Origin of the sequence: Lysobacter firmicutimachus, from assembly GCF_037027445.1 — a bacterium.
In the GTDB taxonomy this organism is placed as follows: domain Bacteria; phylum Pseudomonadota; class Gammaproteobacteria; order Xanthomonadales; family Xanthomonadaceae; genus Lysobacter; species Lysobacter firmicutimachus.
Window position 1 is genome coordinate 4,068,478 of record NZ_JBANDL010000002.1, and the last position, 55,531, is coordinate 4,124,008.

Here is a 55,531-nt window from a genome sequence, read left to right on the forward strand (position 1 = left end):
CGCCCGCGGTGCGCTTCTCCGGGCTGTCGTTCTCCTACAACGTCGCCTATGCGGTATTCGGCGCGCTGACCCCGCCGCTGATCGGCCTGCTGACGCCCAAGCTCGGCGGCATGACCCCGGCCTATTACGTGATGGCGGTGGCGGCGATGGGCGCGCTGGTAGCAACGTACCTGCTGCGCACCCGGCGCGCGTTCCACGAGCACTGAGCGCACACGCCCGCGCTCAACACACCATCACGAAGCGGGCGAAGAAGATCCAGAGGCCGAGCAACCAGCAACCCAGCATCGGCGCCAGCCCAGCCAGCACCCACAGCGCGCGATGCAGCGTGCGCCGGCCGCGCGAACCACGCAGCGCCAGCAGCGGCATCGCCAGCCCCAGCAAGACGAACGCCCCCAGGATCGCCCAGCCCAGCGCCCAGAACAGCGGCGACTTCTCGCCCGCTTCCGGCGGGCATTGCCGCGTCGCCTGGGCGAGCGCGGGCCATAACAGGCAAGCGAATGCAGCGGCGATCGAACGCGCGTTGCGGATCATGGTGTCGGCATCTCCCTGCCAGGCAGCGGCGACGGCTACAGGCCCGCCGCGCGTTTCCAGAAATAGTGGGTCAGCGGCGGCAGCTTGCCGGCCAGGCCGAGCAAGGGCCCGCGCAACAAGGTCGCAACCAGCTCGTCGTTGGAGAACAGCTTGTTCAAGCCGTCGAAGCCGTGAGCCGCGAGCGCGTTCTCGCTGCGCCGCGTGCGCGCCCAACGCGCCAGCCGGTGCGGCGAACCCGGGTCGACGCCGCGCCGTTGCGCCTGGCGGAACAGGGCGCGCAGGCCGGCGACGTCGCGCAGGCCGAGGTTGACGCCCTGACCGGCCAACGGATGCACCACGTGCGCGGCATCGCCGGCGACCACCACCCGGCCGGCGAAATAGCGCTGCACCAGCTGCCGGCGCAGCGGAAACGCCGCGCGCGGGGAGACCGCGGTCAGCGCGCCGAGGCGGCCGTCGAAGGCGCGTTCGAGTTCGCCCAGGAAAGCGCCGTCGTCGATCGCGAGCAGACGCTCGGCCTCGCGCTCGGGCAAGGTCCAGACGATCGAGCTGCGCCGATCGCGCGCGCCGGGGTCGCCGACCGTCGGCAGGAAGGCGATCGGGCCGCTGGGCAAGAACCGCTGCCAGCAGGTCGCCTGGTGGCTCAGCGCGCTGTCGACGTAGGCGACCAGGCCGCGCTGATGGTAGTCGTGGCCGTCGGCTGCGATGCCGGCCAGGCGGCGTAGCTGCGACTCGGCGCCATCGGCGGCGACCAACAGGCGCGCGCGCAGGCGACGCCCGCCGTCGAGCAGCATGCCGACGCTGTCGGCCGGATCGCGTTCCAGCGCTTCGACCCGGTTCGGGCAATGCAACTGCACGCCGGCCGCCGGCAGCGCCGCCCAAAGGCGATCGACCAGCAGGCCGTGCTCGACGATCCAGCCCAGTTCGCGGCGGCCGAACGCGTCGGCGTCGAACGCCAGCTCGCCGCCGCCGGCCGCGTCCCACACCCGCATGCCGCGGTAAGGCTGCACGCGCGCGTCGCGCACTGCCGGCCACACGCCCAGGTCGTCGAGCAGCGCGGCGTTGTCCGGAGCGAAGGCGTAGACGCGCAGGTCGGGCCGCTCGGCCTGCCAGCGCGGCGGTTCGCGCGCTTCGACCAGGGCCACTTCCAAACCGTCGCGGGCGAACGCCAGCGCCGCGGCGGCGCCGACCACGCCGGCGCCGACCACGACCACGTCGAGCAGTTCGCGCCGACTCATGCGCGGCCTCCGGCGGGGCGTGGCGGGTCGACCGCGTCGCCGCGGCACAACGCCGGCACTTCGCCGCGATAGCCCATCGCACCGCCGACCAGGAACGACTGCGCGCTGGCGACCCGGTCCACCGCGAACAGGCCCAGGCTGCGCAGCGGCCGCAGCAGGCCGCTGTCGTTGGCGCTGATCCGCGCCAGGCCGTCGGAGAACGCGACCGTGCGTTCTCGGTCCGGCAGGCGCCGGGCGACGTAACGGTCCAGCAGGCCCGGCGCACCGCAATCGACGCTGCCGTGCGCGGCCAGTTCGGTTTCGATCAGCTCGGCCAGGGTCATCGCATCGCGCAGGCCGAGGTTGAAGCCCTGGGCGCCGATCGGGTGGATGGTCTGCGCCGCATTGCCGACCAGCAACGCGCGCGGTGCGGCGATACGCGCCGCCAGCACCCGGATCGCCGGGTAAAGGTTGCGCGCGCCGCAGTTGAGAAAGCGGCCGCAACGCCAGCCGAAGACCTGTTGGGCGTGGGCCAGGAAACCGGCTTCGTCGAGCGCGGCGACCGCCTCGGCGCGCGCGCTGGCGACGCTGTGGATCAGGCCGTAGTGGCGGTCGCCGCGCGGCAGCAGCGCGGTCGGGCCATCGTCGGTCAGGCGTTCGTAAGCGGTGCCGTCCGGCCCGCGCTCGCCGCGCAGCCGGGTCACGAACAGGGTCTGGCCGTAATCGTGTTCTTCGGCGCCGATGTTCAACGCCGCGCGTACCGCGCTGCGGGTGCCGTCGGCGGCGACCAGCAGGCGCGCGCGCAGCACGCGCTCGCCGGCGCCGTCGGCGACCCGCACGCCGCGCCAGCCGTCGCCGGCTTCGGCCAGGCCGGTGAAGCGCACCGGCCGGTAGCGGTGCAGTCGCGGCAGTTCGGCCAGGCGCGCTTCCAGCGCCTCGCCGAAGTCGCGCGCGACCACGATCCGGCCGAACTCCTCGCGCCCGTAGCGCGAGGCCTCGAGCACGGCGCGGCCGAAGTCGCCCTTGCGGCTGATGTGGATGCGCCGGATCGCGCCGGTCGGCGCGCGCAGCTTGGCCAGCACGCCGAGCGCGCCCAGAGCGTTGAGGGTGGCTTCGGCGAAGCTGAGGTTGCGTTCGTCGAACACCGCCGGCAGCGCGCCGGGCGGCGCGGCTTCGATCAGGCCGACGTCGAGGCCGAGCCGGTCCAGGGCAATGGCGAGACTGGCGCCGACCAGGCCGCCGCCGACGATGAGCACGTCGTGGCTGGCATGGACGGCGGCGGGTTGCGGAACGTCTGCATTCATCCGCTCATGATACGGCCGGCTCCGCGCAGCGTGTTTCCGCAGGCCGGCGCGCGGCGCCGGTTCTGCGACATCGTGTCGCGGCGGCGCGAGCGCGGCGATGGCCAGCGCGGGCCCGATCGCGCCGGCCGGCCCCGGGCTGCGGCGGCGACCCGGCCTGCGCCTCGGCGAGCGCTTGGAATCAATCACTTAGCGACTCCGTCCGGCGACCGGCGGCGGAAACCGGCACTTTCATCGCAGGTTCCTTAGAATGTCCGGATTGGCGCGCCATCCGGCGTCAGGAGCCACCGTCATGCAGCCCAACACCCAACGCAGCCTCATCTTCGTCCTGCTCGCCGTGCTGATGGCGGCCACGCGCGTGAACCACTTCACGCCGATTCCGGACGCCTCCTGGGCGGTGTTCTTCATCGGCGGCTTCTACCTGCGCTCGTGGACGCGCTGGGCGTTTCCGGCGCTGATGGCGCTGGCGGTGGCGGTCGACTACGCGGTGATCACCCGCCAGGGCCTGAGCTTCTGGAATCACTACTGCGTCTCGGCGGCGTACTGGTTCCTGGTCCCGGCCTACTTCGCGATGTGGGCCGGCGGCCTGTGGGTCGCGCGCAACTACGCCCGCCGCTGGAGCACGCTGGCGCTGGCCGCGGTCGCCCTGCTGGCGTCGACCGCGATCTGCCAGCTGCTGAGCCAGGGCAGCTTCTACTGGCTGTCGGACTCGGTGGCGAACAAGAGCGTCGCCGGCTGGGCCGCCAACTACATCGAATGGCTGCTGCCCTACCTGCGCACCGCCGCCGTCTATGTCGGCATCGCCGCGCTGGTGCAGGCGATCGCTGCCGGCGCCGCCAAGTCCAAGGCCGGCGCGCCGGGCGCGGACGACGCGCACAAGCGCTGAGTCCGCCGCGGCGATGGGCAACCGCCTCTCGAAGATCTACACCCGCACCGGCGACGACGGCAGCACCGGTCTCGGCGACGGCAACCGCACCGGCAAGGATTCGGCCCGGGTCGGCGCCTACGGCACGGTCGACGAAGCCAACTCCTGCATCGGCCTGGTATTGGCCGCGGAGCTGCCGCCGGTCATCCGCGAACAACTGGTCGCGATCCAGCACCAGTTGTTCGACCTCGGCGGGGAGCTGTGCATCCCCGGCCACTCGGCGATCTTCGACGCCGACATCGACCGCCTGGAGCAGTGGCTCGACGCGCATAACGACGAGCTGCCGCCGCTGAAGGACTTCATCCTGCCCGGCGGCGGCGAAGCCGCGGCCCGCTGCCATATCGCCCGCACCGTGGTCCGCCGCGCCGAACGCGAAACCGTCGCCCTGGCCCGGATCGAGGACGTGCGCCCGCAAGCGGTGCGCTATCTCAACCGCCTCTCCGACCTGCTGTTCGTGCTGGCCCGCGTGCTGGCCCGCGCCAGCGGCCACGGCGAGGTGCTGTGGAACCACGAGCGGCGCAAGGCCTGATCGCGCCATGCGCGTCTACACGCACCCGGCCTGCACCCGCCACGACCCCGGCCCGGGGCATGCCGAGCGGCCGCTGCGCCTGGTCGCGGTAACCGAGGCCCTGCGCGAAGCCTTTCCCGCACTCGACTGGCGCGAGGCGCCCAGCGCCATCCGCGGCCAGCTGCTGCGCGCCCACGACGACGCCCTGCTCGCCCTGGTGCTGGACACCGCGGTCGACGGACCGATGGCGCTGGACCCCGACACCGTGCTCGCGCCGGGCTCGGCCGAAGCCGCCCTGCGCGCGGCGGGCGCCGGCGTGGCCGCGGTCGACGCGGTGCTCAAGGGCGAGGAACGGCGCGTGTTCTGCGCGGTGCGTCCGCCCGGCCACCACGCCACCTACGACACGGCGATGGGCTTCTGCCTGTTCAACAACATCGCCGTCGCCGCCGCTCACGCCTGCGACAAGCACAATCTGGCGCGCATCGCGGTGATCGATTTCGACGTCCACCATGGCAACGGCACCCAGGCGATCTTCGACGCCGACCCGCGAGTGATGTACGTCAGTTCGCACCAGATGCCGCTGTATCCCGACACCGGCTACGCCCACGAGCGCGGGATCGGCAACATCGTCAACGCGCCGTTGCCGCCGGGCACCGGCAGCGAAGGCTTCCGCAAGGTCTGGCGCGAGCGCCTGCTGCCGACCATCGACGGCTTCCGCCCGCAGTTGCTGCTGATCTCGGCCGGGTTCGACGCGCACCGCCGCGACCCGCTGGCCCAGGTCGAACTGGACGGCGAGGACTTCGCCTGGATCACCCGCGAACTGGTCGCCATCGCCGAGCGCCATGCCGGCGGTCGGGTGGTGTCGATGCTGGAAGGCGGCTACGACCTGGCCGCGCTGCGCGAGAGCGCGGTGGCGCACGTGGGGGCCTTGATGGCCGCCCCCCTGTAGGAGCGGCGTAAGCCGCGACCACCGCGAACCCGGTCGAACCAAGCGCCCGGGCTGTTACGAGACGCCGGACCGCAACCCGCCACTTGGGGCCGTACGACCGCCCGCCAGGAAACCGACCATTCGCCGCCACAGCAGCCTGGTCGGACGGCCGGGGTTCGGACAGGCCGAGCATTACCCGGCTTCGGCACGACCGCCTGGTCCTCGGCAAGCCGGCGATTCGTCGCTGCCGAACAACCGGGCTTCGGGCGGGCCGCGCATTACGTAGCGTCGGTTCCCTCAAACCCCAGCGCCGCCGAATTGATGCAATAGCGCAGCCCGGTCGGCCGCGGCCCATCCGGGAACACATGCCCCAGGTGCGAGGCGCAGCGCGCGCACTTGACCTCGATCCGGCGCATACCGTGACTCTCGTCGGCGTGCTCGCTGACCGCCTGCGGGTTCAAGGGCTGCCAATAACTCGGCCAGCCGCTGCCGGAGTCGTACTTGGCCTCGGACGAGAACAGCGGCTCGCCGCAGGCGACGCAGGTGTAGGTGCCGGCTTCCTTGTGATTCCAGAAACGGCCGGTGAAAGCGCGCTCGGTGGCCGAACAACGGCACACGGCGTACTGCTCCGGGCTCAGCTGCTCGCGCCATTCAGCTTCGCTCTTGGCGACCGAGGCCGGGTCGGGACGGGGGGACTGGCTCATGGGCTCCTCCGGATCGGGGCGAGGCGTTCGGGGAAGATGAACGCCGATGCCGCTTAAATGGCGCTCGCGTTGCCCGCTTGCAAGGGATACGGCAAGCTAACCGCCGTTTTTCCGTCCACCGGATGCTCGCGTGCGCAAACCCCTCCGCCTGCTCCCGTTGTCGCTGTGCATCGCCATCGCCCTGCCCGCGTACGCGGCGGACGACAACGAGAACTGGGGCCTGTGTCCGCTGATCGACGCGGTGCCGTCCTTCGACGACGCCCCGACCCCGACCGGCACCGCCGAGCAACGCGCCGAGCAGCCCACCGACATCGACGGCGGCAGCCTGCAGCGCGCCGGCGCCAACGAGAACATCGTCGTGCAGGACAATGTGCGCCTGAGCCGCGGCGACCAGTTCCTCGGCACCGACAAGCTCACCTACAACCAGGAATCCGGCAAGTACACCGCCGAGGGCCACGTCCGTTACCAGGACTCGAGCATGCGCCTGGTGGCCGAGCGGGCCGAAGGCGACCAGAACGCCGACCAGCACCGCATCGACGAGGTCGACTACCAGCTGACCGCGCGCCGCGGCAACGGCGGCGCCGAGCGGATCGAGCTCAACGGCACCAAGGGCTCGCTGCACGGCTCGACCTATTCCACCTGCGCGCCGAACCAGCGCGCCTGGGAACTGCGCGCCCACCGCATCGACATCGATACCGCCGAAGGCATGGGCGTGGCGCGCAGCGCCACCCTGCGGATCGGCAAGGTGCCGGTGCTGTACGTGCCCTGGTTCGTGTTCCCGGTCGACGACCGCCGCCGCACCGGCCTGCTGTACCCGAACATCTCCATGTCGGGCAAGAACGGCTTCGACTGGCGCCAGCCGATCTACCTCAACCTGGCGCCGAACTACGACGCCACCTTGTACCCGCGCTACATGGCGCGCCGCGGCGGCTCGATCGGCGGCGAGTTCCGCTGGCTGTACGAGAACGGCTCCGGCGAGGTCTCGGCCAACTGGATGCCGCACGACGACCTGCCGAACAAGGACCCGCAGCGCTATACCGACTACCGCCGCGACGACCCGCGCGGCCTGTTCCAGATTCCCAAGGACCGCCGCCCGGTCGACAACCGCGGCGAGTTCGCGCTCAAGGCCAGCCATCGCCTCGACGGCACCTGGTACGCCAGCGCCAACCTGGCCTGGGTCAGCGACAAGTACTACCTGCAGGACTTCAGCAACAGCCTGTACGGCCAGTCGGCGATCTCGCTGCGCAGCGAAATCGGCCTGTTCGGCCGCGGCCGCTACTGGGACGCCAGCTTCACCGCCGACCACAACCAACTGGCCGACTTCACCCTGCAGGAAAACTCGCTGGCCTACGATCGCCTGCCGCGCGCGACCTTCCACTGGGCGCAGCCGTGGAACCGCTGGGTCGAGACCGGCGTCGACACCGAGGCGGTGCGTTTCCAGCACGAGGACATGAAGTTCACCCCGGGCGACCCGGCCGCGCCGATCGGGCTGCGCCGCGAGATCCCCGGCGGCAGCCGCTTCGACATCAAGCCCTACGTCAGCTTCCCGCTGGAGGGCGCGTCCTGGTTCATCCGGCCCAAGCTGGCCTACCGCTACACCGCCTACGAGCTGGACGGGAACCTGGCCGCACAGTTGGCCAACCAGCAGGCCGACGACTATGTAAACGCGCATAGCAGAGACACCAATCCGCCGGTCAAGACCGACGAACTGGTGCGCAGTTTCTACAACAAGTCGCCGCACCGCGCCCTGCCGATCACCTCGATCGACGCCGGCATGTACTTCGACCGCCACACCGAAATCCGCGGCGAAAGCTACCTGCACACGCTGGAACCGCGCGTGTTCTACCTGCGCGCGCCGTACCGCGACCAGGACGGCCTGCCGCTGTTCGACACCAACCCGATGTCGTTCAGCTGGGGCGCGCTGTTCCGCGACAACCGCTATTCCGGCGCCGACCGCCAGACCGACGCCAACCAGCTCACCACGGCCCTGACCACCCGCCTGATCAGCGAGGCCGACGGCCGCGAGCGGCTGGCCGCCAGCATCGGCCAGATCCAGTATTTCGACGACATCCGCGTCACCGCCGGCGCCGAACAGCCGATCAAGCAGGGCAAGTCGGCCTGGGTGGCCGACGTCAGCGTCTCGCCCAGCGACCGCTGGACCATCAACGCCACCTACCAGTGGGACCCGCGCCTGCGCAGCGAGGACGTGGCCAGCCTGCGCGCGCGCTACCTGTTCGGCAATTCCGGCGTGGTCAACTTCGCCTACCGCTACCGCCGCAACCTGGCCGCGCTGCCCGACGCCCGCCGCGAGGACCGCGACCAGTACGAGCAGGCCGACTTCTCCTTCCTGTACCCGATCAACGACAACTGGAGCGTGGTCGGCCGCTACTACTACTCGATCAAGGACAAGCGCCCCCTCGAGCAGATCGCCGGCGTGCAATGGGAAAGCTGCTGCCTGGCGGTGCGCGCGATCGCCCGCCGCTACCAGCGCAACCGCTCCGAAGACCTCAACAGCTCCTTTCAGGTGGAGTTCGAACTCAAGGGTCTAGGCTCGGCCGGCCAGAACACGGAGCGCGTTTTGCGCCGTGCTATTCTCGGCTACAACCGCGACGACCTGTACCTGACGCCGCCGTCTCCCACGGTCAGCCGCGAAAACCGCGGCGCCGACGCCGACTCGACCCTCGACCCGACCCTATGAACAAAATTTTCGCGAGCCGCCCGCTCCTTGCGAGCCCGGTTTTGGCAAGTCTGCTGGCCGTCGGCTCGTTGTTCGGCGGGGCGGCCTACGCCCAGGACACCCAGCCGATCGACCGCATCGCCGCGGTGGTGGACGAGGACGTGATCCTCAAGACCGAGCTCGACCGGGCCTTGGCCAACATCCTCAGCCAGTACGCTGGGCGCAGCGAACAGCTGCCGCCGCGCGACGTGCTCGAGCGCCAGGTCCTGGAGCGCCTGATCCTGGTCAAGATTCAGGTCGCCCAGGCCCTGGGCACCGGCGTTCGGGTCGGCGATCCGGAGGTCGAGCAGGCCATCGCCGGCATCGCCAATTCCAACCGCATCAGCGTCGACCAGCTGCGCCAACAGGTCGCCCGCGACGGCAGCTCGTTCGCCGACTTCCGCAGCTCGGTCCGCGACGAATTGCTGATCCAGCGCCTGCGCCAGCGCTTCGCCCAGACCCGGGTCTCGGTCAGCGACGCCGAAATCGACGCCGCCCTGGCCGCCCAGGCCAATTCCGGCACCCAGTACCACCTGGCCCACATCCTGATCGCCCTGCCCGAAGGCGCCACCCCGGAGCAGATCGCGACCGCGCAGAAGAAGGTCGACGGCGTCAAGGCGCTGATCGACAAGGGCGAGATGGACTTCAACGCCGCCGCCGTCCGCTATTCCGACAGCCCCAACGCGCTGGAAGGCGGCGACCTGGGCTGGCGCAGCATGGACGAGATCCCGGCCGCGTTCGCCGAGCTCATGCGCAAGATGACCCCGGGCCAGGTCACCGAGCCCTTGCGCGGCGCCAGCGGCTTCCAGCTGCTGAAGCTGGTCGAGGTGCGCGACGCCTCGCAGAGCGGCCCGAAGATGGTCACCCAGTACCACGCCCGCCACATCCTGATCCGCACCAACGACAACGTCAGCGACGCCCAGGCCAAGGCCAAGGCCGACACCCTGCGCGCCCGCCTCGCCGGCGGCGCCAAGTTCGAGGACGTGGTCAAGGAAAGCTCGGAAGACCTGACCTCGCAGACCAAGGGCGGCGACCTGGGCTGGTTCATGCAGGACGAGTTCGGTCCGGAGTTCGGCGGCGCCGTCGCCGCGCTGGCCGACAACGAAATCTCCGCGCCGGTGCGCACCCAGGCCGGCTACCACATCGTCCAGCGCCTCGGCACCCGCCAGAGCGACGTCTCCGACCAGAGCAAGCGCGCTCAGGTCCAGGAGACCATCGGCCGGCGCAAGCTGGAAGAAGAGTGGAACCGCTTCCTGCGCGAGAAGCGCGGCGAGGCCTATGTCGACTTCCGTATCGGCAAGGGCTCGGAGCAGAACAACCCGCCGGCCGAGCCGGCCAAGCCCGCCACCTCCGGCGGTTGACGTGACCCCGCCCCGGCTCGCGCTGGTGCCGGGCGAGCCGGCCGGCGTCGGGCCGGAGCTGTGCGTGCGGCTGCTGCAGCAACCGCGCGACTACGACCTGATCGCCTACGCCGACCCGCGCAGCCTGCGCGCCGCGGCCGACGCCCTCGCCCTGCCCCTGACCCTGTTGCCCCCGGACCGTCCCTCGCGGGCGCCGGGCGAAGTGGCCGTGGTCGAAATCCCCAACCCCGTGCTGCCGGCCTTCGGCACCCCCGAGCCGGCCAACGCCGCGGCCGTGATCCAGGCCCTGCGCGACGCCGCCCAGGCCTGCCTGGACGGGCGCCTGGACGGCATCGTCACCGGCCCGGTGCACAAGGCCGCGATCAACCAGGGCGGCATCGCCTACACCGGCACCACCGAGCTGCTGGCCGAACAGGCCGGCTGCGAGGTGGTGATGATGCTCGCCAACGCCGTCGTCCGGGTCGCCCTGGCGACCACCCACCTGCCCCTGCGCCAGGTCGCCGACGCGATCCGGCCCGAACCGCTGGCGCGCACCCTGCGCATCCTCGACGCCGCCCTGCGCCGCGATTTCGGCCTGACGCGGCCGGCCATCGCCGTGCTCGGCCTGAACCCGCACGCCGGCGAGGCCGGGCATCTGGGGCGGGAGGAGATCGAGGTGATCGAGCCGCTGCTGGAACGCCTGCGCGGCGAAGGCCTGAACCTGATCGGCCCGCTGCCGGCCGACACCGCCTTCCTGCCGGCCAAGCTGCGCGGCTACGACGCGGTCTTGGCCATGTACCACGACCAGGGCCTGCCGGTGCTCAAATACAGCGGCTTCGAACACGCCGTGAACCTGACCCTGGGCCTACCCTATCCGCGCGTCGCGGTCGATCACGGCACCGCGCTCGACCTGGCCGGCCGCGGCCTGGCCGACCCGTCCAGCCTGATCGCCGCCGCCACCGCCTGCGCGCGCATCGCGCGCACCCGCCGCCAGACCGGAGCCACGCCATGACCGGCACGGCCAAGACCCATGCCAAGGGCTTCAAGCCCGAAGCGAAAAAACACCTCGGCCAGCACTTCCTGCACGACGCCGGCGTCATCGGCATGATCGTGCACGCCGTCGACCCCAAGCCCGGCGACCGCCTGGTCGAGATCGGCCCCGGCCAGGGCGCGATCACCTTCCCGCTGCTGGATCGCCACGGCGAACTGACCGTGATCGAGTTCGACCGCGACCTGATCTTCCCGCTGACCGAGACCGCGCGCGCCCACGGCACCCTGGAGGTGATCCACCGCGACGTGCTCACGGTGGATTTCAGCGCCCTGGCCCACAACGGCGGGCCGATCCGGCTGGTCGGCAACCTGCCCTACAACCTGTCCTCGCCGATCCTGTTCCATGCCCTGGAGCACGCCGCGGCGATCGTCGACATGCACTTCATGCTGCAGAAAGAAGTGGTCGACCGCATGGCCGCCGTGCCGGGCAGCAAGGTCTACGGCCGGCTCAGCGTGATGCTGCAGGCCTATTGCCAGGTGATCGCCCTGTTCGACGTGCCGCCGGCCGCGTTCCGGCCGCCGCCGAAGGTCGATTCGGCGGTGGTGCGGATGATTCCGCATCCGCCGGAGAAAATCGGCATCGCCGACCACGCGCTGTTCGCGCGGGTGGTCCGCGACGCCTTCGGCCAGCGGCGCAAGACCTTGCGCAACGCCTTGTCGCAGGTCTGCGACGGCGCCGCGATCGAGGCCGCCGGCCTGCGCCCGGACGCGCGCGCCGAGCAGATCGAGGTCGCCGATTTCGTCCGCCTGGCCAACTCGCTCGCCGCCAGCGGCGCGGCCCTGGCCGAACCCGGCTGAGCCGCGCGTTCTCACAACGCGAGGAACCGGCCGTTTTTCCGGTGCAGGAGCGCCGCCCGCTCGGGCGGGGCCGGCGCGCGCCGACGCACATAATGCGGCGCCGCCGCAGTCGCGCTATTTTCCGATCGGGCAACCCGCTCGGGTCCATCGCAGGGACGCGCCGGACGAACTCATTACCGCTTCATCCTTGCTTTGCTTACACTGCCGCCATGGAACACCGTCACGACTACGCCTTCGACATCGACGTCGCCACCCGCTATCTGGACGACCAGTCCGAGCCGGAGCAGGACCGTTATGTCTTCGCCTACACCATCCACATCCGCAATGCCGGCAAGGTGCCGGCGCGGCTGATGTCGCGGCACTGGGTGATCACCGACGCCAACGGCAAGGTGCAGGAAGTGCGCGGCGACGGCGTGGTCGGCGAACAGCCGTGGCTGCGCCCCGGCGACGATTACGAGTACACCTCCGGCGCGGTGCTGGAAACCAGCCTGGGGACGATGGAAGGCAGCTACGCGATGGTCGCCGACGACGGCACCCGTTTCGACGCGCCGATTCCGGCGTTCACGCTCACCGTTCCGCGCACCCTGCACTGAGCGCGGATCGGCTATGAGCGTTTGGGCTATCGGCGACCTGCAAGGCTGTTACGACGCGACCCAGCGACTGCTGGAGCGGATCGCGTTCGATCCGGCGCGCGACACGCTTTGGTTTTGCGGCGATCTGGTGAACCGCGGCGGCCAGTCGCTGGAAACCTTGCGCCTGGTGCATTCGCTGCGCCAGAACAGCATCGTCGTGCTCGGCAACCACGACCTGTCGCTGCTGGCGATCGGCGAGCGCACCGAGGAAGAGCAGCGCAAGGTCAATCCCGACCTGCAGCGCATCGTGCTGGCCGAGGACCGCAACGAACTGCTGGGCTGGCTGCGCATGCAGAAACTGGTCCACGCCGACCGCAAGCTCGGCTGGATGATGGTCCACGCCGGCCTGGCGCCGAAATGGACCACCGGCATGGCCGAGCGCCATGCGCGCGAGGTCGAGGAGCGCCTGCACGGCGATCAATACCGGCGCCTGCTCAAGAACATGTACGGCGATCGCCCGGCCTGGAATCCCAAGCTGGCCGGGATCGACCGCCACCGCGCGATCATCAACGTCTTCACCCGCCTGCGCTATTGCACGCCGCGCGGCCGGATCGCGTTCGAGGACAAGGGCAGCCCCGGCACCCAGCCGGTCGGCCTCTACCCCTGGTACGAAGTGCCGGGCCGGGCCGAACGCGATCTCAAGATCGTCTGCGGCCACTGGTCCACCCTGGGGCTGTTCATCGGCCACGGCGTGCACGCGATCGACACCGGTGCGGTCTGGGGCGGCAAGCTCACCGCGCTGCAGTTGGACACCGACGAACTGCGGCTGGTCCAAGTGCCCGGCCGCGACGTGCCGGCGCAACCGCCGCGGCCGCGGCCGCCGCGCCCGCCGCAGGGCGGCTGAGCCGTCCATGCCGCCTGCGCGCCACGGACGGCGTCGCCCTGCGCAGCGGCAGCGCCGTTCGGCCGCGCAGGCCGCGACGGCGCTGCTCGCCGTCGCGCTGCTCGCCGCCTGCTCGCCCGATACGACGCCGCACCCCGAGGGGCGTGGCGACGTCCGCGCCCGGCCGGGGCTCTCGCCAGCGGCGACCGGACCGGCGCCGCCCTGGGTCGCAGCGGCCCGCGCGCAGATCGGCGTGACCCGTTTCTACGACCCGGCCTACGTGCGCCTGGCCTATCCCGGCGGCGACGTCGCCGCCGACCGCGGCGTCTGCACCGACGTGGTGATCCGCGCCCTGCGCAGCCAGGGCCTGGACCTGCAGCAGGCCGTGCACGAGGACATGCGCGCGAACTTCGCCGCCTACCCCGGGCTGTGGGGCGCGACCGCGACCGACCGCAGCATCGACCACCGCCGGGTGCCGAACCTGCGACGCTGGTTCGAACGCCAGCGCTGGTCGCTGCCGCCCAGCGATCGCCCGGCCGACTACCGTCCCGGCGATCTGGTGACCTGGGTGCTGCCGGGCAATCTGCCGCACATCGGCATCGTGTCCGAGCGGCGCGGCTGGAGCGGCCGGCCGCTGATCCTGCACAACATCGGCCGCGGCACCCAGGAAGAAGACCTGCTGTTCGCCTATCCGATCACCGGCCGCTATCGGCCGCAGGCGGCCGCCATCGCCGCCTGGGCGCGGCGCGCCGATGCCGGCGCGGAAACCGCCGCGGCGCCGTAGCGCCGACGCTCAATCCATGCCGACGCGCAGGTAGTCGACGAATTCGAACGCGAACTCGTTGCGCGCGTCGGCCGCATGCGACTCGCGCGCGGTCACCCGCCATTCTTCGCGATCGAAGCGCGGGAAATAGGCGTCGGCGTTCTCGACCTCGGTATCGACCCAGGTCAGGTGCAGTCGCGCCGCGGCCGGCAGGCACAAGGCATAGACCTCGCCGCCGCCGATCACGCACAGCTCCGGCGCGCCTTCGGCCTGCACGCCGTGCAAGGCCTGCTCGACCGAATCCACCGGCTCCATTCCCGGAAAGGGCGCCCGCGCCGAGCGGGTCAGCACCAGGTTGCGCCGGCCCGGCAGAGCCCGGCCCAGCGACAGCGCGGTCTTGCGCCCCATCAGCAGCGGCTTGCCCAGGGTCAGCGCCTTGAAGCGCTTGAGATCGTCGACCAGCCGCCACGGCAATGCGTTGTCGCGGCCGATGGCCAGCTTGCGGTCGAGGGCGGCGATCAATACCAGTCGGGTCATGCGCACGGGCTCCGTAACGGAAGGACGAACGGCGGCCTCAGCGCCCGCCGCGCAAGGCCTCGGACAGGCGCCCGCGCGAAGCGAAATCCCATTGCCCGCCGTACTCGATGTCGTCGAGTTTCCACTGCCCGTCTTCGCGCAACAACAGCGCGCGGTCGGTCCAACGGCTGACCTCGCTCGACGGCGACTCCCGGTAACTCAATTCGATCTCGAAGCTTTCGCGATCCGGCCCCGACACCGTGCGCGCGCCGATCCGATAACCGGTCGGGCCTTCGTACAGGCTGGAGAAAAGATCGCCGTCGACGAAAGGCGGCTTTTCGTCCGGGTGCGCGGCGATCGCCGCATCGCGTTCGCGCGCGGCGCCGGCGATCAGGCCGAGCAGACGCTTGGACAGCAGCGGACGATAGCGCTGCATGGCCTCGCCGTCGGGCAAGCCGCCGCTGCGGATATCGACATGAACGCGGTAGAAGGCCTCGGCGACGGCCTGCGCGCTGTCGCCGCGCACGGCGTCGGCCGCGCGGGCGCTCGGCGCATGCTGCGGCCGCTCGCCGGCCGAGCCGCATGCGGTCGCCATCGACGCGAACAAGATCGCAAAGCACCAGCCGGCAACACGGTATCGCTGCATGAGGTCTCCTAAGGCGCCACCGACGGCGCCGGTGACGCTCACGCTACTGGGGCGCCGGTTCGAACCGCGTGTAGCGCAGTCGCGCGAGCCGCCGGCTCAGACCGCGACCGGCGCCTTGATCGCCGGCCACGGGTCGTAGCCTTCGATCGCGATGTCGTCGTAGCCGAAGCCGAACACGTCCTTGATCCCGGGATTGAGCTTCAGCGTCGGCAGCGCGCGCGGCGCGCGCGTGAGCTGCTCGCGCGCCTGCTCGAAGTGGTTCGAGTACAGATGCGCGTCGCCGAGGGTGTGGACGAAATCGCCCACGCCCAGGCCGCAGGCCTGCGCGACCATGTGGGTCAGCAGGGCGTAGCTGGCGATGTTGAACGGCACGCCGAGGAAGATGTCGCCGCTGCGCTGGTACAACTGGCAGCTGAGCTTGCCGTCGACCACGTAGAACTGGAACAGCGCATGGCAGGGCATCAGCGCCATCCGCGGCAGGTCGGCCACGTTCCAGGCGCTGACGATCAGCCGGCGCGAGTCGGGATTGCGCTTGATCTCCTCGACCACCCAGTGGATCTGGTCGACCTCGACCCCGTCGGCGCCGGACCAGCGCCGCCACTGCTTGCCGTAGACCGGGCCCAGCTCGCCGTCGGCGTCGGCCCACTCGTCCCAGATGCTGACCTTGTGTTCCTTCAGATAGGCGATGTTGGTCTCGCCCTTCAGGAACCACAGCAGCTCGTGCACGATCGAGCGCAGGTGCAGCTTCTTGGTCGTGACCAGCGGGAAGCCCTGGTTCAGATCGAAGCGCATCTGCCAGCCGAACACGCTGCGGGTGCCGGTGCCGGTGCGGTCGGACTTGTCGCTGCCGCGTTCCAGCACATGACGAAGCAGGTCGAGATATTGCTGCATGGTCAGCCCTTCGCCGGTTCGGCCGCGGCCGGCTGCGGTTGCAGCGTCGGCGAACGGGTCGACAGCCACAGCCAGAACAGGCCGAGCACGATCAGCGGCGTGCTCAGCACCTGGCCCATGGTCAGCCAACCGAACGCCAGATAGCCGTGGTCGCCGATCTGCGCATCGGGCACGCGCACGAACTCGACCAGGAAGCGGAAGCAGCCGTACAGCAGCGCGAACAGGCCGGACACCGCATAGCGCGGGCGCGGCTTGCGCGAGAACCACCACAGCGCCAGGAACATGACCAAGCCTTCCAACGCCGCCTGGTACAGCTGCGAGGGGTGGCGGGCGAAACGCTCCAGCGCGCCGGCGGCGAACTGGGTCTGCAACTGCTCGCTGGTCCAGCCGGCGAACTCCGGCGCGCGCGGGAAGATCACGCCCCAGCCGGCTTCGGTGGGCTTGCCCCACAACTCGCCGCCGATGTAGTTGCCGAGCCGGCCGAAGCCCAGCCCGGGCGGCACCAGCGGGGCGATGAAATCCATGCTGTCGAAGAAGTGCGTGCGGTGCCGGTGCGACCACCACAGCACCGCGGCCATCACGCCGAGCAGGCCGCCGTGGAAACTCATGCCGCCTTCCCAGATCCGGAACAGCATCAGCGGGTCCTTCGCCAGCTCGGCGAAGTTGTAGAACAGCACATAGCCGATGCGCCCGCCGAGCACGACGCCGAGCATGGCGTAGAACAGCAGATCGCCATAGGCCTGCTCGCCGACCCCGGGCAGACGCCCGGCGCGGACCCGCTGCCGGCCCAGCCACCAGGCGGTGACGAAGCCGAGCAGATACATGATCCCGTACCAGTGGACTTGCAGCGGGCCCAGGCTCAGGGCGATCGGATCGATCTGGTGCAGGATGGTCATGCGGCGGGACGGCTCGGGGGACGATGACCGCCGTATTGTGCCCGAGCCGGCCTGTACCCGGGGTGCCGGTTGCGGCCGCTGCGGACCGCGCGCCCGCGTCGCGGCGCGCTACAACAGCACCGGCCGGTCCGGCAGCTCGTTGCCGCCCGCCGCCGCATCGGCCGGGCCGCGCGGGAAGTGTTCGGCGACGATCTCGCTCAGCGCCGCGATGCCGGCGATCACCGCCGCCTCGGCCTCGCCGGCGGCCAGGCCGCGCTGGATCGACTCGCATACCGCCTGCCAACGCTCGTCGCCGACCCGCGCCGCGTAACCGCGGTCGGCGACGATTTCGATCCGGTGCTCGGCCAGCAACAGGTACAGCAGCACGCCGCTGTTGCCGGCGGTGTCCCACACGCCGAGTCCGGCGAACGCCGCCCGCGCCGCCGCGCGCGCGTCGCGCCCGGCCCACAGCGCGCGCCACGGCAAGCGCTCTTCGACCGCGAAGCAGACCTGGCCGCGATGGCGCGCCTCGCCGGCGGCGATCGCCGCCGCGATGCGCTGCAGGCTCGCTTCCGGAAACAGGCGCCGCGAGGAGGGCGCGAACAGGTGCCGCCACCAACGCATCACCAACTCCCCGAGGCGCCGCCGCCTCCGCTGGACCCGCCGCCGCCCGACCAGCCGCCGCCGCCCCCACCGCCGCCCCAGCCGCCTCCGCCGCCGCCCCAGCCACCGCCGTAGCCGCCCCAGCCGCCGCCGCGGGCGTAGTGCCCGCCGACGCTGCCGAGCAGACCGGCGAACAGGCCGATCAGGGCGCACAGCCCGACCAGCCACCACGCCAGCGACAACAGCCAGGCGACGCCGCCGACCACCACGGCGGTGATCGCCCCGCGCAGCAGGGCCGGCAGGCGGCCGAGCAAGGCGCGCACGAACTGGGCGCCGAACACGGCGATGAACACCGCCAGCAGCCAGCCGTCGTCGCCCTCGCCGCCTCCGCCCTGGCCGGACGCCATCGGCGCCGGCAACGGCTCGCCGTCGATCAGCCGCACCAGCATCGCGCTGGCGTCGGCGAGGCCGCCGGCGTAGTCGCCGGCGCGGAACTTCGGCGCCAGGTACTCCTGGATGATGCGGCCGGACTGGGCGTCGGTGATCGCGCCCTCCAGGCCGTAGCCGACTTCGATCCGCACCCGCCGGTCGTCCTTGGCCACCACCAGCAGCACGCCGTCGTCGACGCCCTTGCGGCCCAGGCGGAACTGTTCGTAGGCGCGCACCGCGTAGGCGGCGATGTCCTCCGGCGCGGTGGTAGGCACCATCAGCACCTGCAGCTGGCTGCCCTTGCGCCGCTGCAGCTCGCGCGCCTGCGCCTCCAGGCGCGCGCGGGCGTCGGCGTCGAGGGTCGCGGTGGTGTCGACCACCGGCGAGGTCAGCGCCGGAATCGGCTGCAGAGCCTGGGCCCGCAACGGCCCCGGCAGGGCCGCCAGGACCAGCAGCCACAGCCCGACCAGCAGCGCCGCGAACGCGCTGCGGCCACGGGCGATTGCGGCCGATGCCGCCATCGGCGCCTCAGCCCTGCGACGGGGCCGGCGGGGTCTGCGCCGGCGCGCTGGGCTGGCCGAAATCGACCTTCGGCGCCTGCTGGATCTCGGCCGCGTTCTCGACCGTGAAATTGGGCTTGGTCGCGTAGCCGAACAGCTTGGCGGTCAGGTTGGTCGGGAACTGGCGGATGTAGGTGTTGTAGTCCTGCACCGCGCCGATGTAGCGCTGGCGCTCGACCGCGATCCGGTTCTCGGTGCCTTCCAGCTGGGTCTGCAGGCTGAGGAAGCTCTGGTCCGCCTTGAGCTGCGGATAGTTTTCGCTGACCACCAGCAGGCGGCCGATCGCGCCGCGCAACTCGCCCTGGGCCTGTTCGAACTGCTTCAGCGATTCGGGGTCGTTGGCGTTGACGTTGATGCTGCCGACCTTGGCCCGGGCCTCGGTGACCTGGGTCAGCACCTGCTGTTCGTGGCTGGCATAGCCGCGCACGGTCGCGACCAGGTTCGGCACCAGGTCGGCGCGGCGCTTGTAGACGTTGAGCACCTGCGACCAGGCGGCGGTCACCGCTTCGTCCTTCTGTTGGATGCTGTTGTAGCCGCAGCCGCTGAGCAGCGCGGTCAACGCGAGCACGATCAAGGCACGGAACATGGCGCGACTCCTGGTTGCACGGGCGACGGCCGCATTGCAGCACCGGCCCCGGGCGGACGCAATGGACGCGATGTGACGACCGGGACGAAGGGGTCAAGCACACTTACCCCCTCCCCCGCGCTGCCCGCCATTCGGCGCCTGGGTGCGCTGCGCCTGCGGCGCCGGCGCGAACGCCGCAACTTCGCGCCTCAGCGCGCGCCAAGCCCTGCGTCCACAACGACGAAGGCCGGCAATCGCTTGCCGGCCTTCGCTGGGACGCTGCGCGCTCGCGGCGGCGTTTATTCGGTGCTGAGCCGCAGGGTGGCGCGGCGACGGGCCCACAGGTTCAGGCACTCGACCAGGGCCGAGAAGCCCATCGCACCGTAGATGTAGCCCTTCGGGATATGGATCTCGAAGCCGTCGGCGATCAGGTACACGCCGACCAGGACGATGAAGGCCAGCGCCAGCATCTTGATGGTCGGGTTGTTGTCGATGAAATGGCCCAGCGGCTTGGCCGCCAGCAGCATCACGCCGACCGCGAGCAGGATCGCGGCGACCATCACCGGGGTGTGGTTGGCCATGCCGACCGCGGCGATCACCGAGTCCAGCGAGAACACGATGTCGATCACCGCGATCTGCGCGATCACCATCATGAACGACGCCGCCGGCTTGGTGTGCACGTCCTCGGACTCGTCCTCGCCGGCGATCAGGTCCTTGATCTCCATCGAGCCCTTCACCAGCAAGAAGGCGCCGCCGAGGATCAGCACCAGGTCGCGCACCGAAATGCCCTGGCCGAACACGTGGAACAGGTCGCTGGTCAGCCCGGCCAGCCAGGCCAGGGTCAGCAGCAGGGCGATGCGGGTGATGCACGCCACCGCGATGCCGAACTTGCGCGCTTTCTCGCGCTGGTCGAACGGCAGCTTGCTGACCGCGATCGAGATGAACACCAGGTTGTCGATGCCGAGCACGATTTCGATCGCGCTCAGGGTGATCAGGGTGATCCAGACTTGCGGATCGGTCAGCAATTCAATCACGTGCGGCATACCTCAAAGAAAGTCGATATCGGAAAGCCCGCGGGCGAGCCGCGGTCGGCGCGCCGCGGAGGCGACGCCTGCGGCCGCGGACGCGGCCGGAAACACGGAACCGGCGCCGTCCCGGCGCTCAGCCCATCAGATGAGTCCACAGCCGCGGGCCGAGGATCGCGGCCCAGATCAGCAGCACGTTCATCAACAGCACGAACACCGCCGCCGAGCCCATGTCCTTGGCGCGCCCGGCCAGCTCGTGGAACTCCGGACCGTAGCGTTCGATCACCGCCTCGACCGCGGAGTTGAGCAGCTCCACGCTCAACACCAGCAGGATCGAACCGATCAGCAGCGAGCGCTCGACCCCGTTCTGGCCGAAGTACCAGCCCACCGGCGCCAGGACCAGGAACAGGTAGACCTCGAGCCGGAACGAGGATTCGTGCAGCCAGGCCGCCCGCAGCCCCTGGAACGACCAGGTCGCGGCCTTCAGGATCCGTCCCGGGCCGCGCGGCAGATGCCCGTATTCGTCAGCCACGCCGGCGCTCCGTCGTCGCGATCGTGCTGCGGCAGCACAGGCGTTCGGGCAGGAACGGCGCAGCGATGGGCATGGCAGGGGATCTCGATGGCAGGCCGGACGGCCAGGCGGACGCGGCCGGAGCCGCTACGGCCGGGGATTTTGCCACAAGCCCGATGACCCTGCCCTCGCGGCCGGCGCCGGCCCGCGGGCAGCCTGGGGCCCAAGCCGCGGCGCATACCGCCGGAACCGCGGCGGCGGCGACCGACCGGTCCGGCCGCCGCCACGGCTATCACATTGGCGGCCGCAGCCGCTTGCCCTTGCCCTTGCCGTCGCCGTGAACAGCTTGGCGCCGCATCGAACTCGCGAGAACGCCCTGGAGCCCCGAAGGGCGGCCCGCAGGGAGGCGGGCCGTGCGCAGCCGGGCCAGGGAGGGCCGGTGCGGAGCAGCCCCGCGCAGGCTAGGCCCCATAGTGGCTTTTGATTCGAAACCGCCATGGCGTTTTCTTTGGCTACTTTTTGACCGAAGGAAATCCAGTAGGACGTTGTCGCCTTGGACAAAGAAAGTGACCCGGCCGCTTGCGGACGGAAGCTTGGCTTGGGAGCTTTTGTCCCTAGAAGCCGGCGCTACGGTTTCGGGTTTCGATCAATGGCGAAGGCGTTGATTTCTCTGCGCGTCCCATGGTCGCGGCTTACGCCGCTCCTACAAGGGGGCGGGCGGTCTCGCAGCGGCGATGTCGCGCTGCCAGTAGCCGCGCAGTTGCTCGCGCTGGCGCGGGCTCAGGCCGGCGACGCAGGCCTCGAGCAACTCGTCCGCGCCCGCCGCGTCGCCGGCCGCCAGCGTCTCCCGCGCCGCCTCCAGCAAGGCCCGCCGGCGCACGTCGAGATTGCCGAACGGATCGAACCAGGAATCCACCCGGGCCGCGTCCTTGACCCCGGTCCAGGCAAAGCGCGCCTCGCCGGCCTCGCCAGCGATGGCGCGGTAGCCCGCGATCGCCGCGTTGCGCCCGATCCGTCCTTGCAGCAGATCCAGCCGCACCCGGAACAGACGCGCCTGCGGCGTGGCGCCGGCGGCTTCCAGCGCCGCCACCGCGCGGCCGACATAGGCATAGTCCACCGCCCCGCCCGCCGCCTGCACGCCGAGCAGATTGAAGCTCGCGATCGCGGTCTGGTACTCGACCCGGTCGTGCGCCTGGACCGTCCGCGCGTCGGGCCGGCCCAGCGACGAGGGCTGCACCAGGCGCAGGCCGGGCTCCTCGGCGAGAATCGCTTCGATGTCGTGCTTGTGGAACTCGCCGACGACCACGACCACCGTGCCGCCCGGATGCGCGCGCGCTGCCGCGGCGATGCGCTGCGCCTGCAGGTAAGTGCGGTACAGATACAGGCGCCGCGGCAGATCGTGCCTGGCGCGCTTGGCCGGTGTCGTCGCCCAGTCGCGCACCTTGCTCAGGCGGGCGGGGTCGTCGGCATGGAAGAAATCGCGCTGCAGGCTTTCCGGGCCGAAACTCAGAAACCCCATGAAGCCCTTGAGCGGACGCAGCTCCGGCGGCGCGTCCAGGGCCAGGCCGAAACCCAGCTTCTGATCTTCGACCGGCGGTTCCCAGTCGATCGGGCACAGCTCGATGCCGTGACGGCGCGCAAACGGCACCGCGACGTCCTGCACTTCGTAGGTGAACTCGTAGAAATCGCCGCGCGCGAACGCCTCCGGCGCGCGCTCGATGCAGATCGCGTCGGGCCTGATGCGGTCGAGGAAAGCGTCCAACAGCGCCGGCCGGTCGCGCTCGGACACCAATTGCGCGGCGTGGTCGACGCCGAGGATCGTCACCGTCGTCGTCGTCGTCGCCGGCGCCGCAGCGGCCGGCGCGGGCGCAGCCGCGAACGCCTGCCACGGCAGCAACCACAACAGCGTCAGCCACCACTTGCTCATGTCCGCTCCGTTCCCGGTCGTCGCCGGCACCATGGCACGGCGCGGCGATCCGCGCCCGTGCCCGAGGTCGTGGTCCTGCGCCGCGCCTTACTGCTGGCGCAATGCTTCGATCGGATCCAGCTGCGAGGCCTTGCGCGCCGGGTAATAACCGAAGAACAGACCGGTGGCGATCGAGAACCCCGCGGCCAGGCCGATCACCTTGCCGTTCAGCGCCACCGGCAAGGCCCCGAACTTGCTCACCAGCAAGGTACCGACCACGCCGATGGCGATGCCCAGCGCGCCGCCGATCAACGAGATCAGCATCGCCTCGGCCAGGAACTGCCGGCGAATGTCGCCGGGTCCCGCGCCGACCGCCATGCGCAGGCCGATCTCGCGGATCCGTTCGGTCACCGAGACCAGCATGATGTTCATGATGCCGATGCCGCCGACGATCAGCGAAATCGTCGCCACCGCGCCGAGCAGCAGCGACATCAGCCGGGTGGTCTGGGTGCGAGTCGCGACCACTTCGGCGATGTTGCGCACGCTGAAGTCGTCATCGGCGCCGGGCTGGATGCGATGGCGTTGGCGCAGCAGGCTTTCGATCTGCTCCTGCGCATAAGCGACGTCCTCGGCGCGGCCGACGCCGACCGCGATCTGCATCACCGCGCCGGTCGGCAGGCCCATCGCCCCGAGCAGACGACGGCGCCCGGTTTCCAGCGGCACCAGCACCACATCGTCCTGGTCCTGGCCGAAACCGCCCTGGCCCTTGGGCTTGAGCGTACCGACCACCGTGAACGGCACTCGCCCCAGGCGCACGGTCTGGCCGATCGCGTCCTCGTCGCCGAACAGTTCGCGGCGCACGGTTTCGCCGAGGATCACCGACTTGGTGCCGCTGCCGTAGTCGCGCGCTTCGAACGCTGCGCCGGAGGCGATGCTCCAACCGTTGATGTCGAAGAAATCCGCCTGCACGCCCTGCCACTGGGTTGACCAGTTGTTCTCGGCGTACACCGCCTGGGTGCCGCCGCGCAGCGAGGCGGCGACGTACTGGACCTCGCCGATCTCGTTGCGGATCGACTCGGCGTCGGCTTCGGTCAGGGTGAAGAAGCTCGACGCGCTCAGGCGCACGCCGCCGGCGCCGCGGCCGCCGCCGCCCGAGCTGATGTCGAGCCGGTTCGAGCCCAACCCGGACACCAGCTTGTCGATTTCCGACTGGGTGCCCTGGCCGACCGAGACCATCACGATCACCGCGGCGATGCCGATGATCACGCCCAGCGAGGTCAGCGCGCTGCGCAGCCAATTGCCTCGCAGAGCGAACACCGCCGTACGCAGCACTTCCAGGAAGTTCATGCGCCGGCCTCCTGCTCGTGCAGCTCGCCGTCGCGCATGACGAAGGTGCGGCCGGCATGCGCGGCCACGTCCGGGTCGTGGGTGATCAGCACCACGGTGTGGTCTTCGGCTTGCAGGCGCTTGAACAGAGCCAGGATCTCCTCGCCGGTGCGGGTATCGAGCGCACCGGTGGGTTCGTCGGCGAGCAGGATCGGCGGCCGGTTGATCAGCGCGCGGGCGATCGCCACGCGCTGCTGCTGACCGCCGGACAACTCGCTCGGCCGATGTCCGGCGCGACCGCCCAGGCCGACCGCTTCCAGCGCCGCCTGGGCGCGCTGCAGGCGTTCATCGCGCGGCACGTTGGCATAGCCCATCGGCATCGCCACGTTTTCCAATGCGTTCATGCGCGGCAACAGGTTGAAGCCCTGGAACACGAAACCGATCTTGTCGCGGCGCAGGATCGCGCGCGCTTCCGCGTCCAGGCTGGCGACGTCGACGCCGTCGCACAGGTAGCTGCCGCTGCTGGGTGTATCCAGGCAGCCGATCAGGTTCATCAGGGTCGACTTGCCCGAACCCGACGGCCCCATGATCGCGACGAACTCGCCGCGCGCGATCGTCAGGTCGACACCGTGCAAGGCGATCACCTCGGCCTCGCTGCCGGGCGAATAGACCTTGCCCAGGCCGCGGGTTTCGATGACCGGATGCGCGTCGGCGACCTCGCTCATGGGCCGGTGCGTCCGCTGCCGACCACGATCTCGTCGCCTTCGCGCACGTTGCCGGAGACCTCGGTCCAGCTGCCGTCGCTGGCGCCGACCCGCACCACCACCGGCTCGGGCTTGCCGCCGGCCAGCTTGTACAGCGGCACTCGGCGCGCGGTCACCAGGTTGGCGATCTCGGCGTCCCAGCGTGCGCGCTGGCCGTCGTCGAGCAGGCTGCGGAAAGCGCCGAACTGCTGATTGAAGCGTTCCAGCATGCGCTGGCGCGCGGCGCCGGACATGGCGCCGCCGTTGCGGTTGCGATTGTTGTTGCCGCCCCCGCCGCCCGGCCCGCGGCCGCCGCCGATGATGATCGGCGCGCCGCCGCCCGGCGGTCCGCCCGCGCTCGCCGCCGGCGCCGCGCTGCGCGCGGCCATGCGCTGCTTCATCTGCGCCAGCGCGGCGTCGAATGCGGCCTGCTGCTGCGCGTTCAACTTCAGCGCCTGCGCGACCTGCGGCAGGTCGTTGCCGAGACCGCCGCGCACGCCGCCGTTCGGGCCGGCATTGCCGGCGCCGGCGGCGTCTTCGTCGGCCGGCTTGTAGCGCAGCGCGGCGTTGCTGACCCGCAGCACGTCGTCGCGGCGGCTGACCTCGATCTCGGCGTTGGCGGTCATGCCCGGCAGCAGCGCGCCGTCGGGGTTGTCGACCGAGACCACCACCGGATAGGTGATGACGTTGCTGGTATTGGTCGCCGACAGCCGTACCTGCTGCACTTGCCCGCGGAAACGGCGATCGGGGAAGGAATCGACGGTGAAGTTCACGCCCTGGCCGGCCTTGACCTGGCCGATGTCGGCCTCGTCGATGGCCAGCACGATTTCCATTTTCGACAAGTCTTCGGCGATCTGGAACAGCACCGGCGACTGCAGGCTCGCGGCCACGGTCTGGCCGGGCTCGACGCTGCGGGTCAGGACCACGCCGTCGACCGGCGCGCGGATCACCGTGCGCTGCAGATTGAGGCGGGTGGTCTGGGTCGAGGCGATCTGCTGCTCGATCTGGGCCTGGGCGCCGTTGAGCTGGGCCCGCGCCTGGTCGCGCGCGGCGCGGGCCAGGTCGGCATCGCTGCGCGAGACCAGTTGCTTGGCCGCCAGTTCGGACTTGCGCTGGTAATCGAGTTCGGCATTGCGCAAGGTCGCCTGGGCGGTGGCGAGGCTGGCGCGCGCGTTCTGGATCTGCGCCGAACCCTGGGCGATCTGCGCCTCGTAGGTGGCCGGGTCGATGCGCGCGATCACCTGGCCCTTGCTGACCCGGTCGTTGTAGTCGACCAGCACCTCGGTGACTTGCCCGGAGATCTGGCTGCCCACGTCGACGGTCGAGATCGCCGCCAGCGCGCCGGTGGCCGAGATCGCCACGCGGATGTCGCCGCGCTCGATCTTGGCGGTGCGATAGGCTCCGGCGGCCTCCGCCGCGCTCTGCTTGCGGTAGTAGTACCAGCCGCTGCCGGCCAGCGCCGCCGCCACCGCCGCGATCAGCAGCCGTTGCGGCCAGGGCGATTTGCGCGGCCGCGCAGTCGGAGTCGGGCGGGACGGGGGGGACGGCTTGGCTGCGCTCATGTGGCTGATTTCGAGAGTTATGCAGGCGCCAACGCACCAGGCTGAATGCGGTTGACAGCGGCGCGGTCGGCGACGGCGGCACGGACGCGGCGGCGCAGCGACGGTTCAGCCGGATCGACGCGGCGATAGCGTCGCGCCCACGCGCGATTCTGCCCAAGGATTCGCGCCGCGGCGAAACCGTCGCACGGGCCGGCGCCCACCGGGTGCGCGTCGTTCAGAGTTCGGGCCGGCGCGGCGGCGGGCCGAAGCTGACGGTGGCGCTGCCGGGACGGAAGCGGATCACCGCGGTGGTGCCCTGGCCGGGTGCGCTGGTCAGGGTCACCGGCCAGCCGAAACGCTCGCCCAGCCGGCGCACGATCGACAGGCCCATGCCTTTGCCGTCGCCGGAGGAGAAATCGGCGCGGTAGAACGGGGTGAAGGCCTTGGTCAGCGTCTCCACCGACATGCCGATGCCGGTGTCGCGGATCTCGATGCTGTCGCGGCTCAGGCGCACGTCGATGCGGCCCTGGTCGGTGAAGCGCACCGCATTGCTGAGCAGGTTGCCGATCATCACCCCCAGCGCGTGCGGCGGCGCGACCAGGCGCGGCCCGCCTTCGTCGTACAGGTGCAGCTCGACCGGCTTGCCGTTGAGCAGGGGCAGCAGCCGCTCCATTTCGTTGTCGACGATGTCGCGCACCGCGAACTCCTCCGACTGCGGCTCGACGTCGGACTCGCGGGCCAGGATCAGGAAGGCGTCGATCACCGCCTCCATGTCGCGGCCGGCGCGCTGCACCCGCAGCAGCGAACGCTGCGCGCGCACCGGGGTGTCGGGGTCGGCCAGCATCAGGTCGGTGGCGACCCGGATCACGGTCAGCGGAGTGCGCAGCTCGTGGCTGGCGTCGCGGGTGAAGTCGCGCTCGCGCTGGACGAAATCGCTGACCCGCTCGGCCAGGCCGCTGAGCGCGCTCGACAACCGGCGCACTTCGCTGCCGGGGTCGTAGGGGAATTTGATCGGCTCGATCAGGCTGGTGTCGGGGTCGCGCGGGTCCCATTGGCTGACCACGTTGGCCAGCCAGCTCACCGGCGAGACCAGGCGCTTGGAGGTGCGGTAGGTATGCCAGGAAATCAGGTAGGTGGTCAGCAGCGAGAACAGCAGCGAGAACAGGCCGGTGTAGAGAATCGCCTCGTCGATCAGGTCGGTGGCGTAGATCATGTAGAAGGTGCCGGCCTCGCGCCGGTCCACCAGCACCACCCGGCCGCCGCCGGGCAGGTTGTGCAGCCCCGAATCCACGTTGCGGATGCCCAGCGGCAGCTGCGAGTCGTTGCCGCCGGCGGGGACGAAGTGGCCGCGCGTGGTCGAGGTCCGCGGCAAGGGGTAGTTCGGGTCGCGCTCGCGCCCGGCCCAGTAGTCGTCGGCCTCGCGCTGCATGCGCTGCTCGAGCACCACGTGGCGCACAGCCAACCCCGCCAGGAGAATGCCCAGCGTGATCGCGACGCTGCCGATCAAGGCTTGCAGGATGAATGCAAGCTTGATCTTGCGCGGTAACCCTTGCGGCACGGTGTCGATACGTCAGTCCGGCGGCTGCGAGATGTCCGCAACGCGGTAACCGGCGCTCTGCACCGTATGCAGCAGTTGCTTGTCGAAGGGCTTGTCGATGGTCTTGCGCAGGTTGTAGAGGTGGCTGCGCAGCGTATCGGAATCGGGCAGGCCGTTGCCCCAGATCTCGCGTTCGATCTCCTGCCGGCTGACCACGCGCGGCGATTCGCGCATCAGGATGGTCAACAGGCGCAGCCCGATCGGCGAGAGCTGCAGTTCGCTGCCGCCGCGGGTGACCCGCAGGCTGGCCGGGTCCAGCACCAGGTCGGCGACCTTCAGCACCTCGCCGCCGACCTGGCGGCGTTCGCGCCGGATCAGGGCGCGCAGGCGCGCTTCCAGTTCCTGGATCGCGAACGGCTTGGTCAGGTAGTCGTCGGCGCCGGCGCTGAGGCCGGTCAGCTTCTCGTCCAGGGTGTCGCGTGCGGTCAGCATCAGCACCGGGGTCGACTTGCGGGCTTCTTCGCGCAGCTTCTTGCAGACCTCGATCCCGTCCATACGCGGCAGCATCAGGTCGAGCACCACCACGTCGTAACTGTTCTCGGTGGCGAGCCGGTAGCCGTCCACGCCGTCGGCGGCGTAATCGACTTCGAAACCGCGGCTTTCCAGGTATTCGCCGACCATTTCGGAGATGTTGCGGTTGTCTTCGACGATGAGGACCAGGCCCCCGTCTCTCGTACCCTGCATACAGCCTCTCCATTCCTTCAGTTTTGTGAAGGTTGCCTTCGCCAGGGTGGACGGCCCGTGAAGGCCCCCGCTACGCTGGACGACCCTTCTTGCGACCCCGCCGCATGCTCGCCGACCGCCTGTATCCGATCCTGCTGTTGCTCGGATCGAATATCTTCATGACTTTCGCCTGGTATGGACATCTCAAGTACAAGTCCTCGCCGCTCACCGTCGCGATCGCGGTCAGCTGGGGCATCGCCCTGTTCGAATATTGCCTGCAGGTGCCGGCCAACCGGCTCGGCAGCGCGGTGTACTCGGCGCCGCAGCTCAAGGGCATGCAGGAGGTCATCACCCTGCTGGTCTTCGCCGGCTTCTCGGCCTGGTACCTCGGCGAGCCCTTGAAGTGGAACCACTGGGCCGGCTTCGCCCTGATCGTGGTCGCGGCCTGGCTGATCTTCCTCGACTGAGCCCGCCGCGGCTCAGGGCCCGCACCACGACTCCACCCGCACGGGCTCCTGCCAGCGCCCGGCCGGGCTGACCAGGCTCAGGTGCCCGACCCATACGCTGCGCGTGCTCGCCCCGTCCGTCGCCGCGCGCGCCCGACGCAGGCGCGCGGGCGCCACCTCGGTCCAGGCGCCGTCGTTCTCCACCCACAGGCGCGGCGCGCGCAGGCGCAGGGTCGCCGAGACGCCCTGCCTGGGCGCCGACCAGCGCAGCAGCGTCTCGCCGCTCAGCGCGGCGCTTTCGACGTCGTCGGCCGGCGGCACGCGGGGCAGCGCCAACGGCCGTCCGCCCAGGGACAGGTACAGGGTCGGCCAGCGGTCGAGGTCGGCGAGTTCGTCGTCGGCGCTGCGCCAGATCGTCGCGATCGTGTCCTCGCCGCCGTCGGCGCGCGGGTTCTCGCCGACGAGGCGGATCGAGACGAGGGGGCAGGTCTTGCTGTCCATCGCCTCGGCCAGCCAGGCGGACTTGCGCATCGGCCGGTCCGGCGCCGCGGCCGGCATGGCCGCCGGCGACAGCGACGGCAGCGCGGCCAGGAGCAGCGCCCAACAGCAAAGCCTCGATTTCATCGCGATCGTCCTTGAAGGCGCCGCCGCAGGCCCGCGCGCGGCGGCCGACGGCGGCTCAGAATTTGATCCTGCCGGTCAGGATGTCCTTGAACATCGCCCAGTCGCCGACGAAGGAATACAACGGGTGCTTGAACGTCGCCGGCCGGTTCTTCTCGAAGAAGAAATGACCGACCCAGGCGAAGCCGTAGCCGCACACCAACGCCGCCAGCAACAGCCACGGCCGCCCCTGCGCGATCGCCAGCGCGACCAGCAGCAACACCCCGCAGCTGCCGACGAAGTGCAGCCGGCGGCTGGTGCGGTTGCTGTGTTCGCTGAGATAGAACGGATAGAACTCGCGGAAACTGGCGAAGCGGTTGGCCATGGTCCCCTCCCGGCATTGGCGTATCGCACTGCCTGCCGCGATCCTGAACCGCCGCGGGCCGCGGATCAAGCGCCGCTGCGCCGGGCGGAGCAAGCGCTCAGTCGTCGCGTTCGGCGCGCTTGGCCTGATCCCAATAAGCGTCCTGGCCTTCCAGCGGCAGTTCGGCCAACGACAGGCCGTCCTGCGCGGCCAGCGTCTCCATGCTGCGGAAGCGGCGTTCGAACTTGAGGTTGGCGCGGCGCATGGCGGCGCCGACGTCGACCTTGCCGTGGCGGGCGAGGTTGGCGCAGACGAACAGCAGGTCGCCGATCTCCTCCTCCAGGCGATCGCGCGCTTCGGCGTCGTCCGGCGCGGCGGCGACCGCGTCGAACTCCACCCGCACTTCCTCGATCTCTTCGTGCAATTTGGCGATCACCGGACGCACGTCGGGCCAGTCGAAGCCGACCGTGGCGGCGCGCTTCTGCAGCTTCACCGCGCGCTGCCATTCCGGCAGGCCGCGGGCGATGCCGGCCAGCACCGAGGTGTCGGCTTCGCCGGAGGCTTCGCGCTCGCGCCGCTTCTGCTCTTCCCAGGCCACGGTCTGCGCCTCGGCGTCCTCGAAGCTGGCGTCGCCGAACACGTGCGGATGGCGGCGCACCATCTTGTCGCTGATCGCCGCGACCACGTCGTCGAAAGCGAACGCGCCCTGCTCCTCGGCCATGCGCGCGTGGAACACCACTTGCAGCAGCAGATCGCCGAGTTCGTCCTTGAGCGAGGCCAGGTCCTGGCGATCGATCGCATCGGCGACCTCGTAGGCCTCCTCGATCGTGTACGGGGCGATGGTGGCGAAGGTCTGCTCGAGATCCCAGGGGCAACCGCCCTCGCGATCGCGCAGACGGGCCATGATCGCCAGCAGGCCGGCGATGCCGGGCGGCAGGTTCAATACTTCAGCCATCGAGCCACTCCTTCCACGGCAGACCGCGGTCGCCGAGGGCGACGAAGTCGCCGTTGAGAACATGCGCGCGCTGGTTGTAGCGGAACGGACGCCCCTGCGGATCGACCAGCGCGCCGCCGGCGGCCTCGAGCACGCATTGGCCGGCGGCCGTATCCCATTCGCTGGTCGGGCCGAAGCGCGGATACAGGTCCAGTTCGCCCTCGGCGATGCGGCAGAATTTCAGCGACGAACCGAGGCTGACCATGCGGATGCCGTCCGGCGCGGCGCGGTGCGCGCGGACCATGAATTGTTCGCTGTGCTCGCTGAAATGCGAGCGGCTGGCGGCCACCCGCAGCGGCCGCGCCGCCGGCGACCGCACCCGGATCTCGTGCTCGGCGTCGCCGTCGCGACGATAGGCCGGGCCGCCGCGCTGGGCGTGCCACAGCGCGCCGCCGACCGGCGCCAGCACCAGGCCGAACACCGGCACGCCGTCGTCGATCAGGGCCAGGTTGACCGAGAACTCGCCGTTGCGCTTGACGAACTCGCGGGTGCCGTCGAGCGGGTCGACCAGCCACAGCCGCGGCCAGGCGCGACGTTGTTCGAAACCGACTTCGTGCGCGGATTCTTCCGACAGCACGGGAATGTCCGGGGTCAGTTCGGCCAGGCCGTCGAGAATCAGATGGTGCGCGGCCAGATCGGCCGCGGTGACCGGCGAGGCGTCGGACTTGCGCTCGACTTCGAACTCGCCGTCGTAGACCTGCAGGATGGCCGCGGCCGCGGCGCGGGCGATCGCGATCGCGCCCTCTACCTGAGCCGCGGACAGCAGCGGCGCGGCCGCCGTCATGCCGCCGGCCCCGGATGCGGCTGGCCGCTGCGCAGCCATTCGCGGGCGATGAACAGCGCGGCGATGCTGCGGCCCTCGGAAAAGTCTTCGCGCAGGATCAGCTCGTGCAGGTCGTCGAGCTTCCACGGCACCACTTCGAGTTCTTCCGGCTCATCGCCGGGCAGGCGCTCGGGATAAAGATCGCGCGCCAGCACCAACTGCGCCTGGTGGCTCATGTAGGTCGGCGCCAGCGTCAGTGCGCGCAGTACGGTCAAGGAGCGCGCGCCGTAGCCGGCCTCTTCCTTCAGCTCGCGGTCGGCGGCCTGCAGCGCGGTCTCGCCTTCGTCGATCCGGCCCTTGACCAGGCCCAGCTCGTAGCGGTGCATGCCGGCGGCGTACTCGCGCACCAGCAGCACGGTGTCCTCGTCGAGCATCGGCACCACCACCACCGCGCCGTGGCCGCGGCCGTGCAGGCGCTCGTAGCGACGGCGCTCGCCGTTGGAGAACTCCAGATCGAGCCGTTCCAGCCGGTACGGACCGGCCTCGTGCTCGGTGATCTGATGGATGATCGGCAGCCGCCGGGTCATGGCGCGGCTCCGGGCATGAGCGGGGAGCGGAAAGGCACGATAATGGGGGAATGCGAGAGATCACTCACGACCCCAAGATGCTAACAGAGCCGGGCGCCGACGCGGCGCAGGCCTGGCGCGAGCGCGATCTGGCGGTGCTGTGGCACCCCTGCACCCAGATGCGCGAGCACCCTCACACCCTGCCCCTGCTGCCGATCGCGAGCGGCCGGGGGCCGTGGCTGATCGGCCGCGACGGGCGCCGCTACCTGGATGCGATTTCCAGTTGGTGGACCAACCTGTTCGGCCACGCCGAGCCGCGCATCGCCGAGGCCATCGCCGCCCAGGCGCGGACCCTGGAACACGTGATCCTGGCCGGCGTCTCGCACGCGCCGGCGGTGGAGCTGGCCGAACGCCTGCTGGCGCTGGCGCCGCGCCAGGACGGGCGCGCGCCGCTGAGCAAGGTGTTCTACGCCGACAACGGCTCGGCCGGGGTCGAGGTGGCGCTGAAGATGGCCTTCCACTGGTTCCGCAATCGCGGCGTCGAAGGCCGGACCAAGTTCATCGCCCTGGAGAACGGCTACCACGGCGAAACCCTGGGCGCGCTGGCGGTCGGCGATATCCCGCTGTACCGGCGCATTTACGCGCCGCTGCTGGCCGAAGCCCTGTTCGCGCCCTCGCCCGACGCCTACCTGGCCGACCCCGGCCAGAGCGCGGCCGAGCGCGCGCAGGTCGCCGCCGCGGCTTTGCGCGATCTGCTCGAACGCCATGCCGGCGAAGTCTGCGCGCTGATCCTGGAGCCGCGGGTGCAATGCGCCGGCGGCATGCGCATGCACGACCCGTCCTACCTGCGCCTGGCGCGCGAGCTGTGCGACGCGCACGGGGTGTTCCTGATCGCCGACGAGATCGCGGTCGGCTTCGGCCGCACCGGCACGATGTTCGCGAGCGAACAGGCCGGGGTCATGCCGGACCTGCTGTGCCTGTCCAAGGGCCTGACCGGCGGCGCGCTGCCGCTGGCCGCGGTGCTGACCAGCCAGTCGATCTACGACGGCTTCCTCGACGACTCGCGCGAACGCGCCTTCCTGCATTCGCACAGCTACACCGGCAATCCGCTGGCCTGCGCCGCGGCGCTGGCGACCCTGGACATCTTCCGCGACGACGACATCGTCGTGCGCAACCGAGACACCGCCGCGCGCATGGCCCGCGCCGCGGCCGAGTTCGCCGGTCATCCGCACGTCGCCGACGTGCGCCAGGCCGGCATGATCGTCGCCTTCGAACTCACCCGCGGCGGCGACAAGCGCAGTCCCTTCGATCCGGCCGCGCGGATCGGACTGCGCGCCTACCGCGCCGCGCTCGAGCGCGGCGTGCTGCTGCGCCCGCTCGGCGACATCCTGTATTGGATGCCGCCGTATTCGATCGACGAAGAGGCGCTGGACCTGCTCGCCCGCACCACCCGCGAGGCGATCGACCACGCCGTGCAGGAGGCCGACGCATGCGCCTGACCCGAGTCCACGTCGACGCCGAACTCGGTGCCGGCCGCGAGATCGTGTTGCCGGAAGGTCCCGCCACGCATCTGGCCCGCGTACTGCGGCATCAGGTCGGCGACGCCTGCGTGCTGTTCAACGGCGACGGCCACGACTATCACGGCCGCATCGCCGCGCTGGGCAAGCGCGAGCTGCGGGTGGCGATCGAGTCGGCGCAGCCGGTAGAGCGCGAATCGCCGCTGCAGCTGGTGCTGCTGCAAGGCATCGCCCGCGGCGAGAAGATGGACCTGATCCTGCAGAAGGCGACCGAGCTCGGCGTGGCGCAAGTGCAGCCGCTGTGGTCGCAGCGCAGCGAGGTCAAGCTCGACGAGGCGCGCGCGGAAAAGCGCCTGGCGCATTGGCGCAGCGTGGTCGCCTCGGCCTGCGAACAAAGCGGCCGCGCTCGCGTGCCGGAGGTCGCCGCGCCGCGCGCGCTGGCGGCGACGCTGGCGACGCTGGCGCCGGGCGGGTTGCGCCTGATCCTGGACCCCGAAGGCGAGTTGGCCGTCGCCACGCTCGCGGTCGATCCGGTTGCGCCGGTGTTTCTGGCGATCGGCCCGGAAGGCGGCTGGTCGCCGCTGGACCGGCAACAGCTGCGCGACGCCGGCTTCCAGGGCTTGCGTTTGGGACCGCGCATCCTGCGCACCGAAACCGCCGGCCTGGCCGCGATCGCGGCGCTGCAGGCGCGGTTCGGCGATCTGGCCTGAGTCGCTCGGATCGGTTCGCGGGCGCGGCAGGCGGCATTCGAGCGAACCGTTGGCGCCGGGTTTGCGCCGCGGCGTAGAGCGAGAAAACAAATCCCCCTAGCCCTCTTTCAGAGGGAACCGCGACGCGGCCAACTGCCGCGGTGCGCTTTGAAACAAGCGAGAACCGCAATACGGCGAACGACCGCCACGCGCTTCGCAAAGGCGGGCATGGCAGCGCGGCGATTCGCCGTCACCCCTTTTTCAAGGAGCGAGAAAACAAATCCCCCTAGCCCCCCTTTCAGGGGGAACCGCGACGCGGCCAACTGCCGCGGTGCGCTTTGAAACAAGCGAGAACCGCAATACGGCGAACGACCGCCACGCGCTTCGCAAAGGCGGGCATGGCAGCGCGGCGAGTCGCCGTCGCCCCTTTTCCAAGCGGGAGCGGCGCCTGCGCAGCGGGCGGGGAGATCTGCGCTTGCTGTCGCCGCTCTCGCCGTGCCCGACGAAGGAAGGCTGCGACGCTCAGATCTTGAAATAGATCCGACGCCGGTCGAGCAGCGTCACCACGCCCCACCACAAGGTCACGAAAGCCAGCGCGAACGCCAGCGACGGCAGATAGGGACCGAACCGCGGTGTCATCCAGTCGGCGAAGCCGCGGCGGTAGATCGGTTCCAGCCAGCCCAGGCCGATCAGCAAGTACAGCAGCAAGGCCGAGCCGGCATAGGCGGCGATCGCGTTGACGCCGAAGCTTCGCCCCAGCGCCGGCCAGCCGCGTACGTCGATCAGGCGATGGCACAACGCCAGGACCCAGCACGACCAACCGCCGGCCCACAGCACGTAGGCGGGGGTCCACAGGTTCTTGTTGATCGGCTGCCACTGGCCCAGCGCCCAGCCCGCCGCCAACGCCAGCGCGCCGGCGATCAGCAAGGCGCGCAAATCGCCACGGCGCAGCCAGTCGCCGGCGCGCAGGCCCAGCACGGTCGTGGCCAGGGCGCCCAGGGTGGACACCAGACCCTCGGGGTCGTGGCCGCGGCCGCTGGCCGGATCGACCTGGTAGACGTGCGCGCCGAACAGCGCGTGGTCGAGGCGGCTGGCGATGTTGTCGAACGGCGCGTAGCTGCCGCCGCCGGCGAGCAACCAGGCGTAGCCGACCAGCAACGCGCCGAACGCGAACCATTGCGTGCGCGCCGGCAGATACAACGCGATCAGCGCCGCCGCGGCGAAACACAGGCCGATCCGTTGCAACACGCCGGGCAAGCGCAGCGCTTCGTGGCCGCTCGCCCACATCGCGCACCAGTGCAGCAACAGGCCGAGGCCGACGATGCGTACCGCGCGCCACAGCGCGGGCCGCAACAGCGTCGCCGGCGCGGCGCCGGCTTCGCGGCGCGGCATCAGCGCCAGCGCGATCGACACGCCGACGATGAACAGGAACATCGGGAACACGAGATCGGTCGGCGTGAAGCCGTGCCACTGCGCGTGCAGCAGCGGCGCGTAGACATGGCCCCAGTCGCCGGGATTGTTGACCAGCAGCATCGCCGCGACGGTCAGGCCGCGCAGCGCATCGACCGAGGCGTAGCGCTTGGGCGCGGACGCGCGCTCCGGCGCCGCGGCGGCGCGGTTCACGCCGCCTGCGCGAGCGCTTCGCCGATCATCGCCTCGACCGCTTCCAGGTCGGGCAGCAGGGCGCGGTCGTCGTTGAGCAGCACGCGCGCCTGCACGCCGTGCGGGAGGATTTCGTCTTCGATCCCGTCGACCAGCAAGCTCTGGCTCGACACCGTCACCAGACGCGGGAAGCCCTGGGTCAGCAGGGCGAAATACGGCAGGCGCGATGCCGCGCTGAGCGCCTTGAGCACGACCACCTTGCTGCCCAGGCTGCCCTGTTCGGACGCCAGCCCGGACAGCTCGCCGAATGCGATCAGCGGCAACTGCCAGCCGCGCCAGCGGATCCGACCCAGCAGCCAGCGCGGCGCGCCGTCGACCGGCGCCGGCGGCGCGTACGACAACACCTCGGCGATGGTCGCGTTGGGCAGCAACAGACGCGCGCCGGCCACCTGGATCAATACGCCGCGGATGTCGGCCTGGCTTGCGCTTTCGGTGGCCGGATGTTGCTGGTCGTCGTTCGACATCGCTCGCGTCCTCGCCGCGGATCGCGCGGCCTTGCGGTAGTGCTGCGGCAGCGGAATGTCTGCCGCGAGGTGGTGCGGAAGCTGCGCGAAGCAGCATGGAAGCCGCGCCGGCGCCGCCGCAGCGGCGCCCGGCGTTTACAGCGGACTGTGGGTCGACCAGCGTGCGGCCAGCTTGGCCGCCAGTTCGGACGGCTGGCCCTGTCCGGCGCCGCGCGCGATCGCCGCGCTCGCGGCGGCGGCGTCGTAGCAACCGTCCGGGGCCTGGCCGAGCACCAATGCGCCGTGCGCGGCCAGCTTCATCGCGGTATCGACCTGAGCCGGGTCGGCGCCGCTGAACAGCAGGATCGCGCTGTCGGCGGCCGGCAAGGCGTCCATCACCTCGCCGCCGTCCTCGACGAACTGGATGCCGCTGTCGCCGGCGTCCACGCCGACGCCGGCGGGCAGGATGTAGATCACGCCGTCGATGGTGCGCGCGCCCGGTTCGGCCAGTTTGACCAGCACCGGCGTAGCGCGTTGCATCTGCGCCACCAGGCGGTCGTAGCGGCCGCCGTCGAGACGCTGCTGCACCAGCACCGGACGACCGAAGTTCTCCGGCAGAGCACCGAGCAACTGGCGCACGGCGTCGGGGCCGCCGATCCCGGCCAGCACCAGCACCGCACCGCTGCGGGTCGACACCGGCGCGCGGTCGTCGACCAGTTCCAGGCCGGAAATACGCCGTTCGATCTCTTCCAGATCGTGCGCGTCCACGCCCGGCGCGACCGGCGCCGGGGACTGGCCGCTGGCGGCGCCGATCAGGCTGGCCTCGTCGGCGAAGGACCAGTCCGGCACCGCCGGCGGCGGCGGCGCGGCGGCCTTGTCGGCCGGCAGCGGATCGGTGGCGAAGTCGAAGTCGAAACTGCTTTCGAAGGCCGGCGTCTCGGCGCCGCCGCCACGGCCGTCGTCGAACTCGATCGGCGCGATCGCCCCGGAGGCGGACGGCGTGGAATGCGCGTCCTCTTCCAGCTCGATCGAAGTGCCGGCGTCGGCGAACTTGCGGTCCAGGTCGATCAGTTCGTCGTCGAGACGATGATCCGGCGGCTGCCAGGCGGCGATGTCGCCGATGTCGTCCAGCGCCAGCGGCGTGTCGGCGACCGGCGTGTGCTCGTCGACGTTCCACTCCGGCTCGGCCGGGTACGACGCCGCCTGGCCCGGCACGGCGGCCTGGGTTTCGATCGCTTCCAGGGTCAGCCGGCCGATGTCGAACTCGCCCGGCGGTTCGGCCGCCGGCGCTTCTTCCACCGCCGCCTCGCTCGCGCGAGGCGCCGGCGCCAGCCGCGACAACTCGCCGATCTGCTCGGCGGCGATGAACGCGGATGGGTCGTGCGGCATCTCGCTGGACGCCGGATCGAAACCGATGCCCTGTTCGTCCTGCGCCATCGCCGAAGCCGGCGAGCTCGGGCGCTGGAACGCTTCGGCGGAGAACATCGGCTCGGGCTCCGGCTCGGGCTCGCGCCCGGGCGGCAGCACGTCGTCGTGCCGGTGCAGCTTGGCGCTGAGGTGGCGCGCCCAGCGCGCCGCGTCCCAGCCCTCGCGGGCCACGGTCAGTTCGGCCTCTTCGAAGATCACTTCGATCGACGGATCGACCAGCAGGTTCTCGAACCGGTCCAGCGCGTCCTCGATCGCCGGATCGAGCACGACCACGACCACGTCCGGATCGGCCGTGTCGAGCTCGGACGGTTCCAGCGAGGTCGGATCGCCTTCCAACACCAGGTTCGCGCCGGCATCGCCGAGCGCGCTACGCAAACGGTCGCGGGCCACCCCGGCCCGCGCCAACAACGCTACGCGACGGTCCGCTTCAGCCATGACTACGGGTAATTCCAAGCAGTTCGTACACGTTACGGATCAATTCCGGTTCCTGGTAAGGCTTGCCGAGGTAGCGCTCGACGCCGATCTCGAACGCGCGCTGACGATGCTTCTCGCCGGTACGCGAAGTGATCATCACGATCGGCACCTCGCGCATGCGCGCGTCGGCCTTCATCTGCGTGGCCAGCTCGTAACCGTCCATGCGCGGCATTTCGATGTCGAGCAGCATCAGGTCGGGCACGCGCTCGGCCATCCGCTCCAGCGCGTCGACGCCGTCCTTCGCGGTCATGACCTCGAAGTTGTGGCGCTCCAGCACGCGGCCGGTGACCTTGCGCATGGTGACCGAGTCGTCGACCACCATCACCAGCGGCACGCGGCGCTGTTCGGCCGGGGCCGGCGGCGGCGCCGCGACCTGGGCGAAGTCCTGCAGCAGCACGGTGCGGCGGCGGACCAGCGGGGCGACGTCGAGGATCACCACCACGCGGCCGTCGCCCATGATGGTCGCGCCGAAGATGCCCGGCACCGACGCCACCTGCGGCCCCACCGGCTTGACCACGATTTCGCGGTTGCCGACCACCTGGTCGACCGACACCGCGGCGCGCAGGTCGCCCGAACGGATCAGCAGCAAAGGCATCTGCAGCTGGCCTTCGGCCTTGGCCGGCGCATGGCCGACCAACAGACCCAGGTCGTGGACCGGGTAGTCCTCGCCGCCGTAGCGATAGGCCACGTCGCCCTGTTCGAGCAGTTCGCGCGAGAGGCGGCCGACGCCGCGCACCGAAGCGATCGGCACCGCGAAGGTGGTGTCGCCGATGCGCACGAACACCGCCTGGGTGACCGCGAGGGTCTGCGGCAGGCGCAGGGTGAAGTGCACGCCCAGGCCGGGGCGGGAATGGATATCCAGGGTACCGCCGAGCTGGCGGACTTCGCTGGCGACCACGTCCATGCCGACGCCGCGGCCGGCCAGGCGGCTGACCTCGTCGGCGGTGGAGAAGCCCGGCTCCAGGATCAGCGCGTCCAGATCGGCGTCGGACAGCGCCGCATCGCTGCGGATCAGACCGCGCTCTTCGCCGCGGCGGCGGATCGCAGCGCGGTCCAGGCCGGCGCCGTCGTCGGCCACTTCGAGCACGACTTCGGAACCTTCGCGGCGCACCGCGATGCGCACCGTGCCTTCGTCCGCCTTGCCGGCGGCGCGACGCTGCTCCGGCCGCTCCAGGCCGTGCGCGACCGCATTGCGCAGCATGTGCTCCAGCGGCGCGGTCATGCGTTCGAGCACGTTGCGGTCGAGTTCGCCCTGGGTGCCTTCCAGCTTCAGCGCGACCTGCTTGCCCAATTCGCTCGAGGCCTGGCGGACCACGCGGCGCAGACGCGGCAGCAAGGTGTCGAACGGCACCATGCGCGTGCGCATGAGGCCTTCCTGCAGCTCCGAGCTGACGCGCGACTGCTGCAGCAGCAGGGTTTCGTACTGACGGGTGAGGTCGTCGAGGGTGTTCTGCAGACTGGTCTGGTCGGCCGCCGATTCGGTCAGCGCGCGCGACAGCTGCTGCAGGGTCGAGAAGCGGTCGAGCTCCAGCGGATCGAACGCCTGGTCGCCGGCTTCGCCTTCGCGCTGATAGCGGGCGATGATCTGCGCTTCGGTTTCGATTTCCAGACGGCGCAGCTGATCGCGCATGCGCAGGTTGGTCTGCGCCATTTCCGCGATCGCGCCGCGGAACGCGCCCAGCTGCTGTTCCAGGCGGGCGCGGTAGATCGCGACTTCACCGGCGTAGTTGACCAGACGGTCGAGCAGGTCGGCGCGGATGCGCACCTGTTCCTGCGGCGTGCGCACGCCGATGTCGTCTTCGTCGACGAGCGGCGCTTCGCTGATCGGCGCCGACAGCGGCTTGAGGCCTCCATCGACCGCAGCCTGGGCCGGCTGCGCCGGCGGCGCGCTGGTACGGGTCGGTTCGGCCGCGGCTGCGGCTGCGGCCAGCATCGGCAGCGCTTCGCCGCGCGAACGCGCGTCGAACGCGGCGATCAGCGTCGCCGGCATGGCCAGCGCGCGACGCGCGCCGACCCGGGTGACCATGGCATGCAGGCGGTCGAAACCGCGTTCGAGTAGGACGATGCCGTCGCGGCCGAGTTCGGTGCGATGGTCGACCACCGACTCCAGCAGCGACTCCATGACGTGGCCGAGTTCGCCCACGGCCATGATGCCGGCCATGCGCGCACCGCCCTTGAGGGTGTGCAGATCGCGCTGCAGACCGACCAGCGGCTCGCGTTCGCTCGGGGTTTCGCGCAATTGCGCCAGCAGGCCGTCGGAGTGGTCGAGCAGGTCGCCGCCTTCCTCGACGAAGATGTCGACGAGTTCGGGGTCCAGCTCGCTCAAGTCCAGCGCTTCGTCCGGATCCGGATCGGCGTCGAACGCGGCCAGCAACGCGGTCGACAGCGACGAGCCGGGCGCGGCGGCGGCAGGCACGGCCGTCGCGGCGTCGATCGTTTCCTCGGCTGCGACCTGATCCTGCGCAGGCGCTTCGGCCTGGGCGTATTCGGCTTCCAGGCGCTCGTATTCGAGACGCTCGGCTTCGGCCTGTTCCGCGGCGAGGCGTTCGGCTTCCAGGCGCTCGGCTTCGGCCTGCTCGGCCGCGATGCGCTCGGCGTCCAGGCGCTCGGCTTCGGCCTGTTCCGCAGCGAGGCGCTCGGCTTCCGCCTGCTCGACCGCGATGCGCTCGGCGTCCAGACGGGCCTGTTCGGCACGCTGCGCTTCGGCGGCGTATTCGGCTTCCAGACGTTCGTACTCCAGCCGCTCTTCTTCGGCCAGGCGCTCGGCTTCGAGACGCTCCGCTTCCAGACGCTCGGCTTCGGCGCGTTCAGCTGCGAGGCGTTCCGCTTCCAGACGCTCGGCTTCGGCGCGCTCGGCTGCAAGGCGCTCCGCTTCCAGGCGCTCGGCTTCGGCACGCTCGGCTGCAAGGCGCTCCGCTTCCAGGCGCTCGGCTTCGGCGCGCTCGGCTGCGAGGCGCTCCGCTTCCAGACGCTCGGCTTCGGCGCGCTCGGCTGCGAGACGTTCCGCTTCCAGACGCTCGGCTTCGGCGCGCTCGGCTGCGAGGCGTTCCGTTTCCAGGCGCTCGGCTTCGGCGCACTCGGCTGCGAGGCGTTCCGCTTCCAGACGCTCGGCTTCGGCGCGCTCGGCTGCAAGGCGCTCCGCTTCCAGACGCTCGGCTTCGGCGCGCTCGGCTGCGAGGCGTTCCGCTTCCAGGCGCTCGGCTTCGGCGCGCTCGGCTGCAAGACGTTCCGCTTCCAGGCGCTCGGCTGCGAGACGTTCCGCTTCCAGACGCTCGGCTTCGGCGCGCTCGGCTGCGAGACGTTCCGCTTCCAGACGCTCGGCTTCGGCGCGCTCGGCTGCGAGGCGTTCCGCTTCCAGGCGCTCGGCTTCGGCACGCTCGGCTGCGAGACGTTCCGCTTCCAGGCGCTCGGCTTCGGCGCGCTCGGCTGCAAGACGTTCCGCTTCCAGGCGCTCGGCTTCGGCGCGCTCGGCTGCGAGGCGTTCCGCTTCCAGACGCTCGGCCAACTGGCGCTCGGCTTCCGCACGCTGCGCTTCGGCGGCGGCGATGGAACTACCGCCGACCAGGCCCAGGGCACGGGCGGTGATCGGATCGAACTCGCCCGGCAGACGGTCCAGACCGATTTCCAGCGCAGAGTCGTCCAGGTCCAGGTCGATGCCGGCGACAGTGCCGGATTCGATGGATTCGTACGGCGCGGCCTCGGCCGGCAGCTCCGCCGGCGCATCCTCGCCGAAGGCGCTGAGGTCGTGCACCGAGGTCAATTCGCTCGGCGCGGCGGAGTCGGCCATGGTTTCGGCGGCGGCATCGGCTTCGTCGTCGACGACGATCGGCGCACGCGCATCCGGCAGGCTGTCGCGCAACGCTTCGATGCGCTCGGGCAGGCCGACGAACATCGGCACGTGCGGCGACGGCGACTTCAGCGCCTGCACGGTGATTCGGATCGCCTCGGCGACCGCGCCCAGCGCGGCCACGCCCTCGGCGCTGGCCGGCGCGCCGCTGGCGAGCAGGCGCTTGACGTAGGCTTCGGTCGGCCCGGTGACGTCGGTGATGACCGGCACTTCGGTCATCGCGAACGCGCCGTTCAAGGTGTGGATCGAGCGCTGCAGCGCATCGCTGGCGCGCTGCGGCTGCGCTTGCGAAGCATTGAGCCAGGCTTCAATGGTGACCAGATGGCCGGCGACCTCGCCGTCGAGGATCTCCAGCAGCACCGGATCGACCGCGGCCGGCACGTAGGGACCGTCGACGATCGGTTTCGGCGTCGCGGCGGCTTCGACCACCGGTTCCGGCTCGGCGGCCGCGACCGCGCTCGGCTGCGGCGGCTGATAGAACGCTTCCTCGCCGCTGGCGAGCAGGTCGGCATGCGCTTCCAGGCCGGCCACGTCGACGCTCAGCGGCGCCTCGTTGCGCAGCGCGGCGTAGAAGCCCGGCAGGGCGTTGCGCGCGTGCGTGACCAGATCGATGACTTCCGGACTGGACGCACGGCCGTGCTCGCGCACGCGATTGAGCAGGTTCTCGATCTTCCAGCTGAACTCGCCCAGGGTCTTGGCGCCGACCAGGCGGCCGCTGCCCTTGAGGGTATGGAACACGCGCCGCACCGGCTGCACGCGGGCCAGGTCTTCCGGCGCCTCGCGCCAGGCCGGCAACAGTTGGTCGAGGTTGCCGATCTCTTCTTCGAATTCTTCGAGGAAGATCTCGCGCACTTCGTCGTCGATGTCGTCGACCTGCTCGAACCCGCCGTAGACCGCGGTCGCGGCCGGGACCGGATCGGCGATGGAGTCGACCGCCCCGGCTTCGACCGGCGCCGGCGTTTCGGCGACCGCTTCGGCAGCGGCTTCGACGCTCGCGGCCTGGGACGCGACTTCGTCCTGCTGTTCGGCCGTATCGCCGGCGACGAACTCGACCGCATCGGCGGCCGACGCCGCCTCGGCGATGATGGATTCGGTGCGGACGTTGTCGTCCGTTGCGCCCACCTCGGGCGCCGCCTCGGCGACCGCGTCCTGCGCGGCCGCAGCCGGCGCGACGTCGGCCGGCGCGGGCTCGACCCGCACCACGTCCGGCAACGGCCAGTAGCGCAGCGCCTCCAGGCTCTGGCGTGCGATGTCGAGGATGTCGTCGCGGTTCGGGCGCTGCTCGCGCAGCGCTTCGAGGTAGTACTCCAGGCTCGCCAGGGCATCGGCGAGCGTGTCGAGCTGCTGGCCGCTGGGCACGCGGCGGCGGCCGATCAGTTCGACTTCGGTGTAACGCTTGATGCCGGTCAGGTAATCGGCCGCCAACGGCAGCTCGATCATGCGCAGCGCGCCGGCGACTTCGTCCAGCACGCGCGGCACTTCGTTGAGTTCTTCGTGATCCCACTTGGTCTCGACGAAGGCGACGAAGGCCTGGCGGGCGTCGCCGAAGTTGGCGATGGCTTCGCGCGCGACCACGTCGAGCACCTTGCGCGCCTCGCCGGCGAGCAGGTCCTCGTCGCCGCGCTCTTCGGGCAGGCCCAGGCGGGTGACCTGGTCGTCCAGCGAAGCGTCGACGTACAGCAGGGCGCCCGCCACGTCGAGCAGGGTGCCCTCGTCGGCGGCGCGGCGGCCTTCGACGATTTCGTTCATCGCGTCGCGCTGCTGCAGCACGACGGTGCGGGCCATGCCCAGTCCCATCATGCCCAGGGTGTCGCTGACCCGGGCCAGCGCCTCGACCTGCGGCCGCAGTTCGGCCGGATCGGTCTGATTGGTGCGCAGGTGCAGGTCGAGCGCGTCCTTGACCCGCAGCAGGTCTTCCTTGATCGCCGCCGCGACGGTGTCGAGCAGGGCGCGGTTGCGGCCGCTGAGGCTGCCGCGGGCGTGTTCGAGCTCCGACTCGCTGGGCAGGTGCGCAGCGAGTTCGAAGGTCTGGCGCAGATCGTCCAGGGCCGGGTGGCGGCCGTCGCTGTGGGCGACGTGGTACAGCAGCTGCCGGGTCGGTTCGGCCGCGGGCTCGCCGCGCGGCGCGCTGAAGCCGTCGTCGGACAGCAGTTGGCGCGCTTCGCGTTCGACGCCGCCGAAGGCCTGGCGCAGCGCGCGGGTCGGTTCCAGCGCGCCGTCGCGCACCGCATGGGCCACCGACGAGGCGACCCAGAGCATGCGCCGCACCGGCTCCAGCACCACGTCGGCGAGCAGGCCGTCGATGGCCGAGGCCAGTTGGTTGGGGTTGCCGGGCGCGCCCTCTTCCGGCCACGCATTCAAGGCGTCGCGCAGCGCGGCCAGATGCGGCGCGCTGGCGTTGCGGCCGGCGGCGGCCGCGACCGGCAGCGGCGGCGGCAGGTGCGCCGGCAGCGGACGGTCCAGGTTGGGGGCGAACAGCACGCTCTCGTTGAGGCCGGACTCGCCGCGGGTCGCGCGCAGTTCGTTCAACAGCGGCAGCAGCACGATCGGAATGTCGCGATGGCCGCCCTGCAGGCGTTCCAGATAGTCGGGCAGCAGCACCACGCCGCGCATCAGCGCCGCGCAGGCCTCGTCGCGGTCGGCGACCTGGCCCTGCTGCAGGGCGATCGCCAGCCGCTCCATTTCTTCGGCGACCATCGCCGGGGCGTACAGCTCGACCATGCGCAGGGTGCCGTGCACCTGGTGCAGGTGGTTGGCGCACACGCGCATGCGCGAGGCGTCGCCGGGTTCTTCGGCGAACGCTTCGATTTCCTGGCGCGCTTGGCGCAAGGTCTCGTCCAGCTCGGGCTTGATCCAGCCCAGCGTGGTGGTGTCGATCGCTTCGCGCAACGCGGTCATGGCCAGACCCGCCCGTCAGCGGGGCCCTGCGGACCCGTTCCCTGGCTCGGCCAGCGATGTGTCGGAAGCTTCATCCTCGGTACAACCCTTCTTTTGATCCGTCTCGAACCGCCATGCCTGAGCCGCTGCGTCCGGCTCCGATCAGGCCGGCAGCTTGAAGTCGGCGACCGAACGGCGCAGGTCGGCCGCCAGCTGCGCCAGGTTTCCAATCGACGCGGCGGTCTGGTTGGCGCCCTGCGAGGTCTGCGAGGTGATCTGCTGAATCGTGTTCATCGTCTGGGTGATGTTCGAGGCCGCGCTGGACTGCTGCTGCGCGGCGCTGGAAATGCCCTGAATGAGGTTCGACAGGTCGGACGACACCTTTTCGATCTCGCCCAGCGCGGTGCCGGCGTCCTCGGCCAGTCGTGCGCCCGCGACCACTTCGGAGGTCGTCTGTTCCATCGAGCTCACAGCTTCGTTGGTGTCGGACTGAATTGTCTGGACCAGCGTCTCGATTCGCTTGGTTGCGTTGGACGCGCGTTCCGCGAGTCGCTGCACTTCGTCGGCCACGACCGCGAAGCCTCGGCCCGCTTCGCCCGCCGAGGCGGCCTGAATCGCCGCGTTGAGCGCCAGGATGTTGGTCTGTTCCGAGATGTCGTTGATCAGTTCGACGATCGAGCCGATTTCCTGCGAGCTCTCGCCCAGTCGCTTGATTCGCTTCGAGGTTTCCTGGATCTGGTCGCGGATCGAGTCCATGCCCTGAATCGTCTGCCGCACCACGCCCGCGCCCTTGGTCGCGATCTGCACCGAGCGCTGCGCCACGTCCGCCGATTCGGCCGAGTTCTTCGACACCTGGTCGATCGAGGCCGCGATTTCGCTGATGCGGTCGGAGGCCGAGTTGATCTCCTGGGCCTGGTGTTCCGCCGCTTCGGCCAGATGCATCGCGGTGGCCTGGGTCTCCTGGGCGCTGGACGCCACCTGCACCGAGGTGTCGGTAATCGTCTGCACCAGGCTGCGCAGCTGTTCGACGGCGAAGTTGATCGAGTCGGCGATCGCGCCGGTCATGTCTTCGGTGACCGTCGCCTTCACCGTCAGGTCGCCTTCCGCGAGCGATCCCATTTCGTCCAGCAGGCGCATGATCGCCTCCTGGTTCCGGTCGTTGAGTTCCTTGGTGGTCTGGTAGCGGCGCTGCTGGGCGTAGTTCAGCGAGAACAGCAAGCCGGCGATCGCGACCAGCGCGGCCAGACCGGAGATGATCGACAGCCAGATGTTGCCGAAGAAGCTCTTGTCGCGCAGCGAGCCGAAGGCGGTGAAGGCGCTGAACAGCGTTTCGCTTTCGCCGAGCAGCTTTTCCGAGCCGCCGGTGATCGATTCGGCCGCGGCCTGGGCCTGGAACAGCTCCTTCGAGGAGGCCGAGATGGCGTCCAGGTCCTTCTTCATTTCCAGCCACAGCGCCTCGGCCTGGCCCAGCGCGGCGAGCGCGCCGCCGTTGGACAGCGCGGTCACGCCGAAGGAGGCGTCGCCCTTGCGCAGGCCGGTGAGGACGTTGCCGAACACGGTGGCGTCGCGGACCAGCGCTTCGCCGGCCATGCCGGCGCCGCTGCCGCCGGCGCGGATTTCGGTGATTCGGCGGGCCATGGTCGCCGACAGCACGACCTGGCGCAGAGCGATGTAGACCTGCGAGGACGGCGAGCCGGAAGCCGACATCGCGCGGACCAGTTCGTCCAGGCGCGCCTGCAGCTGCGGCACGCGGCCGGAGAAGTTGTCGGCGTTGCCGGCCAGGGCCAGCACCGCCTTCTCCGAAGCGATCACCTGGTCGGCGCTCTTGCCCATCGGCTCCCAGCTCTTGGTCACCGTCTCGATCGGACCCGACACGCCGGCGGTGCTGCCGAAGTTGTCGTTGAGCTGATTGATGTCGCCGTCGATGGCCGACTTGGTCTTCTTGAACTCGGTGAAGGCGTCCTTATTGCCGCCGACTGCCTCGCGCCCCTGCACCGCAAGCTTCTGCGAGTTGACCTGCAGACTCGACGCGGCCGAGCTGGCGCCGCCCAGGCGCGCCGCTTTCCAGGTCGCATAGCCTGTGTTGAGGCCGAACACCAGCACCGATATGCCCAGCACGATCAGCCAGGTATTGGCGCCCAGAAGGCGGCTCTTGCCGGCGTTGTCCATCACTGTGCTCATGGTTCGCGAACCTCGGTGTACTGGCTAATTACGGGCTGATTGGAGAGCGGCTCAGGCCGCTGCTTGTCGGAATTCGGGCGTGCGGGCCAGCCGGTCGAGGCTGAAGATGCCCCACGGCTGATCGTCCAGGCGGTAGGCCCGGTCGATGAAATGGGCGTAGCGGCCATCGGCGAGCCCCTGCTCGGCGACGTCCTCCACGGAAATTTGCTGCTGGTCGTGGAAGCTGCGCTGGCCGAACAGTTCGTCGATCAGCACGGCGACGTCGCCGCCGGGCTGGCGCACCAGCAGGATGCGCTGGCTTTCGTGCAGCACCGTGCGCTCGCCCTCGAGGAACTGCTTGAGGTCGACGATCGGCAGCAGGCTGCCGCGCACGTTGGCCAGGCCCAGCATCCACGGCTGCGAACCGGGCACGTGGGTGACCTGCGGCAACGACAGGATTTCGACCACCTCGGAGAAGGTGGACGCCAGCCGCCGCGTGCCGATGCGGTAACCGACGCCGCGCCACAGGCCGGGCGCGTCGAGCTGTTCGGGCAGGCCGGGCACGTGCGCCAGGCTGCGGCGCTCGTAATCGGTCAGCACATCGAACGGCGGCTTGAACGTCATCGTCTCTGTTACCCGGCAAGTAGTGCGTTGATGCGTGCGATCAGCTCGTCTTCGCGCGGCGGCTTGACGATGTAGTCGCGGGCGCCCTGGCGCATGCCCCAGGCGCGGTCGGTCTCCATGCCCTTGGTGCTGACGATCAGGACCGGGATCGCGCTGGTCTGCGCGTCGCGGCTGAGCGCGCGCGTAGCCTGGAACCCGTTCATGCCCGGCAGCACCACGTCCATCATCACCAGGTCCGGCAGTTCGCGCTTGCACGCCTCGATGCCGTCCTCTGCGCTTCCTGCGGTAGAAACCTCATGCCCGTTGCGCTTGAGCAACTGGGTCAGGACCGCCGTATCCGTCGGCGAATCCTCGATAAGCAGGATGCGTGCCATGCTGTGCCTTACCCCCCGGTCAGGCGTGTACGTGCTTGCGGATCGCGTCGAGGAGCTCCTCGCGCGTGAAAGGCTTGGTCAGGTATTGCTCGGAACCGACGATGCGGCCCCGGGCCTTGTCGAACAGGCCGTCTTTGGACGACAGCATGATGACCGGCGTGCCCTTGAACAGTTGATTGTTCTTGATGAGCGCGCACGTCTGATAACCGTCCAGACGCGGCATCATGATATCCACGAAAATGATTTGCGGCTGCTGATCGGCGATCTTGGCCAACGCTTCGAATCCGTCGATGGCCGTGACCACCTCGCATCCTTCGCGTTTCAACAGCGTCTCGGCGGTTCGACGGATGGTCTTGGAATCGTCGATCACCATGACCCTGAGACCGTCGAGGCTGCCGCTACGAACCTCGTCGAGCATTCTTTGTATCCCCCATTGCGAACGCCTTGTTTTCCCCAGGCGCCGCGAAGCCGTCTTTATTCCAAGCCGCACGCAGGCTGTCAAGCGCGCATTCCGTGCCTGGAAAGCTGAATACGCAGCGCTTTCGTGACCGGTCAAGGTCGGGACCGGAGTCCCCCCGTGCGCCGCCCGCTGCCGAACCGGCCGCTTCCGTCGGCCGGCGCATCGTCGTCGGGTCGCATGGCGCGAAGGCCTGATCGCCGCGTGTCGAAAATGGACGCAGCGCGACCGTTTCCGACCCCATCATCATGACAGATACCGGCGACCTCCCTGCTACCATCGCCGTCAATTTTTCGGGATTTGCTTCCATGCCCCTGGACATCGTCGTCGTGATGGACCCCATCGGGTCGATCAAGATCGCCAAGGACTCGACATTCGCAATGCTACTGGAAGCGCAGCGCCGCGGACATCGTCTGTGGTATGTGCAGCCGGGCGGTTTGAGCCTGCACGGCGGCCATGCGATGGCGAATGTGGCCGAGCTGCAGGTGCGCGACGATGCGAGCGGCTGGTACAAACTGGGATCTTGGTCACATATCGAGCTCGATGGCCGCCACGTCGTGCTGATGCGCAAGGATCCGCCGGTCGACGCCGAGTACCTGCACGACACCCAGATCCTCAGCATCGCCCAGCGCGCCGGCGCCTTCGTGGTCAACGATCCGCAGGGCCTGCGCGACTACAACGAGAAGCTGGCGGCATTGCTGTTTCCGCAGTGCTGCGCGGCCACCCTGGTGACCCGCAGCCCGGCCGAGCTCAAGGAGTTCCTGGCCTTCCACCGGCAGGCGGTGCTCAAGCCGCTGGACGGGATGGGCGGGCGCTCGATCTTCCGGCTCAGCGCCGGCGAACCCAACGTCAACGTGATCCTGGAGACCCTGACCGAGGGCGGCCGCCACCTGACCATGGCGCAGAAGTACCTGCCGGAGATCAGCGACGGCGACAAACGCATCCTGCTGGTCGACGGCGTGCCGGTCGACTACGCCCTGGCGCGGATTCCGCAGGGCGACGAGTTCCGCGGCAACCTCGCCGCCGGCGGCCGCGGCGAAGGCCGGCCGCTGAGCGAGCGCGACCGCTGGATCGCGGCCCAGGTCGGCCCGGAAATGCGCCGCCGCGGCATGCTGTTCGTCGGCCTGGACGTGATCGGCGACTTCATGACCGAACTCAACGTCACCTCGCCGACCTGCATCCGCGAGCTCGACGCGCAGTTCGGCCTCAATATCGCCGGCCTGTTGTTCGACGCGATCGAATCGCGCGTGGCCGCCGCCCGCGCCGCATGAGCGCCGCCGCCCCGTCCCTGCCCGGCACCGGCCTGGGCGAGCCGCAACGCTTCGGCGCGACCATGGTCCTGTCGGTGCTGGTCCACGGCATCCTCCTGCTCGGCGTCGGCTACACCCTGGAGCGCGCCGCGCCGGTGGTGCCCACCCTGGACGTGATCCTGACCCAGACCCAGACCGCGCTGACGCCCAAGCAGGCCGATTTCCTGGCCCAGGCCAACAACCAGGGCGGCGGCGAGCACGACAAGAGCACCCGCCCGCGCGACAACCAGTCCGGCCCGGCGCCGCAGGCCGAGGCCGGGGTGGCGCAGATGGCGCTGCGCGCGCAGTCGCCGAGCGCGCAGCCGCAGCCGGTGGCGCGGGTGGTCAGCAGCACCCGCGGCGAGACCGTGACCGCGCGCGACCGCAACACCCCGACGCCGGCCGAGCGGCCGCTGCCGCCGGGCGATCGCAAGATCGAGCACGACATCGAAATGGCGCGCCTGGCGGCCGAGATCCACATGCGCTCGGAACGTTACGCCAAGCGGCCGACGCGCAAGTTCGTCTCCGCCAGCACCACCGAGTACGCCTGGGCCGGCTACCTGCGCGAATGGGTCGACCGGGTCGAACGGGTCGGCAACCTCAACTACCCGGACGAAGCGCGCCGTCGCCGCCTCGCCGGCCAGGTGGTGATCAGCGTCGCGGTGCGCCGCAACGGCAGCGTCGAGCGCGCCGACATCATCCGCAGCAGCGGCATCGCCCTGCTCGACGCTTCGGCCCTGCGCATCGCCCGCCTGGCCGAGCCCTACCCGCCGCTGCCCAAGACCGAGGAAGACCCGGACATCCTGCACGTGACCCGGACCTGGAACTTCCTGCCGGCGGGGGCGCTGGTCGACGAATGAACGCGTTGCGGCCGCGCTGCGCTTACGGCCGCCGCACCCGAATCTCGAACCACACGGTCTCGGCCAAACCCGCGTCCGCCTCGGCGGCGACTCGCGCCCACGGCTGGCCGAACACCTCGCGCCGATACACCACCGGATCGGTCGCGACCGCCGGATCGGCGCAGCGCCAGCCGTAGCGCTGCGCCACGGCGCAGCTCCGCCGGACCTGAGCGGTTTCGGCCAAGGCCGCCGACACCGCGCGATCGACCGCGCCGCGCGCGCCGACCGCACCGGTTTGCCGCGCCGCCGCGCGCTTGACCGCCGCGACCCAATCCGCGCGCGTCTCGCGCACCAGCAAGGCATCGACCTGGATCGCCTCCACCGTGCCGCCGCTGTCGGCGACGGCACGCAGGCCCGCGTCGAGCGCTTCGGCGAACGCGTCCGCGCCGACCGGCGCGTCGACCGGCCGGCCGTCGATGCGCAAACCCTGCTCGCGTTTAAACCTCAGCACCCAGCGCCCTCCCAGCCGCTGGCGCTCGTGAACCAGACCGCTCCAGCTCGCGCCGGACGCGGTCTCGACGGCCATGACCCGGGCGGGCGGCGCCTCAGCCTGCGCCGCGACCGCCGATTGCGCCGCAACCGTCGCCGCCAACAGCCTCCACTGCATGGCCCGCATGTTTCGCTCCCGTCTGTGCGGCGTTTTCTTGCCCCTCGCCGCACCGCCGCAGGCGACGCGCCGAACCGCGCCGTCCGTCGACGGCGGGGTTGCGGAAGGCTTACTTCGCCTTCAACGCCGCGCCCGGATGGCGCTCGACCAGCTTCCAGGGAATCACCGACCACTCCGGGTACTCGCAGGCGCGCGCGACCCGGGCGAAATACGGGCCGACGTACAGCCCGCCCGGCTGCAGATGCCAGATCGGCAGGTTCCAGACCTGTGGGTCGCTGTAGTCGCAGCCCTCGTCCGGTTTCGCCGGCGCCGCCATGTCCTGCGGCCGCAGCTTGCGCAGGGTGCCCACGATCCACGGCGCCAGGGTGTCGTCGCGGTAATCGCGCAGACGCCGATACTCGGGATCGTCGTAATCGCGGCGCTCGGCATCGGCGGCCGGCGGTCGCCCCTGGCCCAGCCACAGCACGTCCTGCAGATCCAGTTCGCGCCCGCTGCGCACGTCCAGGTTCAGGGGCGAGTCGCTGAAGTCCGGATGCGCGCCGCCGCAGTAATAGCTGCTCATCAGGCTGACGCTGAGGAAGCGGCGGTCGAGCAGTCGCGGGGTCACGTTTTGTTCGAACTCGCTGTTCTCGGCCGAGCGGCATTGCAACGCGTCTAGCGCCGAGCGCCACAGGCGTTGTTCGAGGATGCGGTTCAGGCGCGAGCGGGTGGCCTGGTCGTAGCCGGATTCGACCGTGAACAGGTCCATGCCGCTGCGCGGCTCGTTCCACCACTGCAGGCGGTGGCCCTGGAACTCTGCGCTGCGCCCCCGCTGCAGGCTCAGTTCGCTCAGGCGCAGCGCATCGTAGGCGCCGACCTCGCCGCCGCCGCGCCGATAGCGCTCGCCGTCTTTGCCGGCGCGCAGCGCCTCCAGGTCGACCCGCTGCAAGCGCACCGGCAGCTTGCGCTTGCCGGCCTGCCACTGGCCTTCCAGCGCGCCGCCGCGCTCGCGCAGTTCCCAGCGCTCGGTGATGCGGTCGTCGCGATCGCGTACCTGCAGGTGCACGCCGCTGTCGTCGCGCACGCCCTGCAGCTCCAGGTCGCGCAAATGCTTGCGATAGAAGTATTGGCCGTTGAGCGAGCCCTCGCCGCTCAACTCGACCACCACCGGCAGTTTGCCGATCTCGCCTTGCCAGACGTCGGCCCGGGTTTCGGCCCAGGCCGGTGCGGCGCAGGCGATCAGCGCCATCGTCCATACGGTGCTGCGGGACATGTCCGTTCTCCTTCGCCGAACGCAGTGCGGATCAGCCGCCGCGATTGCGCAACGCCACCTGCTCGGCGATGGTCAGGGCGACGTTGTCGCGCAGATAGGCCGGCTCGACCAGCTCCGGCGCGATCGCCTCGCCGCGCGCGTAGGCGGCAGCGGCGAGCCGGGCCAGGTCGGCGGCATGCGGGAGGGCCTGCGCATCGATCGCGGCGAAGCGCGGCGCCAGGCGTTGCGCCAGCGCGCCCTCGGCGGCGCCGAAACCGGTGCCGACGCCGAGCCAGCCGCCGTTCTCGCCCGGCACGACCGCCTCGGCCGGCGCGCACACGCGTTCGGCGTCCAGCGCGAACGCTTCGCCGTCGCGCAGCTCGAAGGCGCCGGTATAGACCTCGCCCATGCGCGCGTCGATCGATGCGTAGACGCGATGCGGCGCGGCCTCGCCCGCCGGGACACAAGCGCGCAGGGCCAGGACCGCCAGGGTCGACACCGGCAGCAGCGGCCGGTCCAGCGCCAGGGCGATCCCCTGGGCCACGGCGATCGCCAGGCGCACGCCGGTGAAGGCGCCGGGGCCGCGGCCGAGCGCGACCGCATCGAGCTGCGAGCGCCCGATCCCGGCCTCGGCCAGCAAAGCCTCGGCCCAGGGCAGGGACAGTTCGGCATGCCGGCGCGGCGCGAGTTCGAAGCGTTCGCGCACCTCGCCGTCCAGCCACAGGGCGACGGAGCAGGCTTCGGTGGAGGTTTCGAAGGCCAGGAGTTTCATCGCCGGATTATCGCCCAAGCGCTGCGGCGGGGCATGGCCGCGGCGGGCGCCTCAGTAGCCCGGCGCCGGCTGCCACAGCTCCAGCAGCCCGCCTTCCGGGTCGAGCGCGTAGCCGAACTTGCCCTGCTCGGACTCCTCATGGCGGTCCAGCACGGTGCAGCCTTCCTCGCGCAGCGCCTGCAGGGTGCCCGCCAGATCGTCGACCCGCAGATTGAGCATGTAGGGCTTGTCGCTGGGCTGGAAGTAGGTGCTGTCCTCGCCGAACGGCGCCCACACCGTGCAGGCGTCCTGGCCGCTGCCGGCGCGCTGCCAGCGGAACAGCGCCCCGCCCCAGGGCTGCACGTCCAGGTCCAGGTGGCGCCGGTACCAGTCCGCCAGCGCGGCCGGATCGCGCGCCTTGAAGAACACTCCGCCCAAGCCGTGCACGCGCGGCTTGCGCGCCGCCGGTTCCTGTTCGCTCATGGCCCGTCTCCTGGTTCGGCGTCGACCGCATTCAGCGGTAGTAATAGTCCTCGCCGTCCGGCGCGGACGAATCCGATTCTAGGGCCAGCGGGCGGCCGGCGAAGAAATCAACCACGTCCTCGATCCGGCGGCTGCGCGGCAACGGCGGCAGCGAGTCCAGGAAGGTCTTGCCGTAGGTCTTGGTGGTCAGGCGCGGGTCGCACAGCACCAGCACGCCGCGATCGCTCTCGCTGCGGATCAGGCGGCCGGCGCCCTGCTTGAGCGCGATCACCGCCTGCGGCAGCTGTTCGTCGCGGAACGGGTTGCCGCCGCTGCGGCGGATCGCCTCCAGCCGCGCCTCGAACACCGGGTCGTCGGGCGCGGCGAACGGCAGCTTGTCGATCACCACCACGCTCAGCGCCTCGCCGGCGACATCGACGCCTTCGCGGAAGCTGGCGGCGCCAAGCAGCACGCCGTTGCCGGAGGCGCGGAACCGTTCCAGCAGCACGTGCCGCGGCGCCTCGCCCTGCACGAACAACGGCCAGGGGCCGTCGCGCAGCAATTCGGCGGTTTCGCGCAGGGCGCGGTGCGAGGCGAACAGGACGAAGGCGCGGCCGCCGGAGGCCTCCAACACCGGCCGGATGCGGTCGACCATGCTGTCGTTGTAATGCCGCACCATCGGGTCGGGCAGGCCCGGCGGCAGATACAGCAGGGCCTGGGTTTGCCAGTCGAACGGACTCGGGGCCAACAAGGTACGCGGCTCGACCAGGCCGAGCTTGCGTGCGTAATGCTGGAACTGGCCGCCGACCGCGAGCGTGGCCGAGGTGAACACCCAGGCCGCGCGCGAGCGTTCGCGATGCTCGGCCAGCGGCCCGGACACGTCCAGCGGCGTGCGGCTGAGGCGGAAGCCGCGCGCGGTCAGTTCGTACCAGCGCACGCTGCCGCCACCGCGGCGGGCGTCGCGCTTGGGGTCCCCGGCTTCGCCGACGTCCTCGCCCTCGCCCGCCCCTTCCGCGGCGACGGTCGGCGCCGCGGCGCGCAGTGCGGACGCGGCAGCCGCACCGCTGCCCCCTGTCGCGGCCTCCTCGCTCTCGTCCTCGACCGGCGCCGGCAGCGAAGCCGCCGGCGGAAACCCGCGCCAGCGCCGCAAGCGCGCGGAAAACTCCCTGGCGCGGGCGTGGCAGCTTTCGAACCCCGGGGCCGAGGCGCGCAACGGCTCCAACGCCTCTTCCAACGTCAGCAGCGCCGCCTGCAGCGCGTCGAAGGCCTCTTCCACCGCCGGCACTTCGGCGGCGCGGCGGCGGGTTGCGCGCACCGGCAGTTCGTCCATCGCCGCGCGCAACGCGCGCACGGCCTGCTCCAACTCGCGCGCCGGCA

The 55,531-nt window shown here is 70.5% G+C and carries 54 protein-coding genes and 1 pseudogene (2 of these 55 running past the window's edge); 17 read left to right on the top strand and 38 right to left on the bottom strand.

What is annotated here, in order from left to right:
• Positions 1–206: the 3' end of an MFS transporter gene (locus V2J18_RS17635; protein ID WP_064748892.1), read on the top strand. It extends 1,099 nt beyond the left edge of the window; 206 of the gene's 1,305 nt are visible here — the last part of the coding sequence; its start codon lies beyond the left edge, outside the window; its stop codon occupies positions 204–206.
• Positions 207–222: 16 nt separating this feature from the next.
• On the opposite strand, the gene V2J18_RS17640 is transcribed toward V2J18_RS17635, so the two are convergent.
• The 3 genes from V2J18_RS17640 to ubiH are packed head-to-tail and all read right to left on the bottom strand — an operon-like array spanning position 223 to position 3,049.
• On the bottom strand, positions 223–531 hold the full coding sequence (locus tag V2J18_RS17640) for a hypothetical protein (protein WP_064748891.1): 309 nt from the start codon (positions 529–531) through the stop codon (positions 223–225).
• Positions 532–566: 35 nt separating this feature from the next.
• Positions 567–1,766: a UbiH/UbiF family hydroxylase gene (locus V2J18_RS17645; RefSeq protein WP_336132471.1), complete on the bottom strand. Its 1,200-nt coding sequence runs from the start codon at positions 1,764–1,766 to the stop codon at positions 567–569.
• Positions 1,763–3,049, bottom strand: coding sequence for a 2-octaprenyl-6-methoxyphenyl hydroxylase (ubiH, locus tag V2J18_RS17650; protein ID WP_336132472.1), 1,287 nt, complete (start codon positions 3,047–3,049; stop codon positions 1,763–1,765). The genes V2J18_RS17645 and ubiH overlap by 4 nt, the downstream gene beginning before the upstream one ends.
• Positions 3,050–3,338: 289 nt before the next feature.
• On the opposite strand from ubiH, the gene V2J18_RS17655 reads away from it, so the two are divergent.
• The 3 genes from V2J18_RS17655 to V2J18_RS17665 are packed head-to-tail and all read left to right on the top strand — an operon-like array spanning position 3,339 to position 5,428.
• Complete coding sequence (locus V2J18_RS17655; protein ID WP_064748888.1) at positions 3,339–3,932, top strand: hypothetical protein; 594 nt, start codon at positions 3,339–3,341, stop codon at positions 3,930–3,932.
• 13 nt (positions 3,933–3,945) lie between these two features.
• A complete protein-coding gene (locus V2J18_RS17660; protein WP_064748887.1) occupies positions 3,946–4,500 on the top strand; it encodes a cob(I)yrinic acid a,c-diamide adenosyltransferase in 555 nt (184 codons plus the stop codon).
• A 7-nt stretch (positions 4,501–4,507) separates the two neighbouring features.
• A complete protein-coding gene (locus V2J18_RS17665; protein ID WP_336132473.1) occupies positions 4,508–5,428 on the top strand; it encodes a histone deacetylase family protein in 921 nt (306 codons plus the stop codon).
• 257 nt (positions 5,429–5,685) lie between these two features.
• Here V2J18_RS17665 and msrB read toward each other — a convergent pair whose 3' ends face one another.
• Entirely contained in the window at positions 5,686–6,111 is a 426-nt protein-coding gene (gene msrB / locus V2J18_RS17670; RefSeq protein ID WP_336132474.1) for a peptide-methionine (R)-S-oxide reductase MsrB, read from the bottom strand.
• A gap of 130 nt (positions 6,112–6,241) precedes the next feature.
• On the opposite strand from msrB, the gene lptD reads away from it, so the two are divergent.
• The 7 genes from lptD to V2J18_RS17705 all read left to right on the top strand — a co-directional run bounded on the left by lptD (position 6,242) and on the right by V2J18_RS17705 (position 14,254).
• Positions 6,242–8,809 carry an LPS assembly protein LptD gene (gene lptD, locus V2J18_RS17675; RefSeq protein WP_336132475.1) on the top strand — a complete coding sequence of 856 codons (2,568 nt, stop codon included), beginning with the start codon at positions 6,242–6,244 and terminating at the stop codon, positions 8,807–8,809.
• On the top strand, positions 8,806–10,188 hold the full coding sequence (locus V2J18_RS17680) for a peptidylprolyl isomerase (protein WP_064748883.1): 1,383 nt from the start codon (positions 8,806–8,808) through the stop codon (positions 10,186–10,188). The genes lptD and V2J18_RS17680 overlap by 4 nt, the downstream gene beginning before the upstream one ends.
• A gap of 1 nt (position 10,189) precedes the next feature.
• The gene (gene pdxA, locus V2J18_RS17685) at positions 10,190–11,179 is read left to right on the top strand and encodes a 4-hydroxythreonine-4-phosphate dehydrogenase PdxA (protein WP_336132476.1); all 990 of its coding nucleotides are present in this window, start codon (positions 10,190–10,192) and stop codon (positions 11,177–11,179) included.
• A complete protein-coding gene (rsmA, locus tag V2J18_RS17690; protein ID WP_336132477.1) occupies positions 11,176–12,015 on the top strand; it encodes a 16S rRNA (adenine(1518)-N(6)/adenine(1519)-N(6))-dimethyltransferase RsmA in 840 nt (279 codons plus the stop codon). The genes pdxA and rsmA overlap by 4 nt, the downstream gene beginning before the upstream one ends.
• A gap of 209 nt (positions 12,016–12,224) precedes the next feature.
• A complete protein-coding gene (gene apaG / locus V2J18_RS17695) occupies positions 12,225–12,608 on the top strand; it encodes a Co2+/Mg2+ efflux protein ApaG (RefSeq protein ID WP_064748880.1) in 384 nt (127 codons plus the stop codon).
• Between the two features lie 13 nt (positions 12,609–12,621).
• Entirely contained in the window at positions 12,622–13,491 is an 870-nt protein-coding gene (locus V2J18_RS17700) for a symmetrical bis(5'-nucleosyl)-tetraphosphatase (protein ID WP_336132478.1), read from the top strand.
• Between the two features lie 7 nt (positions 13,492–13,498).
• Positions 13,499–14,254 (top strand): DUF1287 domain-containing protein, encoded by a 756-nt coding sequence (locus V2J18_RS17705; RefSeq protein ID WP_336132479.1) that lies wholly within the window; start codon positions 13,499–13,501, stop codon positions 14,252–14,254.
• Positions 14,255–14,263: 9 nt separating this feature from the next.
• Here V2J18_RS17705 and V2J18_RS17710 read toward each other — a convergent pair whose 3' ends face one another.
• The 15 genes from V2J18_RS17710 to V2J18_RS17780 all read right to left on the bottom strand — a co-directional run bounded on the left by V2J18_RS17710 (position 14,264) and on the right by V2J18_RS17780 (position 28,651).
• Positions 14,264–14,770, bottom strand: a complete 507-nt coding sequence (locus V2J18_RS17710; RefSeq protein WP_336132480.1) for a dihydrofolate reductase — start codon at positions 14,768–14,770, stop codon at positions 14,264–14,266.
• Between the two features lie 37 nt (positions 14,771–14,807).
• A complete protein-coding gene (locus V2J18_RS17715) occupies positions 14,808–15,395 on the bottom strand; it encodes a YqhG/Tai3 family protein (protein ID WP_336132481.1) in 588 nt (195 codons plus the stop codon).
• Between the two features lie 96 nt (positions 15,396–15,491).
• Positions 15,492–16,286, bottom strand: a complete 795-nt coding sequence (locus V2J18_RS17720) for a thymidylate synthase (protein WP_336132482.1) — start codon at positions 16,284–16,286, stop codon at positions 15,492–15,494.
• A 2-nt stretch (positions 16,287–16,288) separates the two neighbouring features.
• Complete coding sequence (gene lgt / locus V2J18_RS17725; RefSeq protein WP_064748877.1) at positions 16,289–17,182, bottom strand: prolipoprotein diacylglyceryl transferase; 894 nt, start codon at positions 17,180–17,182, stop codon at positions 16,289–16,291.
• Positions 17,183–17,290: 108 nt separating this feature from the next.
• Positions 17,291–17,785, bottom strand: coding sequence for a TPM domain-containing protein (locus tag V2J18_RS17730; protein WP_336132483.1), 495 nt, complete (start codon positions 17,783–17,785; stop codon positions 17,291–17,293).
• Complete coding sequence (locus V2J18_RS17735; RefSeq protein ID WP_336132484.1) at positions 17,785–18,714, bottom strand: TPM domain-containing protein; 930 nt, start codon at positions 18,712–18,714, stop codon at positions 17,785–17,787. The genes V2J18_RS17730 and V2J18_RS17735 overlap by 1 nt, the downstream gene beginning before the upstream one ends.
• Before the next feature lie 7 nt (positions 18,715–18,721).
• On the bottom strand, positions 18,722–19,339 hold the full coding sequence (locus tag V2J18_RS17740) for a LemA family protein (protein ID WP_064749760.1): 618 nt from the start codon (positions 19,337–19,339) through the stop codon (positions 18,722–18,724).
• Positions 19,340–19,617: 278 nt separating this feature from the next.
• A complete protein-coding gene (locus V2J18_RS17745) occupies positions 19,618–20,352 on the bottom strand; it encodes a TerC family protein (protein WP_261370216.1) in 735 nt (244 codons plus the stop codon).
• Between the two features lie 127 nt (positions 20,353–20,479).
• Positions 20,480–20,875: a diacylglycerol kinase gene (locus tag V2J18_RS17750; protein ID WP_064749758.1), complete on the bottom strand. Its 396-nt coding sequence runs from the start codon at positions 20,873–20,875 to the stop codon at positions 20,480–20,482.
• Between the two features lie 682 nt (positions 20,876–21,557).
• Positions 21,558–22,781 carry a hypothetical protein gene (locus V2J18_RS17755; protein ID WP_336132485.1) on the bottom strand — a complete coding sequence of 408 codons (1,224 nt, stop codon included), beginning with the start codon at positions 22,779–22,781 and terminating at the stop codon, positions 21,558–21,560.
• Positions 22,782–22,868: 87 nt separating this feature from the next.
• Positions 22,869–24,107, bottom strand: a complete 1,239-nt coding sequence (locus V2J18_RS17760; RefSeq protein ID WP_064746940.1) for an ABC transporter permease — start codon at positions 24,105–24,107, stop codon at positions 22,869–22,871.
• Positions 24,104–24,811, bottom strand: coding sequence for an ABC transporter ATP-binding protein (locus V2J18_RS17765; RefSeq protein WP_064746939.1), 708 nt, complete (start codon positions 24,809–24,811; stop codon positions 24,104–24,106). The genes V2J18_RS17760 and V2J18_RS17765 overlap by 4 nt, the downstream gene beginning before the upstream one ends.
• On the bottom strand, positions 24,808–26,391 hold the full coding sequence (locus V2J18_RS17770) for an efflux RND transporter periplasmic adaptor subunit (protein WP_064746938.1): 1,584 nt from the start codon (positions 26,389–26,391) through the stop codon (positions 24,808–24,810). The genes V2J18_RS17765 and V2J18_RS17770 overlap by 4 nt, the downstream gene beginning before the upstream one ends.
• 214 nt (positions 26,392–26,605) lie before the next feature.
• Positions 26,606–27,928 carry a sensor histidine kinase gene (locus V2J18_RS17775; RefSeq protein WP_064746937.1) on the bottom strand — a complete coding sequence of 441 codons (1,323 nt, stop codon included), beginning with the start codon at positions 27,926–27,928 and terminating at the stop codon, positions 26,606–26,608.
• A gap of 12 nt (positions 27,929–27,940) precedes the next feature.
• Entirely contained in the window at positions 27,941–28,651 is a 711-nt protein-coding gene (locus tag V2J18_RS17780; RefSeq protein WP_064746936.1) for a response regulator transcription factor, read from the bottom strand.
• 104 nt (positions 28,652–28,755) lie between these two features.
• Between V2J18_RS17780 and V2J18_RS17785 the strand changes: the two genes are divergently transcribed.
• A complete protein-coding gene (locus V2J18_RS17785; protein WP_064746935.1) occupies positions 28,756–29,097 on the top strand; it encodes a DMT family protein in 342 nt (113 codons plus the stop codon).
• Positions 29,098–29,109: 12 nt separating this feature from the next.
• On the opposite strand, the gene V2J18_RS17790 is transcribed toward V2J18_RS17785, so the two are convergent.
• The 5 genes from V2J18_RS17790 to nudE form a co-directional block, all read right to left on the bottom strand.
• Positions 29,110–29,700, bottom strand: coding sequence for a hypothetical protein (locus V2J18_RS17790; RefSeq protein WP_336132486.1), 591 nt, complete (start codon positions 29,698–29,700; stop codon positions 29,110–29,112).
• A gap of 55 nt (positions 29,701–29,755) precedes the next feature.
• Positions 29,756–30,061 (bottom strand): Mpo1-like protein, encoded by a 306-nt coding sequence (locus tag V2J18_RS17795; protein WP_064746933.1) that lies wholly within the window; start codon positions 30,059–30,061, stop codon positions 29,756–29,758.
• A 97-nt stretch (positions 30,062–30,158) separates the two neighbouring features.
• Entirely contained in the window at positions 30,159–30,995 is an 837-nt protein-coding gene (gene mazG / locus V2J18_RS17800) for a nucleoside triphosphate pyrophosphohydrolase (protein WP_075575021.1), read from the bottom strand.
• Positions 30,988–31,818 (bottom strand): 3'(2'),5'-bisphosphate nucleotidase CysQ, encoded by an 831-nt coding sequence (cysQ, locus tag V2J18_RS17805; RefSeq protein WP_336132487.1) that lies wholly within the window; start codon positions 31,816–31,818, stop codon positions 30,988–30,990. The genes mazG and cysQ overlap by 8 nt, the downstream gene beginning before the upstream one ends.
• Positions 31,815–32,384: an ADP compounds hydrolase NudE gene (gene nudE / locus V2J18_RS17810; RefSeq protein WP_336132488.1), complete on the bottom strand. Its 570-nt coding sequence runs from the start codon at positions 32,382–32,384 to the stop codon at positions 31,815–31,817. The genes cysQ and nudE overlap by 4 nt, the downstream gene beginning before the upstream one ends.
• A 77-nt stretch (positions 32,385–32,461) precedes the next feature.
• Between nudE and bioA the strand changes: the two genes are divergently transcribed.
• Both bioA and V2J18_RS17820 read left to right on the top strand, forming a co-directional pair.
• A complete protein-coding gene (gene bioA / locus V2J18_RS17815) occupies positions 32,462–33,862 on the top strand; it encodes an adenosylmethionine--8-amino-7-oxononanoate transaminase (protein ID WP_336133132.1) in 1,401 nt (466 codons plus the stop codon).
• Positions 33,853–34,590 carry a 16S rRNA (uracil(1498)-N(3))-methyltransferase gene (locus V2J18_RS17820; protein WP_336132489.1) on the top strand — a complete coding sequence of 246 codons (738 nt, stop codon included), beginning with the start codon at positions 33,853–33,855 and terminating at the stop codon, positions 34,588–34,590. Before bioA ends, V2J18_RS17820 begins: the two co-directional genes overlap by 10 nt.
• A gap of 501 nt (positions 34,591–35,091) precedes the next feature.
• On the opposite strand, the gene V2J18_RS17825 is transcribed toward V2J18_RS17820, so the two are convergent.
• From V2J18_RS17825 to V2J18_RS23170, 4 genes are all read right to left on the bottom strand, one after another.
• Positions 35,092–36,192, bottom strand: coding sequence for an acyltransferase family protein (locus V2J18_RS17825; RefSeq protein ID WP_336132490.1), 1,101 nt, complete (start codon positions 36,190–36,192; stop codon positions 35,092–35,094).
• Positions 36,189–36,695 (bottom strand): chemotaxis protein CheW, encoded by a 507-nt coding sequence (locus V2J18_RS17830; RefSeq protein ID WP_336132491.1) that lies wholly within the window; start codon positions 36,693–36,695, stop codon positions 36,189–36,191. The genes V2J18_RS17825 and V2J18_RS17830 overlap by 4 nt, the downstream gene beginning before the upstream one ends.
• A 135-nt stretch (positions 36,696–36,830) precedes the next feature.
• Entirely contained in the window at positions 36,831–38,537 is a 1,707-nt protein-coding gene (locus V2J18_RS17835; protein WP_425606052.1) for a chemotaxis protein CheB, read from the bottom strand.
• Positions 38,530–40,992 carry a response regulator gene (locus tag V2J18_RS23170; protein ID WP_425606118.1) on the bottom strand — a complete coding sequence of 821 codons (2,463 nt, stop codon included), beginning with the start codon at positions 40,990–40,992 and terminating at the stop codon, positions 38,530–38,532. The genes V2J18_RS17835 and V2J18_RS23170 overlap by 8 nt, the downstream gene beginning before the upstream one ends.
• A gap of 296 nt (positions 40,993–41,288) precedes the next feature.
• Between V2J18_RS23170 and V2J18_RS23175 the strand changes: the two genes are divergently transcribed.
• Complete coding sequence (locus V2J18_RS23175) at positions 41,289–42,161, top strand: pentapeptide repeat-containing protein (protein WP_425606119.1); 873 nt, start codon at positions 41,289–41,291, stop codon at positions 42,159–42,161.
• A 901-nt stretch (positions 42,162–43,062) separates the two neighbouring features.
• On the opposite strand, the pseudogene V2J18_RS23180 reads toward V2J18_RS23175, so the two are convergent.
• From V2J18_RS23180 to pilG, 5 genes and pseudogenes are all read right to left on the bottom strand, one after another.
• A pseudogene (locus V2J18_RS23180) lies at positions 43,063–45,321 on the bottom strand (Hpt domain-containing protein); the annotation flags it as partial.
• Positions 45,322–45,462: 141 nt separating this feature from the next.
• Complete coding sequence (locus V2J18_RS17850) at positions 45,463–47,481, bottom strand: methyl-accepting chemotaxis protein (RefSeq protein WP_336132493.1); 2,019 nt, start codon at positions 47,479–47,481, stop codon at positions 45,463–45,465.
• 51 nt (positions 47,482–47,532) lie between these two features.
• The gene (locus tag V2J18_RS17855) at positions 47,533–48,084 is read right to left on the bottom strand and encodes a chemotaxis protein CheW (protein WP_064747630.1); all 552 of its coding nucleotides are present in this window, start codon (positions 48,082–48,084) and stop codon (positions 47,533–47,535) included.
• An 8-nt stretch (positions 48,085–48,092) separates the two neighbouring features.
• Positions 48,093–48,458: a response regulator transcription factor gene (locus tag V2J18_RS17860; RefSeq protein WP_064747629.1), complete on the bottom strand. Its 366-nt coding sequence runs from the start codon at positions 48,456–48,458 to the stop codon at positions 48,093–48,095.
• A 19-nt stretch (positions 48,459–48,477) separates the two neighbouring features.
• The gene (gene pilG, locus V2J18_RS17865) at positions 48,478–48,876 is read right to left on the bottom strand and encodes a twitching motility response regulator PilG (RefSeq protein WP_031372856.1); all 399 of its coding nucleotides are present in this window, start codon (positions 48,874–48,876) and stop codon (positions 48,478–48,480) included.
• A gap of 347 nt (positions 48,877–49,223) precedes the next feature.
• Between pilG and gshB the strand changes: the two genes are divergently transcribed.
• Both gshB and V2J18_RS17875 read left to right on the top strand, forming a co-directional pair.
• On the top strand, positions 49,224–50,186 hold the full coding sequence (gene gshB, locus V2J18_RS17870; protein WP_064747628.1) for a glutathione synthase: 963 nt from the start codon (positions 49,224–49,226) through the stop codon (positions 50,184–50,186).
• Complete coding sequence (locus tag V2J18_RS17875) at positions 50,183–51,064, top strand: energy transducer TonB (RefSeq protein ID WP_064747627.1); 882 nt, start codon at positions 50,183–50,185, stop codon at positions 51,062–51,064. Before gshB ends, V2J18_RS17875 begins: the two co-directional genes overlap by 4 nt.
• Before the next feature lie 22 nt (positions 51,065–51,086).
• On the opposite strand, the gene V2J18_RS17880 is transcribed toward V2J18_RS17875, so the two are convergent.
• The 5 genes from V2J18_RS17880 to yoaA all read right to left on the bottom strand — a co-directional run.
• Positions 51,087–51,719 carry a hypothetical protein gene (locus tag V2J18_RS17880; protein WP_141233437.1) on the bottom strand — a complete coding sequence of 211 codons (633 nt, stop codon included), beginning with the start codon at positions 51,717–51,719 and terminating at the stop codon, positions 51,087–51,089.
• A 100-nt stretch (positions 51,720–51,819) separates the two neighbouring features.
• Positions 51,820–52,962, bottom strand: a complete 1,143-nt coding sequence (locus tag V2J18_RS17885; RefSeq protein WP_336132494.1) for a hypothetical protein — start codon at positions 52,960–52,962, stop codon at positions 51,820–51,822.
• A gap of 31 nt (positions 52,963–52,993) precedes the next feature.
• Positions 52,994–53,713, bottom strand: coding sequence for a tRNA (adenosine(37)-N6)-threonylcarbamoyltransferase complex dimerization subunit type 1 TsaB (gene tsaB, locus V2J18_RS17890; RefSeq protein ID WP_336132495.1), 720 nt, complete (start codon positions 53,711–53,713; stop codon positions 52,994–52,996).
• Between the two features lie 51 nt (positions 53,714–53,764).
• Positions 53,765–54,175, bottom strand: a complete 411-nt coding sequence (locus V2J18_RS17895) for a VOC family protein (protein WP_336132496.1) — start codon at positions 54,173–54,175, stop codon at positions 53,765–53,767.
• Between the two features lie 31 nt (positions 54,176–54,206).
• Positions 54,207–55,531, bottom strand: the 3' portion of a protein-coding gene (gene yoaA, locus V2J18_RS17900; protein ID WP_336132497.1) for a DNA repair helicase YoaA. It continues 835 nt past the right edge of the window; the window shows 1,325 of its 2,160 coding nt (coding positions 836–2,160); its start codon lies off the right edge, out of view; its stop codon occupies positions 54,207–54,209.

Coding starts and splice junctions, on each gene's coding strand:
- V2J18_RS17765 (WP_064746939.1), bottom strand. CDS start 24,811: ATGAGCGAGGTCGCCGACGCGCATCCGGTCATCGAAACCCGCGGCCTG.
- bioA (WP_336133132.1), top strand. CDS start 32,462: ATGCTAACAGAGCCGGGCGCCGACGCGGCGCAGGCCTGGCGCGAGCGC.
- V2J18_RS17640 (WP_064748891.1), bottom strand. CDS start 531: ATGATCCGCAACGCGCGTTCGATCGCCGCTGCATTCGCTTGCCTGTTA.
- V2J18_RS17715 (WP_336132481.1), bottom strand. CDS start 15,395: ATGCAGCGATACCGTGTTGCCGGCTGGTGCTTTGCGATCTTGTTCGCG.
- V2J18_RS17700 (WP_336132478.1), top strand. CDS start 12,622: ATGAGCGTTTGGGCTATCGGCGACCTGCAAGGCTGTTACGACGCGACC.
- V2J18_RS17850 (WP_336132493.1), bottom strand. CDS start 47,481: ATGAGCACAGTGATGGACAACGCCGGCAAGAGCCGCCTTCTGGGCGCC.
- V2J18_RS17760 (WP_064746940.1), bottom strand. CDS start 24,107: ATGAACTTCCTGGAAGTGCTGCGTACGGCGGTGTTCGCTCTGCGAGGC.
- mazG (WP_075575021.1), bottom strand. CDS start 30,995: ATGGCTGAAGTATTGAACCTGCCGCCCGGCATCGCCGGCCTGCTGGCG.
- V2J18_RS17875 (WP_064747627.1), top strand. CDS start 50,183: ATGAGCGCCGCCGCCCCGTCCCTGCCCGGCACCGGCCTGGGCGAGCCG.
- lgt (WP_064748877.1), bottom strand. CDS start 17,182: ATGACCATCCTGCACCAGATCGATCCGATCGCCCTGAGCCTGGGCCCG.
- V2J18_RS17885 (WP_336132494.1), bottom strand. CDS start 52,962: ATGTCCCGCAGCACCGTATGGACGATGGCGCTGATCGCCTGCGCCGCA.
- V2J18_RS17830 (WP_336132491.1), bottom strand. CDS start 36,695: ATGTCGAACGACGACCAGCAACATCCGGCCACCGAAAGCGCAAGCCAG.
- V2J18_RS17735 (WP_336132484.1), bottom strand. CDS start 18,714: ATGGCGGCATCGGCCGCAATCGCCCGTGGCCGCAGCGCGTTCGCGGCG.
- V2J18_RS17780 (WP_064746936.1), bottom strand. CDS start 28,651: ATGCAGGGTACGAGAGACGGGGGCCTGGTCCTCATCGTCGAAGACAAC.
- msrB (WP_336132474.1), bottom strand. CDS start 6,111: ATGAGCCAGTCCCCCCGTCCCGACCCGGCCTCGGTCGCCAAGAGCGAA.
- V2J18_RS17730 (WP_336132483.1), bottom strand. CDS start 17,785: ATGCGTTGGTGGCGGCACCTGTTCGCGCCCTCCTCGCGGCGCCTGTTT.
- V2J18_RS17655 (WP_064748888.1), top strand. CDS start 3,339: ATGCAGCCCAACACCCAACGCAGCCTCATCTTCGTCCTGCTCGCCGTG.
- gshB (WP_064747628.1), top strand. CDS start 49,224: ATGCCCCTGGACATCGTCGTCGTGATGGACCCCATCGGGTCGATCAAG.
- nudE (WP_336132488.1), bottom strand. CDS start 32,384: ATGACCCGGCGGCTGCCGATCATCCATCAGATCACCGAGCACGAGGCC.
- V2J18_RS17820 (WP_336132489.1), top strand. CDS start 33,853: ATGCGCCTGACCCGAGTCCACGTCGACGCCGAACTCGGTGCCGGCCGC.
- apaG (WP_064748880.1), top strand. CDS start 12,225: ATGGAACACCGTCACGACTACGCCTTCGACATCGACGTCGCCACCCGC.
- pilG (WP_031372856.1), bottom strand. CDS start 48,876: ATGCTCGACGAGGTTCGTAGCGGCAGCCTCGACGGTCTCAGGGTCATG.
- V2J18_RS17785 (WP_064746935.1), top strand. CDS start 28,756: ATGCTCGCCGACCGCCTGTATCCGATCCTGCTGTTGCTCGGATCGAAT.
- V2J18_RS17665 (WP_336132473.1), top strand. CDS start 4,508: ATGCGCGTCTACACGCACCCGGCCTGCACCCGCCACGACCCCGGCCCG.
- V2J18_RS17860 (WP_064747629.1), bottom strand. CDS start 48,458: ATGGCACGCATCCTGCTTATCGAGGATTCGCCGACGGATACGGCGGTC.
- V2J18_RS17790 (WP_336132486.1), bottom strand. CDS start 29,700: ATGAAATCGAGGCTTTGCTGTTGGGCGCTGCTCCTGGCCGCGCTGCCG.
- V2J18_RS17680 (WP_064748883.1), top strand. CDS start 8,806: ATGAACAAAATTTTCGCGAGCCGCCCGCTCCTTGCGAGCCCGGTTTTG.
- V2J18_RS17660 (WP_064748887.1), top strand. CDS start 3,946: ATGGGCAACCGCCTCTCGAAGATCTACACCCGCACCGGCGACGACGGC.
- V2J18_RS17710 (WP_336132480.1), bottom strand. CDS start 14,770: ATGACCCGACTGGTATTGATCGCCGCCCTCGACCGCAAGCTGGCCATC.
- V2J18_RS17795 (WP_064746933.1), bottom strand. CDS start 30,061: ATGGCCAACCGCTTCGCCAGTTTCCGCGAGTTCTATCCGTTCTATCTC.
- ubiH (WP_336132472.1), bottom strand. CDS start 3,049: ATGAATGCAGACGTTCCGCAACCCGCCGCCGTCCATGCCAGCCACGAC.
- V2J18_RS17835 (WP_425606052.1), bottom strand. CDS start 38,537: ATGGCTGAAGCGGACCGTCGCGTAGCGTTGTTGGCGCGGGCCGGGGTG.
- tsaB (WP_336132495.1), bottom strand. CDS start 53,713: ATGAAACTCCTGGCCTTCGAAACCTCCACCGAAGCCTGCTCCGTCGCC.
- V2J18_RS17855 (WP_064747630.1), bottom strand. CDS start 48,084: ATGACGTTCAAGCCGCCGTTCGATGTGCTGACCGATTACGAGCGCCGC.
- V2J18_RS17770 (WP_064746938.1), bottom strand. CDS start 26,391: ATGAGCGCAGCCAAGCCGTCCCCCCCGTCCCGCCCGACTCCGACTGCG.
- V2J18_RS17895 (WP_336132496.1), bottom strand. CDS start 54,175: ATGAGCGAACAGGAACCGGCGGCGCGCAAGCCGCGCGTGCACGGCTTG.
- cysQ (WP_336132487.1), bottom strand. CDS start 31,818: ATGACGGCGGCCGCGCCGCTGCTGTCCGCGGCTCAGGTAGAGGGCGCG.
- V2J18_RS17755 (WP_336132485.1), bottom strand. CDS start 22,781: ATGAGCAAGTGGTGGCTGACGCTGTTGTGGTTGCTGCCGTGGCAGGCG.
- rsmA (WP_336132477.1), top strand. CDS start 11,176: ATGACCGGCACGGCCAAGACCCATGCCAAGGGCTTCAAGCCCGAAGCG.
- V2J18_RS17740 (WP_064749760.1), bottom strand. CDS start 19,339: ATGTTCCGTGCCTTGATCGTGCTCGCGTTGACCGCGCTGCTCAGCGGC.
- V2J18_RS17880 (WP_141233437.1), bottom strand. CDS start 51,719: ATGCGGGCCATGCAGTGGAGGCTGTTGGCGGCGACGGTTGCGGCGCAA.
- V2J18_RS17645 (WP_336132471.1), bottom strand. CDS start 1,766: ATGAGTCGGCGCGAACTGCTCGACGTGGTCGTGGTCGGCGCCGGCGTG.
- V2J18_RS17720 (WP_336132482.1), bottom strand. CDS start 16,286: ATGCAGCAATATCTCGACCTGCTTCGTCATGTGCTGGAACGCGGCAGC.
- V2J18_RS17705 (WP_336132479.1), top strand. CDS start 13,499: ATGCCGCCTGCGCGCCACGGACGGCGTCGCCCTGCGCAGCGGCAGCGC.